Here is a 56571-nt window from a genome sequence, read left to right as displayed (position 1 = left end):
GGCTGCGGCAAGTCGACGTCGCTGCGGATGCTGGCCGGGCTCGAGGACGTCCACAGCGGGCGGATCCTCATCGGTGACCGCGACGTCACCACCCAGGAACCCAAGGAACGCGACATCGCGATGGTGTTCCAGAACTATGCGCTGTACCCACACATGTCGGTGGCCGAGAACATGGGTTTCGCGCTCAAGCTCGCCGGCGCCGCGAAGGACGACATCCGCACGCGCGTCGAGGAGACGGCGAAACTCCTCGACCTCGAGCCGTACCTGGACCGCAAGCCGAAGGCGCTGTCCGGCGGCCAGCGGCAGCGTGTCGCGATGGGACGCGCCATCGTCCGGCAGCCGCAGGTGTTCCTGATGGACGAGCCGCTGTCCAACCTCGACGCCAAGCTTCGGGTGCAGACGCGCACCCAGATCGCGCAGCTGCAGCGCCGCCTCGAGACCACCATGGTGTACGTGACGCACGACCAGGTCGAGGCCATGACGATGGGCGACCGGGTGGCGGTGCTGAAGGACGGGGTGCTGCAGCAGTGCGCGTCGCCCCGCGACCTCTACAACAAGCCCGTCAACGTGTTCGTCGCCGGTTTCATGGGGTCGCCGTCGATGAACCTCTTCACGCTGCCGATCACGTCCGACGGCGTCGTGCTCGGCGACGCGACCATCCCGCTGCCCCGGCAGCTGCGTGCCGACAGCGACGAGCGTCAGGTGGTCGTCGGGATCCGCCCCGAACACCTGGAACTGTCGACCACCGGCATCCCGATGGAGGTCGCGGTGGTGGAGGAACTCGGATCCGACGCCTACATCTACGGCCGCAGCACCGTCAACGGGGAGACGCAGCAGTTGGTGGCCCGCGCCGACTGGCGGAACCCACCCCGCAAGGGTGACCTGGTGAAACTGCACGTCGACCCGTCCCAGGTGCACCTGTTCTCGGCGTCCGAGGGCTACCGGCTGAGCTGACCCCGCGGTGGCCGGAGCGGTTCCTGACCGATTCAGGTCGGGGGTAATGCGGGCCTTCGACGGTGTTCCATGCCACAGTATGTTCCGACACCGCGCCGGTGCCCCGAGTTCCGTCGTGCCGGTAACGGGTTCATCCACATCTACCTACGGGGAGACTCCATGGTTCAGATTTCGAGAGCGGTCCGGCGCGCCGCGGTGTTTGCCACCGCTGCCTCGCTGGTCACGCTCACCGCTTGCTCGAGCGACAGCGGCAGCGACTCCACGTCGGAGAACCTCGACGGTCGCGGACCCATCACGTACGTCGAGGGCAAGGACACAACCGAGACCGGTGTCGTCCGCCAGATCATCGACGCATGGAACGCCGAGCACCCGGACGAGCAGGTGACGTTCAAGGAGCAGTCGAACGACGCCGATCAGGCGCACGACGACCTGGTCCAGCACCTGCAGGCCAAGCAGTCCGACTACGACGTCGTGGCACTCGACGTCCCCTGGACCGCGGAGTTCGCGGCCAAGGGCTGGCTGCAGCCGTTGACCGGCGAGTTCGCGGTGGACAACACCGGAATCCTCCCCGCCACGGTCGACAGCGCCACCTACAACGGCACCCAGTACGCGGCGCCGAAGAACACCAACGGCGGCCTGCTGTACTACCGCAGCGACCTGCTGCCCGCCGCACCGAAGACGTGGGACGAGCTGGCCGCCGCGTGTGAGGTCGCGAAGACCAACAACATCGACTGCTACGCCGGTCAGTTCGCACCGTACGAGGGCCTGACGGTGAACACCGCCGAGGTCATCAACGCGTACGGCGGCTCGTTCGTCGGCGAGGACGGCAAGACGCCGACCATCGACAGCCCCGAGGCCCGCGCCGGCCTGCAGGTGCTGGTCGACAACTTCAAGGACGGCGACATCCCGGCCCAGGACACCACGTTCAAGGAGCCGGAGAGCCAAAAGGCGTTCGAGGACGGCAAGGCGCTGTTCCTGCGCAACTGGCCCTACGTGTACGGCACGGCCGACAAGGATTCGTCCGCGGTCAAGGGCAAGTTCGCGGTCGCCCCGCTGCCCGGCAAGGACGGCATCGGCGCCTCGACCCTCGGTGGCTACAACGCCGCCATCAGCGCGTACTCCGAGAACAAGGCGACGGCCCGCGACTTCCTCACCTTCCTGCAGGGTGAGCAGGCTCAGCGGATCATCGCCATGGGCTCGCTGCCGCCGGTCCGCGCCGCACTGTACGACGACCCGGAGATCATCGCGGCCTACCCGTTCATGCCGACGCTGAAGGTGTCGATCGAGAACGCCGTTCCCCGTCCGGTCACGCCGTTCTACCCCGCTGTGTCGAAGGCCGTGCAGGACAACGCCTACGCTGCCATCAAGGGTGAGAAGTCGGTGGATCAGGCGATCACGGACATGCAGTCCGGCATCCAGTCCGCAGGCTCGTAGAGCACAGGAGTGAACATGGCCGTTCCGACTGGGACCACCAGTGGAGCGCCGGCCCGTCCCGCGGCCGGGGATTCCGACCCCGGCCGCGGTTCGCGTGAGAAGAGCGAGAGCAGGCGGCGCTTTGGGCTGAGCAGTCGCCGCGCGTGGCTGTTCGTCGTCCCGACGCTGGCTGTGCTGGCCGTCGTCATCGGCTACCCGGTGATCCGGGCAGTGGTGATGTCGTTCCAGAAGGACGCGGGACTCGATCCGACGACCGGCATGTTCGTCGAGGGCGGCTGGGCCGGGTTCACCAACTACACGCACTGGATTCTGCAGCAGTGCACCTCCCCGAGCGGCGTGGCGGTGGCGTGCCCGCCCGGCACGCTCGGCTCGCAGTTCTGGTCGGCCGTCGGGAACACAGCGTTCTTCACCGTCGTCACGGTGGGCCTCGAGGTCGCGATCGGCCTGTGGATGGCGATCATCATGGGCAAGACGTTCAAGGGCCGCGCCCTGCTGCGTGCGGCGGTCTTGATCCCGTGGGCCATCCCGACCGCGGTCACCGCCAAGCTCTGGTACTTCATCTTCGCCTACGACGGCATCGCCAACCGCCTCCTCGGCACCGAGATCCTGTGGACGTCGGACGCCTGGCCCGCCCGATTCGCGGTGATCATCTCGGACGTCTGGAAGACCACCCCCTTCATGGCCCTGCTGATCCTCGCCGGACTGCAGATGATCCCGCAGGACGTGTACGAGGCGGCGCGGGTCGACGGCGCCTCCGCGTGGCAGCGGTTCCGGCAGATCACGCTCCCGCTGGTGAAGCCGGCGCTGATGGTCGCGATCCTGTTCCGCACGATGGACGCCCTGCGCATGTACGACCTGCCCGCCATCCTGACCGGCGGCAACCCCGCCACCACGACGGTGTCGATCCTCGTGGTCGACCAGGTGCGGCAAGGGTTCAACAGCGCGTCCGCACTTTCCACCATCACGTTCCTCCTGATCTTCGCGGTGGCGTTCGTCCTCGTGAAGTTCCTCGGCGCCAACGCCGTCGAGACTCAGGAAGCCCAGCGAAAGGGGCCGAAGCCGTGACCCATCGCGCCCCGGAGCTCGAACTCCCGAGCAGGCCCGTCCCCCGCAACCGTCCGAAGCGGTTCGCTTTCAAGAACTCCCGCATCTACATCGGTGTCGCGATCATCCTCGTCTGGGGGCTCGCACCGTTCTACTGGATGATCGTGACGGCGTTCCGCGACCCCGACTACACGTTCGACACCACACCCTGGCCCACCCACCTCACGCTCGAGAACTTCCAGAACGCACTGTCGACGAGCAGCGGCAACAACTTCACCCGGGCCGTCGTCAACAGCATGATCATCGGCGGAATCACCACCGTCGTCGCCCTCGCCGTCGGCATCTTCACCGCCTACGCGCTGGCCCGCATCGAGTTCCGGTTCAAGTACGTGGTGGTCGGCATCGTGCTCGGCGCGTCGATGTTCCCCGTCGTCGCCCTCGTCACTCCGCTGTTCCAGCTGTTCACGAACATCGGCTGGATCGGCACCTACCAGGCGATGATCATCCCGAACATCTCGTTCGTCCTGCCGCTCACCATCTACACGCTGACGTCGTTCTTCAAGGAACTCCCCTGGGAGCTCGAGGAGGCAGCCCGCATCGACGGCGCCAGCCGCGGTCAGGCGTTCCGTCTGGTGATGTTGCCGCTCGCGGCGCCCGCCCTGTTCACCACCGCCATCCTCGCGTTCATCGCGACCGTCAACGAGTACCTGCTCGCCAGCCAACTCTCCAGCGACGCCACCGAACCGGTCACGGTCGCGATCGCCCGGTTCTCCGGCAACGACCCGCACGTCGTGCCGTACGCGGCGATCATGGCGGCGGGCACGATCGTCACCATTCCGCTGGTGATCATGGTGCTGCTGTTCCAGCGTCGCATCGTGTCGGGCCTGACGGCCGGCGGCGTGAAGAGTTAGGGGCCGGTCGTGCATCCGGTGGCGAAGCGGCAGCGGCTCGAGGTTTTGATCGGCATCCTCGGGTTCTTCACGGTGATGGCGTTCATCGCCGCGGTCGTCGAGGTCGTCCGCGGCGACCCCGGCGTCACCCCCGCGGTGGTGTTGCTCGGTTGCCTGGTGCTGTCGGCGCTGGCGATCGTCGCCCGAAATCGGGTGCGCTGAAACAGTACGGTCGGTATGGATATTTGCTGAGCGTTAGCGCGGCGCGCGTCACACTGGAGGCCGTTCACATAACATACGTACGGGTGGGTGCGATGATCCTCCGTGACCGGATAACTGACCGGGAGTGTGTAAGTGAGCTCTGGCAACGACGAGACGGGCAATCATGCCCCCGATCCGGGGGCCACACCGCCCGTAGACGACGGTTCGGCTGACACGAGCACTCCATCACCGGACGGGACGAAGAAGCGCAACCGGTGGCGCACGGTCCGCCGCGTGAGCCTGGTCGTGATCGCATTGCTGCTGGTCGTCCCCTTTGTCGCGTTCCTGGTCAGTTACGTCCGCGCCGAGATCCCGCGCCCGTCGGACATGAAGACCAACCAGGTGGCCACCGTCTTCGCTGCCGACGGCACCACCGAGCTGACCAAGGTGATCCCGCCGGAGGGCAACCGCACCGAGATCGCGCTCGACGCCATTCCCCAGCACATCCGCGACGCCGTCCTGTCGGCGGAGGACCGCAACTTCTACTCCAACCCCGGCTTCTCCGTCACCGGGTTCATGCGTGCCGCCCGCGACAACGTCCTCGGCAAGGAAAGCGCGGGCGGCGGGTCGACGATCACGCAGCAGTACGTCAAGAACGTGCTGGTCGGCGCGGACCGCAACGTGTACCGCAAGATGCGCGAACTCGTGATCTCCACCAAGATGGCTCGCGAGTGGTCCAAGGACGAGATTCTCGCCGCCTACCTGAACACCATCTACTTCGGGCGCGGCGCGTACGGCATCGAGGCGGCGTCGCGCGCCTACTTCGACAAACCGGTCGGCGACCTGTCGGTGGCCGAGGGTGCGGTGCTCGCATCCGTGATCCAGAGCCCGTCCTACCTCGACCCCGAGGCCAACCTCGACCAGCTGCAGGCGCGCTGGAACTACGTCCTCGACGGCATGGTCGCGATGGGTGTGCTCAGTCAGCAGGACCGCAGTGCGGCGGAATTCCCGGTCACCGCGCCGTCCAACCGGCCCACCGACGCCAACTCCGCGCCGGGTCCCGACGGCCTGATCCGCAACCAGGTGCTGCGCGAGTTGTCGGATGCGGGGATCTCCGAGCAGACCCTCAACACCGAGGGGCTGCAGATCACCACCACGATCGACCCGCGGGCGCAGCAATCCGCGATCGACGCCGTCCACGACAACCTCGAAGGTGAGGATCCGGGGCTGCGGACCGCGGTCGTGTCCATCGACCCCCGCACCGGCGGTGTGCGCACGTACTACGGCGGCGAGGACGGCGCCGGCTTCGACTACGCCCAGGCGCCGTTACAGACCGGGTCATCGTTCAAGGTGTTCGGCCTGGCCGCGGCGCTGGAGCAGGGCATCCCCCTCTCCGCCCGCTTCAGCAGTGCACCGCTGACCGTCGGCACCGTGCAGATCGGGAATGTCGAGGGCGAGTCCTGCGGCACCTGCACCATCGCGGAGGCGACGAAGCGGTCGCTGAACACGAGCTTCTACCGGTTGATGATGTTGCTGGACAACGGTCCGCAGGCCATCGCCGACGCCGCCCACAAGGCGGGGATCCCGGAGTTCGTTCCCGGGGTGCAGGGCAAGACGCTCAGCGAGAACGGCGGCGAACCCGAGGGCGGCATCGTCCTCGGCCAGTACCTGTCGCGGCCGATCGACATGGCGTCCGCGTACGCGACACTCGCGGCGTCGGGCATCTATCACCAGCCGTATTTCGTGCAGCGGGTCGTGACCGCCGACGGCGTCGTGCTCCTGGACCGCGCACCCAGCCCGGGTGAGCGCCGGCTCGATGCCGCGGTGGCCGACAACATCAGTCAGGCACTGATGCCGATCGCCTCCTACTCGCGGGGCCACGCGCTGGCCGGGGGACGCCCGTCCGCGGCGAAGACCGGGACGGCGCAGCTCGGGGACACCGGTGAGAACAAGGACGCCTGGATGGTCGGTTACACGCCGTCGCTGTCGACAGCGGTGTGGATCGGCAAGGCCGATGCGACCGCCATCAACAACAGCTGGGGTGGGCTGGTCTACGGTTCGGGTCTGCCGTCCGACATCTGGAAAGACACGATGGACGGCGCCCTCGATGACACCGATTGGGAAGACTTCCCGTGGCCCGACCCGATCGGCGGCCAAGCCGGTGTGCCCACGTGGACCGGTCAAACCAGCGGCGACGGAACGGGAACCGGCACCAGCGGGGTTGTCCCGCCGCCCGGCGCGCCCACTCCCGCGCCCGTCGAGGTTCCGCCCCCGGCCGTCCCGGTCCCGCCCGTTCCGCCGGTGCCCGCACCAGTCCCGGCGCCGACCCAGATCGAAATCCTGCCGGGCGTCATCATCCCGCTGCCGGGTTAGCCGACGGGAAGCGCCGTGTCCCCATCTTGCTCAGGAGGGGGCACGGTCACGGGTCGAGCCGACTACTGCGTCAGCGAGATGGTTGCACCGCCGGAGAACATCGAGTCGTGCACTTCGATTGCCTTCGGGGTGGCGTCGACCGGAATGTCGAAGACGATGGTCACCGACTTGGTGATTCCCGGATTGATATCGCCGCCGATCGCGTTCTCGGCGTCGACATTGATGGCTGCCATGGTGTTGTTCGTGAACTCCCGGCCCAAAACGTCGACCAACGTCTGATTCGACCCGAAGTAGCTCTGCGGCTTGCCAGAGATGTTGGTGACGTTGACGTGAACCAGTATGAACTGGCCGTCCGCGTCCTCCGCGAGATACGGGTTGTCACCGATCGAGGACAGGCCGGTCTCGATGCCGGTGACGACGAACGCGAACTTTCCGTCATGAACCTCGGCACCGATTCCAGCTGTGGGCTCTTGCACCGCCGGGATGACAGTGGGCGCAGCAGCAGACCCTGCATCTGCTTCGGCGATCGGTGTGATCGCCTGCGTTGTCGAACTCGCGGAAGAGCTTTCCTCCTTCTCGCCGCCGTTTGCGAGGCTCGAGATCACGATGATCGCGACAATAATGCCAACGATCCACGGCCACATCTTCGTTTTCTTCGGTCCTTGTGGAGGCGTAGCCAGGGGCTGGTAGCCGGGAGGCGGGCCGTAGGGCGGTGGCGGAGTCTGGCCATAGGCTTGTTGGGGATTCTGACCGTGGGCGGGCTGTTGTGCTTGAGGGAACTGCTGCTGCGGCTGCGCTTGGCGCGGGTCGTAGGGCGGCTGAGGCGGGTAGGTCATGTGTTTCCTTAGATTAGGCGTGGTTCGCCCGCCTATTGCTCGAACCTACCGAAGGGGTTGTCTAAGGCGTGGCACAGTACTTGTACCAGACAAACCGGATGTAACAGATATCCTGTCGGTTGACTGAATGACATTCGTGGAGAGGGTATTTGGTCCCGAATCGGGCGTGGTCCCTCGGGGAGCCGGGGGTTGTTGTGACGATCCTTCAAATCAACTGGGCGGAAACACGTGGCGAATGGAAATCCGCCGCCCCGTCGAGCTGGAGCTCAGTCGGTGAATCCGTCGAAAAGCTTCGGCTCCGAAGGGAGTTCGAACAACCCGCCCTGAGGCCCTCGCTGGTTCCGGCTACGGTTCGGCAGCACCACGGCCCGCAGCGCGGCGCGGAGGCTTTCCTTGGTCTTGGCCCAGGCCCTCGCCTCGTCCTCGCACATGTCGGCCTCTTCGGGCTCCTCCTCGCGGGCGAGTTCCGCGTTGTGGCGCCACTCGATCTCCTGCTCGGAACAGAGCCGGAGGAACTCGAGGATGGTGTCGCGGTCGCGTCCGCAGATCTCCGCCACGTCGTCGGGATCGAGCCCGCTCTCGGAATCGAGGTGGATCAGCGTCACGAGGGCTGCGGGAAACTCGTCCTCGCATTCGTGCTCGGCGTACGAGGAGGTGGCTTCGGGAGTGGAATTGAGTTTGCCACCGAGCCTTTCGGCGAACGCGTCGTCGACGGTGTCCACGAAATGCTCGAACATCCGGAACACCGACACCAGGTGATCCGCCACGAACGGTGACCCGTCGACGCGCATGACGGCGACCACGTTGTCGACGATGAGCAGGAACTTGATGTCGGACCATTGGCGATTGAGGTCGGCGAGCGCCTCCGCGGTGCGCGTGCGATCGCTGATCGTGTGGACCACGCGGGCGAACACCTCGACGCGAGCGTCCTCCTCGATCACCCGCACATACGTGGGAAGGTCGCCGACCCAGACGAGGATGTCGCCGTCCGCGTCCTTGCCCGGCTCCTGCTCGAGCATGGATTCGACCGCGGCATCGACACGGTCGCGCAATCCGGCACCGTCGCGCAGCTGGGCCGGGACATCAGCGGTACCGAACTCCGGGGTCTCGCCCCGCCCACCGGTGATCGCCTTCAGGAACGAGGGATGCAGAAGGTCCCAGATCTCCCGGAACACGGTGACCGTCATCGACGCCAGCAGGTGGGCGTCCTCGCGGTCGGCGTCGAGGTAGTACGACGCGGAACCGTTGCCCTCGTCGACGTGCTCGCACAGGTCGGGGCGGTTCCAGCCGAGCTCGATCAGCCGATCGTGCTCCTCCTCGGTGAGCGCGCGCGCCGGGTGCAGGAAGCGGTTGGACGGCACCTCGCACCGCACCTTGTCGCCGGCCCAGGCGAAGAACCGCACGCACGCGGCGGTCTCGACGAGGCCGTCGTCGACGCTGTCGTACTGCGACTGCAGCACCAGTTCGTCGTCGTCCTCCATCGCGTGCACGTACCCGGTCAGACGGTCCTGGAGCTCGGTCCAGGCGTCGTCGATCTCTCGATCGAAAGTGTTGTCGGACATCACGCCTCCCTCGATGAATCCTGGGTGTCACCGTAGAGGGAGGGTCTGACAAGAAATCGAACACAAAGGCGAATGCACCTTTCATCGCCGTGAAGACGACGAAAGGTGCATTCGCCCGATAGTGCTGCGCGGTGGGTTACGCGTCGATGATGAACGCCTCGAGCTCGGTGCGAGCCTTGTCGTCCGCCATCTGGACCGGCGGGGACTTCATCAGGTACGCGGACGCCGGGTAGACGGGTCCGCCGATGCCGCGGTCCTTGGCGATCTTGGCTGCGCGGACGGCGTCGATGATGATGCCGGCCGAGTTCGGGGAGTCCCAGACCTCGAGCTTGTACTCCAGGTTCAGTGGAACGTCACCGAAGGCGCGACCCTCGAGGCGGACGTACGCCCACTTGCGGTCGTCGAGCCAGCCGACGTGATCCGACGGGCCGATGTGCACGTTGCCCGGACCGAGGTCGCGGGTCAGGTTCGACGTCACGGCCTGCGTCTTGGAGATCTTCTTCGACTCCAGGCGATCACGCTCGAGCATGTTCTTGAAGTCCATGTTGCCGCCGACATTCAGCTGCATGGTGCGGTCGAGCTGCACGCCGCGGTCTTCGAAGAGCTTCGCCATCACGCGGTGGGTGATGGTGGCACCGACCTGCGACTTGATGTCGTCACCGACGATCGGGACGCCGGCGTCCTTGAACTTCGCAGCCCACTCGGGGTCGGAGGCGATGAACACGGGCAGGGCGTTGACGAACGCGACATCCGCGTCGATGGCGCACTGGGCGTAGAACTTGTCGGCGTTCTCGGAACCCACGGGCAGGTACGAGACCAGGACGTCGACCTTGGCGTCCTTCAGAGCCTTGACGACGTCGACGGGCTCGGCCTCGGAGATCTCGATGGTCTCGGCGTAGTACTTGCCGATGCCGTCGAGGGTGGGCCCGCGCAACACCGGAACGTCGGCCGGCGGGACGTCGGCGATCTTGATGGTGTTGTTCTCGCTGGCGAAGATGGCCTCGGAGAGGTCGAATCCGACCTTCTTGGCGTCGACGTCGAACGCGGCGACGAACTGGACGTCGCGCACGTGGTACTTGCCGAACTTGACGTGCATGAGGCCGGGAACGGTCGCCGTCTCGTCGGCATCCTTGTAGTACTGCACGCCCTGAACCAAGGACGAGGCACAGTTCCCCACGCCCACAATGGCCACGCGCACCGCGGTGCTGTTCTCACCCATGGTCGGGTTCTCCTTTTTTCTTAGGTGTTGCTGTCGATTGCTCGGCGGCGATCAGCTCGTTGAGCCAGCGCACTTCACGCTCGCTGGATTCGAGACCGAGCTGGTGGAGCTGCTTGGTGTAGCGATCCAGCGTGCCGCTCGCTTTTCCGATCGCGTCGCGAAGTGCCTCCCGGCGCTCCTCGACCTGGCGTCGTCTGCCTTCGAGAATCCGCATCCGCGCCTCTGCGGGAGTGCGGCTGAAGAAGGCGAGATGAACGCCGAATCCGTCATCGGTGTAGTTCTGCGGACCCGTGTCGGCGACCAGTTCCTTGAACCGCTCCTTGCCGATCGGCGTGAGCTGATAGACGCGGCGGGCGCGACGCTTGACGGTCCCCGGAGGGCCTGCGTCCTCGGCGATCAAACCGTCTGCCTGCATGCGTCGAAGCGTCGGGTAGAGGGAACCGTAGGAAAAGGCGCGAAATGCACCCAGCAGCCCCGTCAACCGTTTGCGCAGCTCGTATCCGTGCATGGGTGACTCGTGGAGCAGCCCGAGAATTGCCAATTCGAGCACGTCCACCCCCTGAGTCGCCCGACCTAACCGTGTGATGCGATTCAAAACTATATCGCACCGATATATAGGACGATACGCCCGCTCGATACATGAGACAAGCCGTCACAGGTTGTTAACGGAGGTCCGGGCGGCCGGCTGTGTCGCCGAATGTCGCAGCGGTGCCGTCTGACCGAACGGATGTCACATCGGGCGACGGGCGCGACGGACGCTCAGCCCTCGTACGGGTAGATGTCGAACGGTTCGCCGTCGAATCCGACGACCATGTGTCCGGTGTGGCCGGCGGCGTTCTCGACGTGGATGGAGATGGCCGGCGGTCCGTCGTCGGACCCGGGTTCGTACCGGAAGGAGACGATCTCCACCGCGCCGTCGGGGACGCGCAGGGTTTCGGGTGCTCCGGCGAGCAGTCCTGCGATCGCGACCTGGTCGACGGTGCCGAGGTCGAAGGACTTCTCGTCGTCGGATCGGGTGGAGGAGCCGCCCCAGTCGTCGAATTCGCCGTCGTAGAGGTAGGAGTCGGATTGCCGGGCGTTGCCGGTGGACGGCCGGTCGAAGACGGCGTGGGCGGGGTAGAGGCCGAGTTCGTCGGCGACGGTGTCGCCGTATTCGGCGCGGTATTCGTCGAGGAAGAAGTGCAGGCCGGCGCCGGTGGTCAGGTTCGGCACCGACTTCGACGGGCCGATGTCGCTGTTCACGACGGCTCCGGCGATGCCGCCCACGGCGGCCGCGGCGACCACGAGGACCGCGGCGTACACCCATCGTCGCGACGATCGGCGGCGTCGCGGGGACACGACGGGGCTGGCCGCGAGCCGACTGGGGATCTGGAGGTCCCCGACGAGGCGGTCGAGTTCGTCGAACGTCTTCGCCCGCATCGCCGTGGAGGTGCGGGAGGCGTGTTCCTCCGCGGACAGTTGCCCGTCGGCGAGTGCGGCGTCGAGCATTCCGCAGGCGTCGGCGCGGTCGGAGTCGCGGGCGCGGATACCGGCGAGTGTGGTCCTGGGCATCTGCGTCCTATCGGCCGAAGGGATAGACGCTCAGTGGCTCACCGGACGGGGCGAGTTCCATGTGTCCGCTCTCGCTGAACTCGTTGGTCACGTAGATCGACACGGTGGGGCCGTCGTCGTCGGCCTCGAACGAGATGTGGCTGACTTCTCCGTCGGGGACGTTGAGGCTCACCGGGGCGCCCACGACCGTTCCGCCGATCTTGTCGAGGTTCAGCGTCGACAGGTCGAACACTGGTGTGTCGACCTTCCGGGTGGTCGGGGTTCCCGACGGCGTGAACCCCCCGCGGTAGTCGTAGCTCACCATCCGGTTCGGTTCGAGGGGTAGCGCGCGTTCCATACTCGCGTGGCCGCCCTCGTAGAGCGTGAGGTCGTCGACGATCAGGTCGCCGAACTTGGCGCGGTACCGGTCGAGGAACAGCTTCATGCCCTCGGGGGTGACGGGATTAGGTGTCGCGACGACCAGCGGTTCGACGGAATCGAAATCGACCTGCTGCGCGACGGGCGTCACGGTGGCCTGCGCGTCGTCGCTGTCGACGAGCGTGAAGGCGCCGACGGCCGCCACGATTGCGGCGACGGCGACGGCGGCCGGGAACCAGTGCTTGGCGGTGTCGCGTGGGGGACGTGCGTCCGGTGGTGCGTCGGCGGGTCGTTGCAGGTCGCTGACCAGGACCTCGAGGTCGGCGAGGGTGCGCGCCTCCGCGGCGAGGTCGGACATCGCGCGGTGTTCCGCGTCGTCGATCTGGCCGTCGCCGAACGCGGCGTCGACCAGTGCGGACGTGTTGGCTCGATCGATGTCGCGTGCCCGCGTGTTCGGTGGGTATCGGCTGGCCACGGGAGGATCTTAGGGGAGACAAGCCCTAACTCGCTGGGTTCACCTGCCATACGTCTCCGCCGACCGTCGCCCGCAGGTAGCCCCCACCGGTCTGTTGCTTGTCGTAGACGTACACGTTGATCGTCGGTCCCTTGCCGCCGTCGGCGAGGAGAACGTGCCCGATGGTGCCGTCCGGGACTCCGACCAGCCGCGGTGCGTCGGCGATGAGCGCGACGAGTGCGGGGACGTCGACCTGAGCGAGGTCGACCTCACCGGTTCCGGGAAGGCGTTGCGTGCGGATGCCCGACGTCTTGAACCCGCCGCGGAAGTCGTACCGGTCGACCTTGTCGGGCGCGTCCGGGGCGGTCCGCGACAGGATCGCGTACTTGTCGTACAACCCCAGTTCGTGGACGGTGAGGTCGCCGAACTTCTGCCGGTACTGCTCGAAGAGGGCGTAGATCCCGTCCTGGGTGAGGGGCTGCGCCTGGCCCACGATGATCGGCTCCACCGCGGGCACCTCGACCTCCGGCTGGACAAGGGGCTTCTCGACCTGCACCGGGACCGGTGGGGTGACGGGGTCCGGACCGTCCTGCTCGGTGAGCGCGAGACCGATCGCGCCGACCGCGATCACGGCCCCGCACGCGATCGCGATCCGCAGTGCCCGGCGGGGTGATCCCGATGCCCGGACAGGTGCCTGAGCGGTGATCGACGACGGCAGCTGCAGGTCGCTGATCAGCAGGTTCAGCTCGGCGAGGGTCTTCGCCGACATGGCCTGAGCGGTGCGGTCGTGGTACTCGTCGGCGCCCAGTTGCCCGTCGGCGTAGGCGGCGTCGAGCTGGCTGCATGCGTTGACCCGATCGAGGTCACGTGCGCGAGTCTGCGAGGACGGTCCTGAGGCCACACCGGCATCGTAGTGCGGCAACCGTGTTTGACCAGCGTCACTCGACCGACCCCTTCTCTCCAGACGCGACGCACGTACTCTGGTCTCCGTGCGGATACAGCGGCAGGTGGTGGACTATGCGCTTCAGCGCCGGTCTCTCCTGGCCGAGGTCTACTCGGGCAGGACGGGTGTCACGGAGGTGTGTGACGCCAGCCCCTACCTGCTTCGTGCCGCAAAGTTCCACGGCAAGGGCAGTGACGTGGTGTGCCCGATCTGCCGTAAGGAGCAGTTGACTCTGGTCTCCTGGGTCTTCGGTGACAAGTTGGGCCCGGTGTCGGGTTCGGCTCGTACGGCCGAGGAGCTGGTGCGTCTCGCGTCCACTCAGGAGGAGTTCTCGGTTCACGTGGTCGAGGTGTGCCGGACATGCAGCTGGAACCATTTGGTCCAGTCCTATGTTCTCGGTACCGTGCCCGAACCGAAACGGCCCAGGCGGTCGTCGCCACGGCCGCGGCCTCCGAGCCGTCGTACCGCGAGCGAGTAGACACGCCCGAACACGGACGCGGGCAGAAGAGTGCCCACAGACGTAACGCAGGACTGAAGCCGGTCCACAACCACTGGAGATTTGTACGTGAGTTCCCCCCGCAGCAACGCCCCGGGTGATCGACCGAACGGACCGAGACGACCGAGTGGCCCCCCGCCACAGGGGCGCCCCGGAGGTCCACCACCCCGCGGCGGACAGCCTGCGGGTGGGCCCCCGCCGCAATCGGGCGGCATGCCGCCGCGACGGATGCCGCCCCCGCCCCCGCAGGGTGGTGGCCGTCCCCCCGGCCCGCCGCCTCGTCGTCCCGGTCCGCCGCCGCAGGGCGGTGGCCGTCCGCCGGGTCCCCCGCCGCGTCGTCCGGGCCCGCCGCCCGGACGTCCTGTCGGCGCGCCCGCGGTGGCACGCAACCAGTCGGGACCCGGTGGGCGCCCGCCGGGGCCTCCGCCGTCGAACGGTCGCAAGACCGGCGGCGGCCGCGGTGGCGAACCGCCGAAGGGTGGCAAGAAGACACCTGCGAAGAAGTCGCGGTGGAAGATCGTTCGCCGGACGGCGTACGCGTGCGTCGCGATGGGCCTGATCATCCCGATCCTGCTGTTCATGGCGGCGTACGTCGTCCAGGACGTTCCGCGCCCCGGCGACCTCAAGACCAACCAGGTGGCCACGATCTACGCGTCCGACGGAACGTCGGTGCTCAGCAAGGTCGTGCCGCCGGAGGGCAACCGCACCGAGGTGACGCTCGACCAGATCCCGAAGCACACCCGTGACGCGGTGCTCGCTGCCGAGGACCGGGACTTCTACTCGAACCCCGGCTTCTCGATCGGTGGTTTCGCGCGTGCCGCCCGCGACAACGTCCTGGGCAAGGACAGTGCCGGCGGTGGCTCGACCATCACGCAGCAGTACGTGAAGAAGACGATGGTCGGTTCCGAGCGTTCGCTGACGCGAAAGATGAAGGAACTCGTCATCTCGTCGAAGATGGCCCGCGAGTGGTCCAAGGACGACATCCTCGCCGCGTACCTGAACACCATCTACTTCGGGCGTGGTGCGTACGGCATCGCGGCCGCGTCGAAGGCGTATTTCAACAAGCCCGTCGACCAGTTGACGGTCGAGGAGAGCGCGGTGCTGGCGTCGTCGATCCAGCTGCCGTCGCTGCTCGATCCGGAGACCAACCCGGAGGGTGCGCAGGCGCGCTGGAACTATGTGCTCGACGGCATGGTGTCGGCGGGAACGCTCGAGCAGTCGGCCCGGTCGGTGATGCAGTACCCGCCGTACGTGCCGATCGCGCAGGTCGACAACGGCAACCAGGACTCCGGACCGGAGGGCCTGATCAAGAACCAGGTTCTGCGGGAGCTGGGTGAGGCGGGGATCAGCGAGCAGCTGCTCAACACCGAGGGCCTCGAGATCACCACGACGATCGACCCGGTCGCCCAGGCGGCGGCGGTGGATTCGGCCCGCTCCAACATGGAGGGTGAGCCGGAGAACCTGCGTACCGGTGTCGTGTCGGTCGATCCGAAGACCGGCGCGGTGCGTGCGTACTACGGCGGCGAGGACGGCGGTGGTTACGACTTCGCGAACGCCGGACTGCAGACCGGTTCGTCGTTCAAGGTGTTCGGTCTCGCCGCGGCACTCGACCAGGGCATCCCGCTGTCGCAGATGTACGACAGCTCGGAGCTGACGGTCAACGGCATCACCATCAGCAACGTCGAGGGTGAGGGCTGCGGCACCTGCACCATCGCCGAGGCGCTGAAGCGTTCGCTGAACACCAGCTTCTATCGTCAGGAACTCGAACTCGACGGTGGACCGCAGGCGATCGCCGACATGGCCCACAAGGCGGGCATCCCGAAGGAGATCCCCGGCGTCGGTGCTTCGCTGACCGAGCCGGACGGCAATGGTCCGAACAACGGCATCGTGCTCGGCCAGTACCAGTCGCGGGTCCTCGACATGGCGTCGTCGTACGCCACGCTGGCCGCCTCGGGTACGTACCACGCCCCGCACTTCGTGCAGAAGGTCGTGAGCGCGGACGGAACGGTGCTGCTCGACCGCGGCGGCGACACCGGCGAGGACCGCATCGACAAGGACGTCGCCGACAACGTGACGTCGGCGATGGAGCCCATCGCCGGGTACTCGCGCGGCCACAACCTGGCGGGCGGACGCCCGTCGGCAGCCAAGACGGGTACCGCGCAGCTCGGCGACACCGGGAAGAACAAGGACGCCTGGATGGTCGGGTACACGCCTTCGCTGTCCACGGCGGTCTGGGTGGGCACCACCGACGGTCAGGCGCTGGAGAACAGCGGCGGCGCGATGATCTACGGTTCCGGTCTGCCTTCCGACATCTGGAAGGACACGATGGACGGCGCCCTCGAGGGCACCGACGTCGAGAAGTTCCCGAAGCCGGGTGCGATCGGTGGCCAGTCGGGTATCCCGGCCTATTCGGCGCCGGCACCGACCAAGACGTCGGCGCCGCCGACGAGCACGTTCCAGTTGCCGACGGAGCTTGTGCCGCCGGTGATCGTGACGCCGTCGCCGGTGGAGATCCTGCCCGGGATCACCATTCCGATTCCGGGTCTGGCACCGAGGCCGACCACGGCGGCCCCGGCAGTGCCGGCGGAACCGGAGACGACGACGCCGCCGAACGCCGGTAACGGCAACGGCCAGCAGCAGGTTCCGGCCCGTTAACGGCGACCGGTAGCCTCGCGGAGTGGCCGACAACCCTGACGCGCACGCCGTCCGAGACGCGGGCGAGACGCGATTCGTCTCGCCCGCGCCGCTGGCGAAGGATCGGCGCTCCGCGGATTGGCGGGACCTTCCCGGGCGCACCGACCCGCTGACCGCCGACCTCTCCGGAGTGATCGGCGGTCCGGTCGGACGGCATGCGGTCGTGGGGCGTAGCCGGTTCTTCACGCCGATGCGCGTCATTCTGTTGCTGGCGATCGTGTTTCTCGCGCTCGGCTGGTTCGCGAAGGCGCCGTGCATCCAGCAGGCGCCGGTCGGCGAGAACGGCGCGCTCGGGCTCGACTGGAGTGGCAGCCGGCAGTACGTCGCCATGTGCTACTCGGACACGGTGCCCCTGTACGGGGCGGAACGGTTGAACGAGGGCGCCTTCCCCTACAAGAAGTGGTGGGAGGAGGACGCCGGCAACGGCCAGCTCCAGCGCCGCTACATGGAGTACCCGGTGATCTCCGGGCTTTATCAGTACGGCGCGATGACGATCGCGAAGTCGTGGGATGCGGTGCACTGGCTGCCCGGTGCGCTGCAGGTCGCGATCTATTTCAACGTCGTCGCGCTGGGTCTGGCACTGGCCTGGCTGGTCACCGTCTGGGCGAGTGCGCTTCTGGCCGGACGCCGTGTCTGGGACGCCGCGCTGATCGCCGCGTCCCCGCTGGTGATCGTGCATGTGTTCACGAATTTCGATCCCCTCGCAACGGCTTTCGCTGCGGGTGGGCTTCTGGCGTGGTCGCGGAAACGGCCGGTGCTCGCCGGGATCCTGCTCGGCCTCGGTGGTGCCGCCAAGCTGTATCCGCTGCTGCTCCTCGGACCTCTGCTGGTGCTGTGCCTGCGCACGGGCAAGGTCCGCGAGTGGTCGGTGACGGCGATGACCGGTGTCGGCGCGTGGCTGGCGGTCAATCTGCCGATCGCCCTGCTGTTCCCACGGGGGTGGGCCGAATTCTTCCGGCTCAACTCCGAACGCGGCGCCGACCCGGATTCCGTCTACAACGTCATCTCGTCGTTCACCGGCTGGACCGGATTCGACGGCATCCTGTCGGCCGGGCAGGCGCCCACCGTGCTCAACGCGGTGTCGTTCCTGCTGTTCGCCCTCGTGTGCGCCGGGATCGGGTACATCGCGCTGACGGCGCCGAAACGGCCGCGGCTGACCCAACTGTGTTTCCTGCTGGTCGCGGGTTTCCTCCTCACCAACAAGGTGTGGAGCCCGCAGTATTCGCTGTGGCTGGTGCCGCTGGCCGTGCTCGCGTTCCCGCACCGGCGGATCCTGCTGGCCTGGATGACGATCGACGCACTGGTGTGGGTGCCGCGGATGTTCTACTACCTCGGAGTGGCCGACAAGGGACTCCCCGAGCAGTGGTTCACCGCAGCGGTGGTGGTCCGCGACGTCGCGGTCGTGGTCATCTGCGCGCTCATCATCCGCCAGATCTACCGGCCCGACGAGGACCTCGTGCGGTACGGCTTCATCGACGATCCGGCGGGCGGCGTGCTCGACCAGGCGCTCGATGCGCAACCGCGGTGGCTGCCTGCCTGGTTACGCCCGCGACCGCCGGTAGAAGCTGCTGCCGCTCACAGCGTTTCGCCGGCAAGCGGTTAGGGCTTCGACAGCACCAGCGCCGCCCCGACCGCGAACACCGCGATCGACAGGCCGAGGGCGATCGCGCGGATCGACCACTGTCGGGCGTCGGCGGCGGCGCGCACCGACAGGTCGTACTCGCCCCGCTCCCATAGTCGGTGGACGGTGAGCGAGCGCAGAAGTGCGACGATGCCGAACGGCACGAACGCGACGATCGCAAGAATGGCGAGCGGCAGACTGCTGGCGGGCGGCGGTGCCAGCGGCCCGCTGTGGTCCGCCGAGGTGTCCTGCTGCTGCGACGTCATGCGTTGCCTCCCCGTGGTGGAGCCCACGACCGTGGGCGACGAGGTGGAGTATAGACCGTCGAGATTCCCGACTGTGCAGTGCCTTTCGCGCAGCCGGCGGTTACGCACCGGTTATCGGCCGGTCTCCAGGACGGGTGGATGTGACCGGGCTGCGACCCACGCCGCCACCTGCGTGCGGGAGCTGACGGCCAGCTTGTCGAAGATGTGCTCGACGTGTCCGTCGACGGTGCGCCGCGAGATCACCAACGCCTCGGCTATCTGCCGATTGCTGAGGCCCTCGGCGAGCAGCCCGGCGATCTCCTGTTCCCGTTTGGTGAGCGGCGACGCCTCGGCGCGGGGTGGCGCCCTGTGCTCGGTGGGAGTTCCCAGTGCGAGGTCGACGGCCTGGTCGATGGTGAGCCGGACCGCAGGCGTTGCCAGCTGGGCGAACTCGGCGGGCCCGACCATGCGGGCGGCGTCGTGCTCCGACGTCAGGGAGTCGTCGGTGATCTGCGGGCCGAAGGCCGCGACAGACGTGCCGAGCCGATGCCACACACCCTTCGCGGCGCCGCACAGTCTCGCCGCCGCGTTCGCGTCGCCGCTCGACGTGGCCACCCACGACAGCACCTCGATCGACAGGGCCGTGCAGATCTTGTCCTTGAAGTCGCGTTGGATCCGCAGCGCCTGCTGTGCGGCATCGACGGCGTCGTCGCCCCGGCCCAGGTGGAAGTACGCGACGCTCGAAACCCACAGGGCGTAGGCCTTGTTCCATTTCTCGCCGTGCACGTCCGCCACCGCGATCACGTCGCGGCACGTCGCGAGGGCGTCGTCGAGCCGGCCGTCGTAGGTCTGCGCCATGCCCAACTCGAACGACGCGGTCAGCACCGATGCCGTGTCGCCGACGGCGCGGTGGACGGCGATGGCGTCACGGAACAACACGATGGCGTCGCCGGGGCGACCGGAGAACATGGCGTGGATCGCCGCCCAGTGATCGGCGTGCGCCCGCAGGCGTTCGTCACCGAGCGCCGTCGCGATCGCCGTGCATTCGTCGAGGTGTTCGCGCGCGGCGTCACGGTCGCCCTGGATCAGCGCGGTCCACGCGGTCACCCACAGCACGTCGCCCCGCTCCCGGGTGGGTTCGGTGAGCCGCAGCAGTATCCGCTCGAGCCGGATCCGCCCGTCGGACAGGTTGCCGCCTGCGATCCAGTGGTATCGCAGGGCGACGGCCAGTTCCGCGGCCCCGGCCCGTTGTGTGTCGTCGTGCAGGGCCCAGTCCAGGGCGGCCACGAGATTGGCGTGGTCGATCCGCAGCCCCGCGAGGGTCTCGGATTGTCCTGGCCCGCACCAGTCGAGCGACGACCGGCGGGCGCGCTCCGAATAGTGCTCGAGATGTCGCCGGTACAGCTCGTCGCGCTCCCCGCTCAGTTCGAGGAGTTCGTGCCCGTACTCACGCACCGTCATCAGTTGCGAGTACCGAAGTCGCTCGGTCGAACGGTCGACGGTGACAAGACATTTTCCGACCAGCCGATCGAGGACGTCGATGACCGGTGAGTCCGACAGCGCACCGAACCCGCTGATCGCCTCCGCGGCTTCGAGATCGAAGCTTCCGGGGAACACGGCGAGCCGGGACCACAGCAACCGCTCGGTGTCCGAGCACAGTTCGTAACTCCAGTCGATGAGGGCGCGCAGCGTCTGCTGACGGGGCATCGCCGCCCGGTCACCGCCGGTGAGGAGTGCGAAACGCTGGTCGAGGCGTTCGACGAGCTGTGACGCGGACAGCGACCGCAACCGGGCCGCGGCGAGTTCGATGGCGAGCGGGATCCCGTCGAGCTGGTTGCACAATTGCGCGATGGCGGGGGCGTTCGCGTCGGTGAGGCGGAAGTCGGCGACGACGCCCTGCGCGCGCTCGACGAGCAACGACACCGATTCGAACGGGGCGATGTCCGCGGCGCGGCAGTCCTCGATGTCACCCGGAGTGCTCAGCGGCGGGAGGAGGTACGTGAATTCGCCGGCGATCCCGAGTGGTTCGCGACTCGTGGTGAGGATCCGGACCTCCGGCGCCGAGGTGAGGACGGTGCCGACGAATTCGCTTGCGGCGGAGAGTAGGTGCTCGCAGTTGTCGAGGACGATCAGCAGGTGCCGGGACTGCAGCTGGTCGATCACCTTGTCCATCACCGCACGGCTCGACTGGTCGGTGACGCCGAGGGCGGCCGCGGCCGCGGAGGGCAGCGCGTCGGGATCGCGGACCGGCGCAAGGTCGATCCACCGGACGGAGTCGCGGAAGGCGCGTGCGGAGCGGACCGCGAGTTCCTCGGCCAGCCGCGTCTTGCCCACGCCGCCGGGACCGAGCAGCGACACGAGCCGGGACTGTTGCAGTCGTGCGCGGGCTTCCTCGATCTCGCGGCGTCGGCCGACGAAGCTGGTCATCGACCTCGTGAGTTCTCTCGAGCGAGTCAGTGGATCTCTCCCGTGTCCGGTTTGGCCAGGTGGGCACGAACCTACCCCCACTGGATGTGACGGACAACACAGGTAACCGAGGGGGTGTTTTACCCGGTGTGGGGGTGATGTGACGTGGGCCATTGTCGTTGGCATACCCCGGTTGCCCGCTCGACTCCAGCCGGAACCCATCGTCCCGAGGAGCTCAACGCCATGTCAAAGACCATTTCTTCTGCCGACGTCGATGTCGTCGTCGTGGGTGCCGGGTTCGCCGGCCTCTACGCGCTGCGCAAGCTGCGCGACACGATGAAGCTGTCGACGCGGGTGTTCGAAGCCGGCTCGGACGTGGGCGGCACCTGGTTCTGGAATCGCTATCCGGGGGCCCGCTGCGACATCGAGAGCGTCCACTACTCGTACTCGTTCGACGAGGATCTGCAGCAGGAATGGCAGTGGAGTGAGCGGTTCGCCGGACAGCCGGAGATCCTCCGCTACCTCGAACACGTCGCCGACCGCTTCGACCTGCGCAAGGACATCACGTTCGACACCCGCGTGGTCGGTGTGCACTGGGACGACGAGAACTCGGTGTGGACGGTCCGCACCGACGACGGCGCCGTCGTGCGCAGCCGGTACTTCATCTCGGGGGCGGGCAACCTGTCGGTGCCGAAGACGCCGGAGTTCGGCGGTATCGACAACTTCCGCGGGGAGGTGCTGCTCACCGGCAACTGGCCGCGTGAGGGCGCCGACTTCACCGGCAAGCGCGTGGCGGTGATCGGGACCGGGGCCAGCGGCATCCAGGCCATCCCGTTCATCGCCGAGGACGCCGCCGAACTGGTGGTCTTCCAGCGCACCCCCAACTTCGCGACCCCTCTCGGCAACGGTCCGATCGACCCGAACGAAGTGGCGGACATCAAGAGCAACTACGCGGACGTGCGGACCGCGGCCCGCAACCACTTCCTCGGCGTGCCGTTCACTCAGGTGCAGCCGTCCGCGCTCGCCGTCGACGCCGAGGAGCGCCGCCGCACGTTCGACGAGCGTTGGAACGCCGGCGGGTTCCGGTTGTTCATCGACTCTTACCAGGACATCCTGTTCGACAAGAAGGCCAACGACACGATCGCCGACTACATCCGCGATCGGATCCACGAGCGGGTGCAGGACCCGGCGAAGGCCGCGACGCTGGCGCCGACGGGCTACGCGTACGGCACCAAGCGTCCCCCGCTCGAGACCAACTACTACGAGGCGTTCAACCGCGACTCGGTGAGTGTCGTCGACGTGAAGTCCACGCCGATCGACGAGATCACCGAGACCGGGGTCCGGGTCGGTGACCGCGTCTATGAGGTCGACACCATCGTCCTCGCAACCGGATTCGACGCGATGACCGGTCCGCTGATGGCCATGGACATCCGCGGTCGCGGCGGTCTGCCGCTGGCCGAGAAGTGGGAGCACGGACCCAGGACCTACCTCGGCATCATGGTCAACGAGTTCCCGAACCTGTTCCTCATCACCGGACCGCAGTCGCCGTCGGTGCTCTACAACATGCCCCTCGCCATCGAGGACCACGTCGACTTCGCGACCGACGCGATCGACTACCTGGACCGCCGCGACCTCGACGTCATCGAGCCCACCGCGCAGGCCGAAAGCGATTGGGGTGCTTTGACCAACGACATCGCCAACCAGACCCTGCTGCCGGAGACGAACTCGTGGTACATGGGCGCGAACATTCCCGGCAAGCCTCGTGCCTGCATGGTCTACCTCGGCGGCGCCCCCACCTACCGGGCGACGTGCGACGAGGTGGTGGCAGGCGGCTACTCCGGTTTCGCGCTCACCAGGGCGGAGGCCCGCGTGGCCTCCACCGTGTCCTGACCCCGAACCCCCCGACCAAGGAGACCGACATGGCACTCGACGTACACGCAGCAGAACTGATTGCCGGACTACAGACGCAGGGGCTGAAGGCTTTCGAGCACAGCACGGTGGAGGAGGTGCGGGCGGTCGTGGCGACGTTCACCGGGCTGCAGGCGCCGCCCGAACCCGTCGCCCGGGTGGAAGACGCGCACTACGAGAGCGGCGGAGCGCAGATCGCGCTGCGGGTCTACGTGCCCGAGGGGCCCGCCCCGCACCCGGTGGTCCTGTACTTCCACGGCGGTGGGTTCGTCGCAGGAGACCTCGACGTCGTCGACGAACCGGCGCGGGCGGTCGCGAACGGCGCCGGCGCGATCGTCGTCGCCGCGACGTACCGCCGCGCACCGGAACACCGGTTCCCGGCCGCCGCCGACGACGCGTCCGCAGCGCTGCAGTGGGTGGCCGACAACGTCGAAAGTTACGGCGGTGATCCCGGCAATGTCGTCGTCACGGGTGACAGCGCCGGCGGCAACCTGGCCGCCGTCACCGCACTGCGGGCCCGGGACGAGGGCGGACCGCGGCTGCGGGGGCAGGTGCTGATCTACCCGGTGATCGATCCGAACGCCGACTTCCCGTCCAAGGCGGAGTTCGCCGAGGGATACGTGATCGGCGCCGGGGACCTCGACTGGTTCTGGGACAACTACCTGTCGTCGCCCGAGGACTCGGAACACCCGTACGCCGTTCCGAGTCGCGCCGCGAGCCTCGCGGGTCTGCCGCCGACCCTCGTGCTCACCACCGAGAACGAGGTGGCCCGCGACGAGGCGGAGGCGTACGCCGAGTCGCTGCGGCAGGCCGGGGTCGACACCGAGGCGATCCGCTTCGACGGTCTGATCCACGGCGCGTTCTGGATGTCCGGGGCGGTTCCGCGCAGTGCCGAAATGCGCTCGGCGGTCATCGAGTTCGTGAAGCGGGTGACGGCCACCGCTCCCGTCGCGTGACGTGACGTGACGTGACCGTGTCAGCCCTCGACTCGTGCCTCGAGTCGGGGGCAGATGCGCGGCCACTCCTCGTCGATCATCGAGAACAGTGCGGTGTTACGCCAGGTCCCGTCGCGGCGACGTCGATGCTTGCGCAGGATTCCCTCGAACTCGGCCCCCAGCTTCGCGATGGCGCCGCGGGAATGGGCGTTGCGCTCGTCGGTGTGCCATTCGACACGGACCGCGCCGAGGTCTTCGAACGCCCGCCGCAGCAACAGCAGTTTCGACTCCGCATTGACGAGCGTTCCCTGCGCGGAACGGGACAACCAGGTGTGCCCGATCGCGAGGCTGCGGTTCTTCGGGTCGATCAGATACAGCGACGTCGAGCCGACGATCCTCTCGGTGGTGACGTCGATCTGCGCGTACGCGAGGCGAGTCGGCTCCTCGTCGGCGGTGCGGACGAAGGCAACCGCATCGTCGCGGTCGGCGATTGCGGCGGACGTCCAGTGGAAGATGCGGGGGTCGTCGACCGCGTCCAGCAGGCCGTCGACGTGGTCCTCGCCCAGTGGTTCGAGTCGTACGTGCCGTCCGGTCAGCGTGGGGTGTGCGAACCAGGATTCGCTCATCGCACCGGCTCGGGAGATTTCAGCACCGGCCTCCGGCCGGACTCGGGACCGGTGCGCCCGCGGACGGGCGGATGCCGGAGGGTTGCGCGCAGGAACACGAAGAACAGCACCACCAGCAGTCCCGCGCGGCCCCAGACACCGAACTTCACCAAAACCTCGAACGTCGACGCGTCGGTCTGGGCGGCGAGGGCGCCGAAGTACTTGAAGACGCCGATCCCCATCGACAGGTCGGCCACCAGATACGCCGCAACGAGTCCCCACGGGACGCGCAGCAGGACGAAGAACGGGATGAGCCACAACGTGTACTGCGGCGAATGCACCTTGTGCAGCAGCAGGAATCCGCAGAGCATCGCGGCGCTGACGGCGATCCACGGGTAGGCGCCGTCGCGTTGGAACCGCAGCCAGCCGAGCCGCAGGGCGATCGCGAACGCGGCGCACACGAGGAGCGGCGACAGCAGGCTCACCGTCTGGTCGTACGCGGGGAGCGGGACGTCGTCGGCGACCGGCCCGAACAGCGGTCGCAGGCCCCAGTACCAAATGGAGTTGGTGGTGAGGTCGGCCTGACGCTTCTCCTGGAACGTGAACGACGCCCGCCATCCGCTGTAGGAGATGAGGGCGAACGGCAGGTTCACCGCCACGACGGTGGTGATCGCGGCCACCGCGACCATCACCGCGCCGCGCACGTCGTAGCGCCGCCCCGCGGTGCCGTTCCGGGTGAGGACGTAGGCGATCAGCGGCAGCACGAACGCACCCGGATACACCTTCAGGCAGAAGCCGACGGCGAGGAGCACCGCCGCGAGGACGGCCCGGGCGCGGAGGGGAATGCGTTCGAACGTCATCACGAAGATCGCGGCCACCGACGTCGCGACCACCGGCAGTTCCCAATTGTGGAACGCGTACAGCACCAGCGGCGGAGTGACCGACCACAACAGCGCCCACCAGCCGGCCAGGCGTCCCAGCATCCACGCCGTGAGCAGGCCGAACGGGGCGAGGATCAGCGCCGAGTGCAGCAGGAAGTCGGCGTCGGTGTGTGAACCGATGCCGCCGAGCCACATCAGCACACCGCTCAGCACCGGGTACTCCACGGTGCCGCCGGTCAGGATGCCGTCGGCGTTGATCCCTCCGGTGACGTACGGGAAGACGTGCAGGTTGACGTCGCGTCCGAGCCACAGGAACTGGATGTCGGAGTAGCAGACCTGCGTGTCCTTGATGCGGTCGAAGATCAGGCTTCGCCCGACGCCGTCGAACGGCGCCCCGGCGCACCGCGCCTTCTGTAGGTAGCCGGCGAGCATGGAGAGGCCCGCCAACCCGACGACGAGCGCCGTGATCGGCGACCGCTGCCGAGCTCCGATATGCATGAATCCACATTAGGGTGCGCGGGGCTTCGCGTGCGACGCGGAAACGCCGAGGGTGCGGCGGTCAGTCGCTCGCCCGGCGCAGGGCGTCGGGTTTGTGGACGGCGTCCCGCCCGCTCTTGCCGCTGACGACGCGGTACTGCGGGTCGTCCTCGGACGCCCGTACCGTGCGGCCCGCCGCCTCGGTGTCCTCGGTGATCTTCTCCTCGACCGTCCCTGACGTGGTGGTGCCGTGGGTCTTCCACTCCACCTCGTCGCCCTGTCGGAATTTCTTCTCTTCTGCCATCGTGTCGGCGTACCCCGCAATTCCCGCGATCACACCGGTCGGCCTGATTTCGCTGGTCAGGGGCTCGTCGTGTAACCTGCAAAGGTTGCTGACGCAACGACCCTCCTGCCACGGACAGTCCGTGGCCGTTTTCACTAGTCCATAGGAGGTGATGAGGTCTTATGCGTCATTACGAATTGATGGTCATCCTTGACCCCAGCCTGGACGAGCGCACTGTTGCTCCTTCGCTGGATACGTTCCTCAATGTTGTTCGCCAGGACGGCGGCAAGATCGACAAGGTCGATGTCTGGGGTAAGCGTCGTCTCGCCTACGAGATCCTGAAGCACAGCGAAGGCATCTACGCGGTGATCGACATCAGCGCTACTCCCGCCACCGTCGCAGAGCTCGACCGTCAGCTCGGTCTGAACGAGTCGGTGCTGCGTACGAAGGTTCTGCGCCACAACAAGTGATTTCTGTCGGTCACCAGCCCTAGGCTCGTGCCCAACCGAACTCCACATTCTGCAGGAGGAACCATATGGCAGGCGACACCGTCATCACCGTCATCGGAAACTTGACGGCTGATCCGGAGCTTCGATTCACCCCCGCGGGTGCCGCGGTCGCGAACTTCACTGTCGCGTCCACGCCCCGCAGCTTCGACCGTCAGACCAATGAATGGAAAGACGGCGAAGCGCTGTTTCTGCGTTGCAACATCTGGCGCGAGGCAGCCGAGAACGTCGCGGAGAGCTTGACCCGTGGCTCGCGAGTGATCGTGAGCGGCCGGCTCAAGCAGCGCTCCTACGAAACTCGTGAAGGTGAAAAGCGCACTGTCGTCGAGCTCGAGGTCGACGAGATCGGCCCCTCGCTGAGGTACGCCACGGCCAAGGTCAACAAGGCCAACCGTGGTGGCGGCAGCGGCGGTGGCTTCGGTTCCTCCGGCGGATCGGGCGGCGGACGTCCGCAATCCACCAACACCGGCGGAGATGATCCGTGGGGCAGCGCGCCGCAGGCGTCCGGCTCCTTCGGAGGCTCTGGTGGTGGGAGCGACGAACCCCCGTTCTGATCCGTACCTGATCGGAACATCCAGAAAAGAGCAAACTAATGCCGAAGCCGCCCTTGCGCGACAAGGTAATGAAGAAGAAGATCTGCATCTTCTGCAAAGAGAAGAACACGCAGATCAACTACAAGGACACGACGCTTCTGCGTAAGTACGTCAGCGACCGCGGCAAGATCCGCGCGCGCCGTGTCACCGGCAACTGCGTCCAGCACCAGCGTGACGTTGCCATTGCCGTCAAGAACTCACGTGAGGTGGCGTTGCTGCCTTACGCCACCGTGGCTCGCTAAGGAAAGGGAGGAAAGACATGAAGCTCATCCTCACCGCTGACGTGGACAACCTCGGTGCGCCTGGCGACACCGTCGAGGTCAAGGACGGCTTTGGCCGCAACTACCTGCTGCCCCGCGGCCTGGCCATCGTCGCCACCCGTGGCGCCGAGAAGCAGGTCGAGGGCATCCGTCGTGCGCAGGAAGCCCGCGCCGTGCGCGGTCTCGACCACGCCAAGGAGCTCAAGGACGCCATCGAGGGCCTCGAGAGCATCTCGCTGTCGGTCAAGACCGCTGGTGACTCGGGCAAGCTCTTCGGTTCGGTTACCGCCGCCGATGTCGCCGGTGCCATCAAGGCCGCCGGTGGACCCGTCGTCGACAAGCGCAGCCTGGAGCTGCCGAAGGCTCACATCAAGGCGACCGGCAAGCACGCCATCGTCGTGAACCTGCACCCCGACGTGGTTGCGAAGTTCCACCTGAACGTCGTCGGCGCCTAGTCGACTCGTTTACTCACAGGCCCCCCGGACGCTTCGGCGTGTGGGGGGTCTGTGCTTGTCGATTCCGGCTTCCAGCCGCCCTCTCGAGCCTGCTTTTCACGGGTGTGAAGCACGTAGAGGAGCGGCTTCCAGCTGTGTCTGGAAGTTAGCCGCCCCGCCGACGATCTGTGAGGTGAATCATATTGCCACGCAGGGGCGACCAACTCAACACGCCCGAGTCGTCAACGCGAAAGACACGCCGAACGGGTTTTCATCCACAGTGGTGAGAAACCAAAAAACGGCTCTGATCTGGGTCTTTGGGATTGTGATATGTACTTATCCTCAGGTTATCCCCATGGGGTTAACAAACGTACCCAGCGGTTTACACAATTTGTCCCCAACTGTGTACACAGGCTGGTTTGAACACCGGGTAGCTAATCCCTAACGTCGTCCCGGCGTGTCTCGCGATCACGACGCCGGCTGCCGCGAAGAGCCTGCGAAGGTTGTCGGTGGGGGCGAGTACAAAGAGTTCGGGGCACCGACACCGGGAAGCATTTTCCGGGGTGGCGCCACAGTGATGGGGAAGGTCGGTCGAGTGGCTGTAGTAGACGATCGGGGCCGTTCCGAATACCCGGGTCCCCCTGACGCGGAGCCCGGCGAAGAGTTCGGCCGGCAGCCACCTCAGGACATGGCGGCGGAGCAGTCGGTGCTCGGCGGCATGCTCCTCAGCAAGGATGCCATCGCGGACGTGCTCGAGGTGCTCCGTCCCGGCGACTTCTACCGTCCCGCGCATCAGTCGGTGTACGACGTGATCCTGGACCTCTACAGCCGCGGTGAGCCCGCCGACCCGGTGACGGTGTCCGCGGAGCTGGATCGTCGTGGCGAGCTCCGTCGCATCGGTGGAGCGCCCTATCTGGTGACGCTCACCCAGACGGTGCCCACCGCCGCCAACGCCGGCTACTACGCGGAGATCGTGGCGGAGAAGGCCATCCTGCGTCGCCTCGTCGACGCCGGCACCCGCATCGTCCAATACGGCTACACCGGCGCCGACGGTCAGGACGTCGCCGAGGTCGTCGACCGTGCGCAGGCCGAGATCTTCGAGGTCACCGAACGCCGCACCACCGAAGACTTCGTCCCCCTCGAGGAGCTCCTGCAGCCCACGATGGACGAGATCGACTCCATCGCCAGCCGCGGCGGCATCTCCCTCGGTGTGCCCACCGGCTTCGTCGAACTCGACGAGATCACCAACGGCCTCCACCCCGGCCAGATGATCATCGTCGCGGCCCGACCCGGTGTGGGCAAGGCGCTCGCCCTCGACACTCCCCTCGCCACGCCCACCGGCTGGACCACCATGGGTGACGTCCAGGTCGGCGATCACCTCATCGACGCCGACGGCAAGCCCACCCGCGTCGTCGCTGCCACCGACGTCATGGTGGGTAGGCCCTGCTACGAGGTGGAATTCTCCGACGGCACCGTCCTCGTCGCCGACGAGCAGCATCAGTGGTTGACGGACGTCGACGGCCAGGCCGCCGTCCGCACCACGGCTCAGATCGTCGGTTCGGTAGATCACGGACACCAGGTCGCGCACACCCGTGCGCTGCAGTTGCCGACGTCGACTGTGCGCGTCGACCCCTACGCTCTGGGAGCCTCGCTCACCGTCCAGAGCATCTCTGATCCTGAAATGCCCGTGGGTACCGAGGAACTCACCCTTTACGCCGGTGCCAAGCGGATCCCGGCTGAACTGCTGCGCGGTTCGGAGTCGGAGCGTCGTGAGTTGCTGGCCGGCCTGCTCGATGTGGCGGGGTCGGTCGCTGACGACGGTTCGGTGCGGTTCGAGGCCGTTAACCACCCGTTGTCGGATGATGTGGCAGAGCTCGTTGTCGGGTTGGGATACGACTGCCATCGTGTCGACGGTGGTGTCACGTTCTGCGCCGACGACGAGGTGTTCCAGCTACATCGGAAGGCGATCCGGCACAAGGAGCTTCGCGGCGAGATCAGCGGTTCGCGCCGTATCGTCGCGGTGCGCCAGATCGAGAGTGTCCCCGTGCGGTGCGTCGAGGTCGACAACGCCGACCACCTGTACCTCGCGGGTCGTTCGATGGTGCCCACCCACAACTCCACGCTCGGCATGGACTTCCTGCGCTCCTGCTCCGTGAAGCACGGTATGGCCAGCGTCATGTTCTCGCTCGAGATGAGCAAGACCGAGATCGTCATGCGTCTGTTGTCGGCGGAGGCGAAGATCAAGCTCGGTGACATGCGCTCCGGCAAGATGACCGACGACGACTGGACGAAGCTCGCTCGTCGTATGAGCGAGATCAGTGAGGCGCCGCTGTTCATCGACGACTCGCCGAACCTCACGATGATGGAGATCCGCGCAAAAGCCCGGCGGCTCAAGCAGAAACACGACATCAAGCTGATCGTGATCGACTACCTGCAGCTGATGAGCTCCGGTAAGAAAGTCGAGTCACGTCAGCAGGAAGTCTCCGAGTTCTCCCGTAGCCTAAAGCTTTTGGCGAAGGAACTCGAAGTTCCCGTGGTCGCGATCTGCCAGCTGAACCGTGGTCCCGAGCAGCGACAGGACAAGCGCCCCCAGGTCGCCGACCTTCGTGAATCTGGATCGCTCGAGCAGGATGCCGACATGGTGATCCTGCTCTACCGCCCCGACGCCACCGAACGCGACGATCCCCGCGGCGGTGAGGCCGACCTCATCCTCGGCAAGCACCGTAACGGCCCGACCGCGACAATCACTGTGGCGCACCAGCTTCACCTGTCCAAGTTCGTCGACATGGCGCGGGGTTAGTACGGGCCGCATCATTGTTGAGACGAGTGTCACGTGACGGTTGGGGGATCGTAGCGCGGGGGGAATCAACCCCTCCGGCTCGTTCGGGTCCGGAATTTTCGAGCTGACGTTCGTCGATCTGCCGGGCGAGAGTTGCGCAAGATCGACCGGCTCCGCCCTTCATCTTGCTGTGTGCCGCTTTAGGTCACGGCGCGATAGAAGCTGCGCGAGACGTAGCTGGGTGCGTCTTTGGCCAGAAGCGCACTCAGTTCGGATTTCAGTTTGCGGGCGTGGTGGGCCTCTGGGAAGTCTGCGGTCGCGAGTGCCAGCAGATCGACGACGTGCAGCGCTTCCTGAACCTGTCCGGCGTCACGCAGTCGGTGTGCCTGGTCGAGCACGGCCTGCTTGTCGGTGATCGCTGCCGCGCGCGCGTTGGCGGCGACGTCGGGCCGGGAGGGGTGTAGGTGGGTCGGGTTGCCGTCCCACCACCCGGTTTCCGAGCGGACGATGTCCCGCACGATGAAGTCCCGATGCCCGTAGGCTTGTTTCATCCACGGGACCTCGAACAGTTCGGTCGGGTAGTCGATATCGTGCACGATGTCGTCGACGCCCATTCCCTTGTTGAGGCGTTCCACGACGGCTCTGCGCAGCCAGCGAAGTGCCGCCGAGGTGGCGGCCAGTTGCTCGGCGCCGACGTCGTGGATGACTGATCCGAACTCGGGGATCAGGACGGCAGGATTGAGGGCGGCAAGACTGTCGAGGGTGTTCGCCCACCGCACGGCGTCCCGCATGGTGCGCATGGGCGTGCCGATGTTCGGGATGCTGTCGATGACTGCGGCGCTCCCGTAGAGGATCCGTTCTTGGGGCAACCACACGGCGGTGACATCGTCCGTCTCCGACGGTGCCCACAACAGCCGAACCTGACGGGTCGGGCCGCCGAGTGTCATTGCATCCCAGTAGGTTTGGTTGGGGAACGTCAGGGTCGGCACTGGCGTGAACTCTTTGATCGGCCGACGGAACTGGCGGGAGTTGATGTGGTTCTGGAGCCCGGCGGTCTCGATGTAGCGACGGTAGCGGCGAACGACATTCTCGTGGGCGATGATCGTCGGGCCGGGTTCTCCGCGCCTTTCGGCTTCGGCCAGGAACCCTGGCACACCGTAGTTGTAACCGAGATGACCGTGGCTGTAGACGATCCAGCGGACTGTCTGGTCGGTGTGTTCGCGGAGTTGTGCGAGTGCCTGAGGAACCACGGATGGGCTCGGTCCGGAGTCGACGACGAGCAATCCCTCATCAGTTTCTACGGCCAAGCTATTTCCCTGTAGGCCCATCGTGAAGATTCCTGGGGCCACAACGGTGATTTCGGTGCCTCCGAACAGCGGGTTGTTGTCGACTTCCGCAACGGGCATCGGTGTCTCCTTCCAGCGTGTGCTTCGAATTGTGGTTCGAGAGTCCGGCTATCGGGCATAGGCTGCGGTCGCGGCAGCCGCGATCGCTGTGGCTGTTACGAGTAGAGCTACCAGCAAGGCATGGTGTCCGGTCATTCCCTGAGTCCCCCACCGCAGCGAACGGCCTCGCCGATGGCTGACGTACGTGATCGCGAGCAGCAGCACCGCCATCGGTACCAAGGTGAGCGAAGCCGCGCGGTCACTATGGGTGGTGGGAATGTGGAGGAGCGCCACCGTCGTCGCGGCGGCGGAGAGTGTGGTTCTCCGCCAGGCCAATGCCGTGCGGTCTGGTTGTAATCCCGGATCCCGGTCGGCGGACCCGATCACGACCACAATGCCGCTCCGGCGGCGAGGAGCGTGAGGATCCCCAGACCGAGAGCGAGAGCGGGCACGAGGACGGAGCCCGGAAGTGGCAGGTTCCGCCTAATGGCCGACTGCGCGGCCCTCCAGCGCAGATACGCGCCGGAGGCGACGACGGTGGATAGCCCGAAACACACCATCGTGATCGTCATCTGCAGTGCCCCGGAGGGCAACGCAAGTAACTGATGGGCAGTCACACCTGCCGCCAGGAGCGCCATAGCGGTGCGGATCCATGCCAGGTAGGTGCGTTCGTTCGCCAGCGTGTACCGGTAGTCCGGTTCCTCATCCACCGAACCTGAGTCCGCTGGTGGACGGGGATTTTCTGAGGTCAGAATGCCCATCGCGCGCGGCCGGCCGTTTTGGCCTCGAGTTCGGTCGCGTGGTCGCTGCCGTCGAGGAAGGCTCGCGATTCCGCCACTGCCCACCCGTAGACGCCTTTCGCCATAGTGGAAGTGGCGCCTTGTTCCAGCTGGCCGAAGATGTCGGCGCGGGCCTGATGCGAGTCGCGGCTCTGCGGATCGGCGTCGGTGGCCATCTGGGCGAAGTGTCCCGCCAGCCGGTGTTCGCCTCGTGCCAGTAGGGCGCGGGCCCGCTCGGCCAGTTGGGCGGCGCCGCCGCCGAGGTCCGCGACCTCGCGGGCGAGGTCGGCGCGGGCGGCGGACTTGAGGTTGGCGGGGTTGCCGTCGTACCAGCCGCCGTAGAGGCGCCAGACGTTGCGAATGACGAATTCCGGCTCGTCGTAGGAGGGGGCGAGGTAGGGCTTGCGGAGCAGTTCCGCTGGGGCGGTGACAGTGTGCACGACCTCGTCGAGGGTCGCTCCGGCGTTCATCATCTCGAGGGTGCGGCCGTGCAGGATTTCCAGGAGTTCGGCGGCGTCGGCGAGGGTGGTGCGGATTCGGTCGGCGCCGAGGATCGGGAGCCCGTGTCCGGGGAGAAGGATTTCGGCGCCCAGGTCGGCCATCCACCGCAGGGTTTGGGCCCACTCGTGTGCGAAGCGTTGCACCTTCTGCGGGTTTCCGGCGTTGGGGCTGGCCCAGATGAAGAAGTCACCACAGCACAGGATCTTGCGGTCGGGGATCCAGGCGATCGCGGCGTCATCGGTCTCACCGCGGGCGTGATGCAGTTGCACCTGCAGGTCGTCGATGGCGAGGGTGGTCTGGTCGGTGAAGGTGACGTCGGGGTATCGGTATTCGTCCGGCCACATCAGGTTCGGCGCCTGGAATTGGCGTTGGTTGATGATGCCGTTGTAGCCGCGGGTTTCCCTGTAGCGGTCGAACCGGCTGGTGACGTTTTCGTGTGCGAGGACCGTGGGGCGGGTCCAGCCGCGCTCGCGCGCTTCGGTGTCGAAGGGTTCCATGCCGAAGACGTGGTCGACGTGTCCGTGCGAGTAGACGGCCGTGTGCACCGGTTGCTCGGAGATTCGCCGGGTGGCTGCGAACAGGTCTACGGCAGTGCGGCGGTCGCCGGTGTCGTAGACGAAAAGGCCAGCCTTGGTGGGAAATACGTAGACGTTGCCGAACGCCGGCCACATGTATGCGCCCTCCGCGATGTAGTGCATTCCCTCCTTCCGGAGGTCTCCGTGGTGGTAGGCGTTCTGGTTGGCTTCGCCCTTCCAGACTTTGTCGGCGTAGTCGATGATGTCCGTCATGTGGCGTTCTCCTCGGCGTGGGTGTCGGACCGCGACGCTGCGATCCGTGCGCCTCATTCTGTGCACCGGACATCAGCCGAACAATCGTCTGCGCGCACACCCCTGCCGGCCCCAATCTGTGACCGATCACAGATTCACTGCGGGTGGTCGGCCCCCGCGTCGGGGTGAACGGTGGCGGCGCTGACCGCGACCGCGAGAGTGAGCAGCTCCGTGGTGACGTGTACGTCGAGGCCGGTCAGTTCGCGGACGCGGATGAGCCGGTTGTCGACGGTGTTGGGATGGACCACCAGGGTGTCCGCAGTGGCCCGTCGATCCAGGTTGCTGGCCAGATAGACCCGGAGGGTGTGCACCAGGTCCGGTCGCGATTGCAACGGGGCGCAGCGCTCCAGCAGCACCGGCAGCGACGCACTGGTGTGGGCGAAATGGTGCGCAAGTGCGACATCGCTCATTCGGCTGACCGTGCCGGTGCGGCCGGACCGGATCGCGATGTCGAGTACCTCGGCGGCCGTGATGCCGGCACGCGGAAGATCCTCGATCGAAGTGGCGTCCTCGATAGCGATCGTCACCGGTGCGCCGCTGACCCGCGCAAGGTCCACGGCCAGCGGGTCGAGTGCCCCGATCGGTGGATACATCAGAATCCGAGCGTGCCGAGGCCGGACATCGATGAGCCACAGGCCGGGGACGGCCCTGGCGAGGTGGGCGCGAATGGCGCGGACCTTCCGTGTGGCCGCCAGTGATCGGGCGTTCCGGTCGCCTGATCCCTCGGCGGGGGTGTCACCGATGTGCAGCAACATGATGCTCGGTTCGGCAGGGACGGAGTCGGGGTCGTCGAACACCCATCCGTCGCCGCGCAGGAGGGCATCGATGGTGGGGGCATGGTTTCGGTCTTGCGCCGAAATGAGGTCGTGCGCGTGGATCTCGTACGCGGAGATGACCTCTCGTAGCATGCAGTCAAACGTGGTATGGGCGCGGCGGTATGCGAACCAGAACAGTCCGTGGTCGGTGCCGAGTTCGCGTTCCAGTTCTTCGGAGAGTACGTCGAATCCGATCTGCCAGCAGCGCATGTACTCCCGTAGCGGCAACCCTTCCGCGACTCGTTCGGTGCCGCGTTCGATGTTCTCGCGCATCGTGTCGGCGACGTCGATGGACTCGTCGGTGATCGACTGCAGGCACACCTCGAGCAGCGATCGAACGGTGTGGGCGCCGTCCCGGTGCAAATGTTCGGGCACCGCGGTCTGCGTGTAGAGCGGCGAGGTGGCGATGTAGCGGTCGATGATTGCCCGTGCCATCCGCGGCACCGACCGGCGAATACGGGCGATCGTGCCCTGCAGATCGTCTTTGGTTGCCTCGGGCGCAGTGCGCATCGAACGCCTCCTAGGTGTGACGGGTCACACACTACTGACGTGAAGAGTGTGACAGCCGCCGATGGTACGACAGCAACCCATTCGGCCACGCTGAGGACCCAGAACGGCTCCACCAGCCCCGAGGTCCACACCGGCACAGAATGAGGAACCATGCCAGACTCTGCGTACGCTCCCGATGACCTGCCTCTGACCGGGATCATGGTCGTCGATTTCGGTCAGTACATCGCGGCGCCAGGCGCCGCGCAGACCCTGGCCGACCTCGGCGCCGACGTCCTCAAGATCGAAGGCCCCGGCGGCGACCAGGCACGCGGGATCGGCGTCTACGGCGAGGCCATCATGCGCGCCTACAACCGGCGCAAGAAGTCGATCGTCCTCGACCTCAAAGCCGAGGACGATCTCCGCCACGCCCGGGCCCTCATCGCCCGAGCCGACGTCGTGATCCACAACCTGCGACCAGGGGTGATGGAAAAGCTGGGCCTGTCGGCCGACGAAATACGCGAACTGAATCCCACCGTCGTCCTCGCCGCGGTGTCCGGCTTCGGCACCGAGGGACCCTCCCGCCGCCGACCGGGCCTCGACATTGCCGCCCAGGCGGAAACCGGCATGATGTCAGTGACCGGAGAGGCGGACGGAGACCCGCAACGGGTCGGTTTCCCGCTCGTCGACCACGCCACCTCCTACGTGGTCACGCAGGCGGTGCTGGCGGCCCTGTTCCGACGAGAACGTACCGGCCTCGGGGATGACATCGACGTCTCACTGCTCGACGTGGCGATCGACCTGCAATGCGTGAACTGGGGCGAATACTCCATCACCGGCGTCGCGCCCCACCGGCGCGGCAACGGGCAACCGGCCGCGGCACCGGCCGCCGACATCTTCCCCACCGCCGACGGCTCGATCGTCGTCTCCGCCTACACCGAGCAGCGATTCACCCAGCTCTGCGACCTCGCGGGCCGACCCGACCTGCCGAAGGATCCCCGCTTCGCCGACAACCCGGCGAGGGTCGCCCACCGCGGCGAACTCCTCGCCGCGCTCGCACCATTCTTCGCCGGCCTCGACACCGAAGCCGCCCTCACGGCCCTGACATCCGTCGGCATCGTCGCCGGCGCCGTACGCACCTACGACCAGGTTCCCAGTGCCCCCGATGTGATTGCCGGCGGCATCTTCACCACCGGCAGCACCGCCGACGGACACACCTACTCCATCCCAGGACTCCCCTACCGCTCCCGCAGCACCCCCCGCACCGCAGACGCCGGGCGAGTCCCCGAACTCGGCGAACACAGCCACGAGATCGTCGCGCACTACCGGCTGGGCGAGTACTCCCTGACGTGACCTGACACGCCAACACGCCACCCACCCCTCACCGTCACGGCCCCAGGAGCACTCGTGTCCCTACAGAATCGACAAACTCGCACCGAGGGCGGCCTCGCCGCCGACCGTGAACTCGACAGCCCCCGCGTTCGCCGGCGTGGCTGGATCATCACCCTGATGCTGATGGCGTTCATGCTGATCAACTTCGCCGATAAGGTCGTCGTCAGCCTCGCCGGCGTCGAGATCAAGGCAGACCTCGGACTCACCAGCGAACAGTTCGGCACCGCCCAAAGCGCATTCTTCTGGCTCTTCGCCCTGGGCGCGATCGTCCTCGGATCCCTCGGCGGCCGTATCTCCGCGCGATGGCTCCTCGCCGGCCTGGTCGGACTGTGGGTGCTCAGCCTGGCCCCGATGACTACGACGGTCGGATTCGGGGTCTTCCTCGCCTGCCGGATGCTGCTCGGATTCGCCGAAGGCCCCGCCGGGGCGTTGTCCCAGCAGATCGCCCACACCTGGTTCTCCCCGACCCGCCGTTCACTACCGGCGTCAGTAGTCATCATGGGAGCCTCCCTCGGTCCCCTGATCGCCGCACCGGTCCTGACCTGGATCATCCAGAGCTACAGCTGGCACGCAGCGTTTCTCGTGCTCATGGCCGCCGGAGTGATTTGGCTGGTGGCCTGGCTGTTCATCGGCGGTGAAGGACCCGCCGGCAATGCCGGGGCGGGCACCGGGAAACAGGCGGTGACGCTTCCCGACACCGTGCCCGTCCGGCTCCTGTGGACTCGCCCCACAGTGATCGGTGTCGCGATCTTCTCGTTCTGCTCCTATTGGGCGACCGCGTTGAAGGTGAGTTGGTTACCGCTGTACCTCCGTGAAGGCCTGCACTACAGCGCCAAGGCCACCGGACTGCTGATCACATTGCCCTTCGCCGCGGCCGTCATCCTGACCTTCGTCGCCGGCCTGATCTCTACCCGCCTCTCGCTGGCCGGACGATCGTCCCGCACCGCCCGCGCCCTGTTCGCTGCCGGCCTCCTCGCCGCCGGCGGTGTGTGCATGATCGGATTCACAACATTGCCCGTCGGACCCACTCAAATGGTGCTGATCGCGCTCGCGTTCTCCCTCAACACCGCAGCCTGGGGACTGGCGTTCTCCCTGCTCTCCGACGTGGTGCCCGCCAAACAACGCGGGTCCGTCATGTCCATCACCGTCGCGATCTACAGCCTCGGCGGTGTCGCGGCACCACTTCTCATCGGCTCCCTCGTCTCCGGCGCCGCCGACACCGCCGCTGGATACGGCCGAGGCTTCGTCATCGTGGGAGTCATCATGCTGGTCGGCGCACTCGCCGCCACCATCCTGGTCAACCCCGAACGCGACGCAACCACGATCGCCGCGCACCACCCGAACAAGTAGGCAGAACCAGAACGTTCGACGGCACCGCTGTCCACGAACCTGGCCTGAAGGCACCAGCCTGTCGTTAGCGATTCCGGAAGGAAGCGATGAGCACACCAATGTGGTTGAGAGGCAACGTGTCCCTGATAGGCGGCGAACGCGCCACGCGGCGGCAGGCTGCTCCCGCCGGGCAGTTCGACGGCCGCGCGAGGAGCATGTTGTGAGTTCTACGGAGAGCGATGTCGTGGTCGTTCGGCACCATCAGAGTGGGCGGCTGGACATAGAACTCAATCGTCCGGAGCGCAAAAACGCCTTGACGGTCCCGATGGTCGTCCAGCTCGCCAGAACGTTCGCTGACGCTCAGGACGACGACACAGTCACAGCGGTGTTGCTGTACGGCGCAGGCGGGTGCTTCAGTTCCGGTTTGGATCTGGCCGAGGTACGCCCGGGTGAGCCGGCAATTACCGCGGCGATCGCCGACCTGCACACCACCCTGTCTGGGTTCGAGAAGCCGCTGATCGGGGCGCTGGAGCGGGCCGCTGTCAACGGTGCTGCGGCGATCGCGCTGGCCTGCGACCTCCTCGTGGTGGGAGAGACGTCGTTCCTCATGGTCGGCGAGGCGGAGATGGGGGTAGCTGCGCCGAACAATCTGCGGTGGTTGCTCGCGAAATTCGACGTGAACCAGGCACTGCAGCTCACGCTGGCCTGTGAACGTCAGTACGGTCCTGACCTGTTGCGCCGCAGCATCGCATACGAGATGGTGCCGGACGAACAGGTTTTGGGCCGGGCAACCGAGCTCACCGACAAGATTGCGGCCTACCCCAACGGCGGGGGAATCGCCATGAAGCAAGCGATTCTGACGCGCAGAACACTGCTCGTGTGAGTCCGTGCGCACGGCGGCACCTGCGGTCGAAAAGCCATAAGACAACACAATGCACAACCGGGCGGACAGGTCGCGGGCCGCCCGGTCATCCCAGGTCTGGGGATCCCGACCGAGGTGGTGCTACACGGGACAATCGAAGGAGACAATCGAATGGGTATGACAACAACAACAACCGCTGAACACCGCGTGCTTCGCGACGCGGTTCGCGAGTTTCTCACCGCAACCAGTGAACCGGCCGAAGTATTGGCCGTCCAGGACACGGAACTCGGATACCGACCCGAGATGTGGGCGACGATGGCCGAACAACTCGAACTGCAAGGAATGCTCGTCGACGAGAAATACGGCGGATCAGGCGCCGGTATCGGTGACCTCGTGGTGGTCGCCGAGGAATTCGGGCGCTCCGCAGCGTGTAGCCCCTACTTCGCGAGTTCCGTGTTGACCACGCTCGCCATCGCGGATTGCGCTCGGGAGCGTTGGCTCAGTGAGCTGCTGCCAGGTCTCGCCGCTGGCACTCGTCTCGGGTGTCTGGCATTTGCCGATGCCGACGGGTGGTGGCAGGCCGGCTCGGAGACGGTGCGTGCACACCCGGACGGCGACGGCTGGCGGGTCGACGGACGGGCCGATCACGTGATCTTCGGACACTGCGCCGACACGATCGTCGTCGCCGCCCGAACGGAAGACGGGACCGGTCTCTTTCTGGTGGAACCATCGGACGCGAGCATTCTGCGGGTCCGGCAACCCGCGCTGGACCTGACCCGTCCGCTGACGACCATCACCTTCGACAGCGCGGCAGCGCAACGGATCAGTGGCACCGCAGACATTTCGGAGGCGCTGTCCCGGGCGCTCGACAAGGCGCTCGTCGTGCAGGCGGCGGAGAGGGTCGGCGGCGCCCGCCGGTGCCTGCACCTGACAACTGACTATGCCAAGACCCGCAACCAGTTCGGTCGTCCGATCGGTACCAACCAGGCAGTCAAACACGGACTGGCCGATCTGATCCGGGCGCTCGAACCGGTCGCCGCTGCCGTCGTCGCCGCCGCTCACGCCGCGGATACCGGAGCGCCGGAACTGCCGGCACTGGTGAGCCTGCTCAGCGTCGCGGGGACCGAGAGGTACCTGCAGATCGCCGGCGAGACGATTCAACTGCACGGCGCGATCGGTTTCACCTGGGAGCACGAGGCTCATGTTCATCTCAAGCGGGCGAAGACGGATCAGCTGATGCTCGGGTCGTCGGCGTGGCACCGCGAGCGTCTGCTCGCCGGAGTCCTCGCCACCGGCACCGCGTTCGAGGCGCCGGCGCGGGTCGACGAACCCGCTCCGCTGGCGGACCTGCGGGCCGAGGTCCGCGCCTGGCTGGCCGACCACCGCGTCGAGGGGATGCCACTCGAATACGCGCAGGAACCGTTCGGGCACGAAGCCACCGATGCCGAGAAGCACTGGACCGATCTGTTGCGGAAGGGGCGTTGGCTGTGCCTGTCGTGGCCGGAGGAACACGGCGGCCGGGGCCTGGGACCAGTCGAAACTCTGGTGGTGGAGGAGGAGTTCGCGCGCGCGGGACTTCGACGCCCGCATCTCGGAATGGGCGAGACCCTGCTTGCGCCCGCCCTGTTGGCGCACGGGAGCGAGGACCAGAAGCGCCGGTTCCTGTCCCGCATTCTGTCGGGCGAAGACACGTGGTGCCAGGGCTTCTCCGAACCCGAGACCGGATCCGATCTCGCCTCGCTGCGGACCAGCGGAACCGTGAACGGTGACGAGTTGCGGATAACCGGTGACAAGATCTGGACCAGCAACGGAGCCCAGGCCAACATGATGTTCCTGTTGTGCCGCACCGACCGCGAAGCACCGAGACACCGCGGAATCTCGTTCGTCCTTGTTCCCATGACGGACAACGGCATCGACGTCGACCCCATCCGGATGGCGTCGGGCGACAAAAGGTTTGCGCAGGAACGGATAACCGATGCCCGCGCCCCCTTGACCAATGTGGTGGGTGGGCTCGGCAACGGTTGGGCGGTCGCGATGACCACACTCGGCGCCGAGCGAGCGGGCAAGGCGGCTACGCAGTACGTCGGCTATCGCCACGAATTGGACGTGTTGGTGGAGCGGCTGGACAAGAACGGTCGGCTCGGCGACGTGATCGTCCGCCAGCGGTTGGCGGAACTGGTGATCGAGGTCGAGTTGATGCGTGCCGTTGGTTCCGTGATCGGTGCCCGAGTCGCAGAGGGGCAGGCCGTCGACGAGTTGCTGGCGATCGACAAGGTCAACTGGTCGGAGTATCACTGCATTTTCGGTTCGACGGCGCTGGAGCTTCTCGGGGCGTCGGCGCTGACCCGGCCCGGGGGTGGCGGATATCGACTCGACTCTCTGCAGCGAGTGTTCCTCGAGAGCCAAGGACGCCGGATCGCACGCGGGTCGAATCAGATTCAGCGCAACATCATCGGCGAACGGATCCTGGGTTTGCCGAGGTAGACGACCGAGCAGTCACTCCAGCCGGGCGATTCGCCGGCTGTCACACGACGATCTCCACTCCCCTACTTCGATAGGTTCCATTCCCGAAGCTGATCGACGCTCACAGCGCCGTCCGCTCGCGGGGGAGGGTCAAGACCCTGCTGCACTCGGTCTACTACCAACCGGATGCCGAATCTGTTCATGCCCAATATGATCGAGTAAGCGGTGCTTTGTCGGGGAAGTTACTGAAGGTGGCCGATCACCTCGACGCCGCGCGTGCCGATCACCTCGCGTGCACTGGGATCCCGAAGCGGATCTGGCGGCAGATCTGGTCGAACAATCCGCTGTGGCTGAACAAGGAGATCCGCCGGTGGATCGATGTTGTCGGGATCTTCCCCGACCGCGCCGTGCCGATCCGGCTCGTCGGCGCGGTTCTTGCCGAGCAGCATGACGAGTGGATCGAAGCCGGCCGCTATCTCGGGCTCGATGCCGCGGCTCGCTCTCGATGCCCCGGCTGACACGTTCCTCCACCATCTTCGGCGCATGCCCGATGAGACCGGTAACCACGCTCCACGCGAATCGCGCGTGGGCACCGCGCGCGATCATGCGCTGCCACGACTGAAGATAGTCGTCGAGCGCAACGTCGTCCGCGTGAACACGATCTCACCCACCGTCGCCGAAGCTTCGGGCCGGGCGCGAGGTCCGACGTGACACAGAATTGACACATTGTCGCCGTCGACGGTGTCCGCGCTTATCCATTCGATACCGCAGGTGTCGAACGTGGCGAGCTTCAACAGGCCATCAACGGGTTGATGTGATCGATGAACGTTGCGGCGGACCCACTGGCACTGCGGGACAGTTCGATATGTGTTCACACGCTCGCCACCAACTCGATGACGGGCCCACGTCTTTGGTTGGTCGTCATCATCTGGAGCTTCAGGTCCGGCGCCGCCTCGGTTGCGTTACTGATCCAGGGACGCGTGGCGTTGGTGACAATGCGGTAGTTCGCCGCATCAGTCGCGCTGTCGATGGCGGCAGTACCGGCGAATAGTTCCACGGAACCGTTGGCGGACAACGTCGTCGCTGCGTAAGAACTGCGGGAACAGTCCTCCGACCCGGCTCTGGAGGTGCTGACAGAGCACTTCGTTCACCGCCGGGTGTTGCTCGTCCAGGACAACTGCGAACACCTGGACGGCCAGAGCCCCTCGAACATGATCGCCATGACTTCTACTCTCTACCCCGAATTCAACACAGTGCGACGGTCAGCCGGATCCCGGTCGTGCGCTCAGTCGATAATGACGACGACGCCCGTTGGCTCGCCCAGCGCCTCCACCGTTCGTTCGGCAGCTCGGTCGATGTGAACCCGAGGTCCCTCGGGTTGCTGCTGCTCGTTGTAGGTGCCGGGCCCGTAGAACTGTCCATAGCGCAATACAACGCCGCCCTCAGCGAGAACGGAACGCTCCAATTCTGCGACCGCCTGAGCGTCGGGCCCATCAGGCAATTGCCAGGCGACGCTTTGAGCCAGGAGCTTTGGCGACCCGCTCCGCCGCGCGGCCTCGATCAGATTCTGGGATCCCTCGGTTCGGATGCGAGCGTTCAGATCTGCGTGTTCACTGATCTGCGCCGCATCATCCGGCAGATCGGTCAGCTCGTTCAGCATGACGTCCGGTTTGAAGTCACGAACCGCCTGGATGACAGCCTCTCGGTCGAAGACATCACAAAGAATCGGTTCGGCACCGAGGTGACCCAGTAGCTCCGTTTTGCTGGGCGAGCGCGTCATGCCGCCGACTACGTGGCCCGCCTGAATCAACCGGGGAATCAGCCGCTGCCCAATCACGCCGGATGCGCCGGCAAGAAATATCTTCATGATTACTCCTGACTATACGAAATGGTAGTGAGAACTGAACCGCCGCCACCAACCGCGGCACGGTGATGTCATACGGGTACCTGCTCTTCGGAAGCGCTGGCCTCTGTGCAGGCCGGAAACACAATTGGCGGCGGGCGTCAGATTCTTCTCGCCCCAGTAGCCCGACCACAGCGGCCTTTAAGGGAGGCAATGGCTCTGGGGAGAAATGCCGGGACAGATACCCCACTGGAACGGGTTGAACCTGTGACGTTCTGTTGGACCTCCCCGCTCGTGACCGAATGGGTTGGGGCCGACGCGGTGAGGGCCGATGGGGTTGTGAGGACGGTGAGGGAACGAGTTGTCGATCGACGACTGGTGGACCGATACCAGACTGTCCAGAGCGCCTGCCGGATGTCCAGACGCGGCGCCGGTGCCGAATCCTCCGATAACAGTGACGGCCGCAACCGCGATCAGTGCACCACGAGCAAAATTCTTCATGTCAAACCCTTTTCTGTGTTGTTCCCGGCATCTGATGCCGAGAATGGAACGGGGCGAACGCGGATCGGTACGTCCCAGCTTGTGAGGTCAGTGGATGCGATGGATGAAGGAATTCCCGCATGAGGTCGGCGATCTCGTGACCATGCGTCTCCAACGCAATGTCGGGTACGAGTCGATGTTGAACCGCTAGTCCCAGAACAGGTGCAGCTGAATCTTCTTGTTGCCCGTGCGATCGAGACCCGTCAGGCGTCCGGTGCAATCTTGTCCGGGCGGTCGATGGGGACGCCGTGGGTGTACTTGGCGAATGCTCCCGGCCGACCACTCGGCGATCGCGGCACGTCCGGGACGAAAGCAGTGAGGATCGTCACGAGTGCCCGGCGCGTGCGGAACCGCCGGTTGAGTGCGTGGTCGACCGAGGCCCCGAGTACCGCTCCCAGGATCGGCGCGACCAGATAGATCCATAGATCGGTTGTACGCCCAGAGAGTGCAGCAGGACCGAACTGGCGGGCGGGGTTGATCGATCCCCCGCTGCGGGGACCGAGGAGAGCGATGACCAGCCCGACTGACAGCCCGATGACGTACGGCAGCAGGCGTGTATAGCCGGGACGGGCCAGGAAGAACCCGACGACGACGATCAGGACCATCATCGAGCCCATCTCGGCGAGAAAGACGGACGCGGGCTGCCAGGCGGACGCGGCCCTGATCGCGGCGTAGTCGACAGGAGGGAAAGAGACCGCACGCCCCCACACCAGGCGCCCGAGCCCCGTCCCCACCGCTGAACCCGCAAGTTGGGCGAGTATGTAGGGCGGAACGCTGCGACCAGGGAAGCCGTTCATTAGCCACAGGGCGATGGTCACGGCGGGATTCATGTGCCCGCCAGCGCGTCTGCCGGGTGGGCTGAACATCAGACCGGTGAGGATGATCCCACTGAGAATCCCGATAACGGCAAGTGCGACGTCCAGGTCGGCGATGTAAAGGGTGGAGTCCGGATCACGCAACCACCGGACGACAGTCACCGCGAGGAACAGCAGGACGGTGGTGAGCGCGAACTCGTCGGCGGCACGAGCCAGTGGCTGCCGGCGTGGAAGAGTCGAAGCGGTACTCACCATGATCTCCTAGTGTTGGTGTGCCGGAAGTGGTATGGATTTCGGACGCATCCGGACAGCAGGTCCCGGTGGTTCTCGGCCACCGTCCGCCCGGATACCGGATTTCGGACGCGAAACCCCTCCGCGAGTTCGCCGGTCGCCCTGGCGCGTTCGCTCGCTCGGTAAGTTAGGAGTCCGGCGTGTAGTGACCGGGGACCAATCGGGTGGATACGCCGAAGCGGTTCCACGTGTTGATCGTCGCGATCGCAACGATGAGTCGAGCCAGCTCGGTCTCGTCGAACTCGTTCGCGGCCTTCGCGTACACCTCGTCCGGGACGAATCCGTCTGTGAGCACGGTGATCGACTCGGTCAGCTCGATCGCTGCGATCTCCTTCGCCGTGTAGAAGTGCCTCGACTCCGTCCATGCGTTGAGCTGGATGATCCGCGTCGCCGATTCGCCGGCGGCCAGTGCGTCCTTGCTGTGCATGTCCAGGCAGAAGGCGCAGTGGTTGATCTGGGACGCGCGGATCTTGACCAGGTTGAGCAACGTCGGCTCGACGCCCTGCCCCGCGGCCGTGTCAAGCCGGATCATGGCCTTGTAGGCCTCGGGTGCGAACTTTGCCCAGTCCAGGCGGGGTGCGTGCTCGGGGAAAAGTTCCTTGCTTTCGTGTACTTCGTTCATCGTCATGCCAGGAACGCTACGTTCTGATTGGCTCTAGAGTATGGTCCATTCCTATGCCAGATCGTCATACCAATTCTGCGGGGACACCTTCTGGGTTCGGTGCCGACCTGCACGTGGAACTGAACGGGCCCAAGCTGCGCGCTGGCCTCACGGACGCACTGCGAGAGGCCGTGCGCACGGGGCGTCTGGCGCCTGGCACGCGGCTGCCGGCGTCCCGCTCGCTCGCCGCCGATCTTGGTATCTCACGAAATACCGTGACTGAGTCCTACGCCGAACTGGTCGCCGAGGGCTGGCTCAGCGCGCAGCAGGGTTCCGGGACATGGGTCGCGAGGCGGGCCGAGCCGCGCACAGCCGCGCCCGCAGCTGCCCGTGCGACGCCGACTCAGCGCCGTCCCACGTACGGACTGATGCCGGGTTCACCCGACCTCACGGACTTTCCGCGCATGCAGTGGCTGACCGCGGCCCGCCGCGCTCTGACCGCGGCGCCGCAGTACGCCTTCGGTTACGGCGATGCCCTCGGCCGGGTCGAGCTGCGCACCGCCCTAGCGGACTATCTGGCGCGGGCCCGTGGGGTGTTCGTCGAGCCGGAGCGGGTCGTCATCTGTTCCGGTTTCCATCATGGTCTGACGCTGATCGCGCAGGCACTGAGGGCGCGGCGGGTGCAGGCGGTGGCCGTCGAGTCGTACGGCCTCGATCTCTATCGTGACCTGCTGACCGGTGCCGGCCTGCGTACCCCGCCCCTCTATGTCGACGAATATGGGGCCCGCACAGACGAGTTGGCACGACTGCGCGGAGTAGGTGCGGTTTTGATGACTCCGGCGCATCAGTATCCGACGGGGGTCGCGCTGAGCCCGGACCGGCGCACGGCGGCTGTCAACTGGGCGCGTGCCACCGGCGGGCTGATCTTGGAGGACGACTACGACGGGGAGTTCCGATACGACCGTCAGCCGGTGGGTGCTCTGCAGGGCCTCGACCGCGAGCGGGTGGTGTATTTCGGTTCGGTGAGCAAGTCGCTGGCGCCGGGGCTGCGGCTCGGCTGGATGGTGCTACCAGAGGAACTCATCCCGGATATCGTGACGGCCAAGGCGCACGGCGACTATATGACGAGTGCGCTGGAGCAGCTGACGCTCGCGGAGTTCATCGCGTCGGGCGCGTACGACCGTCATGTGCGTTCGATGCGGGTGCGCTACCGGCGCCGCCGTGACCAACTGGTCTCGGCCCTGGCACAGAGGGCCCCCGGCGTCCTTGTGACCGGCATGGCTGCCGGGCTGCAAGCGGTCCTCGAACTCCCGCGCGGGACCGAGCGCCCGGTCGTGGAGGCGGCGGCCCGCCAGGGACTGGCGGTCAGCGGGATCGCGCAGTTCCGTTACGAAGTGGCGGGCGCCGGGTGGCAGTTGCCCGAGCGGGACGCGTTGGTGGTCAACTATGCAGCTCCCTCGGACAGTGCGTGGGCGGGCGCGCTGGACGCACTGTGCAGGGTGATGCCCTAGACAGGGCGCTGTCGTAGCCCGGATGCTGCGTAAAGTCGCTCTGCGCACGTCGGGCGACGTCCCGATACGGAGTTGAGCATGGGGGCGCCCCTGGGCGCTGTGTCCTCCGTGGAGCGGTCCACCCTCGACCCGAGGGTCCGAAGCGTCTTGCGATCGTGTTCAGGCCCCATGATCCCCTCAGCGACTTCCGACGGTGCCCTCCAGGTAGGCGAGTGCGTCGGCGCCGTCGTCGGCGAGGAAGACCAGTTCCACTAGGGGCACCGGCAAGAACCCCTCTTCCTCCATCCGCTCGAGCTGGAGTATCAACCCGTCGTAGAAGCCCGCCGTGTCTAATAGCGCCACCGGTTTGTCGAGCAGTCCGTGCTTCCTCAACTCCAGGATCTCAGTCGCCTCGTCCAGCGTGCCCAGGCCGCCGACCATCACCACGACGGCATCCGCTCTGGCGAGCAGCAGCGCCTTGCGTTCGGCGAGATCTTTGGCGATCACCATCTCGTCGGCGTCCTTCCGTGCAAAGTGTCGGAGAAAGTCGACCGAGATCCCGACGAGCCGCCCTCCCGTCTCCCGTACTCCGTCGGCGACAACCTTCATCAGCCCGGTATCGGATCCGCCCCATACCAGGGTATGGCCGCCCTCTCCGATGAGTTCTGCGAACTCGCGAGCCGGTCGGGTATAGCGCTCGTCGAGGTCGGCGGAGGAGAGGAAGACGCAAATGTTCATTGTTGAACTATAGGGTTCTGATAAGAGGCCAGCGATTCGCGATGCTGAAGGTGTAAGGGGGACAATAGCGAACGCGCCCTGATCGTCGCGGCCGGGCGCGCCGTCACGGTCGAGCAAGTGCGTGTGGTCCGCCATTGGTCATTCCGATCAGGCCGGTGAGTCCGGCCATCGGCAGCCGTCTCCGGAGGTTGATGTGGTCCGGCAGGAGACCCTTGCTGATCGCAATATTGGCCGAGGGTGAGCCTCGAGTTGGGTGATGGCATGTCCCGGCGGTGCGGAGTCGGCGCTTTTCATGGCGTTTATCGGTACCTAAATGGGAAACATGATCAGTCTTGAATTATGTTGCACAGCGAAGGTGTTCGATACGCACGTGTTTGGTTGGCCAGCTCGAACTCGCCTCGGCGAATCCAGGACCTGGATAGCCGGAACGCCACTTTCACACAAGAAGGTCTGTCGTGCTGCTCTGCTGCTTGTGAAACGGCCGACGGCACACGAATGCGATCCTCGGGTGTCGATGAGGTGATCCGGAACCACGACAGCGGGGCTACCGAGCCCAGTTGGCTGTTGCGCTCAGCTGACGGTGCGGGCTCCACCATCCTACGTTGGGGTCCGTTATCTAACTCAGTACCGGCCTGATCCGATGAGTCCACGTTCGCGGAACGCTCCCCCGCGACCTGGAACGCCCGAATTCGCGGCGGACCGACGTGTGGTGATCGCCCGCACCCGGGTGAGGCTCCGACGCAAGCACACTCAGCCGTCGGCCGCGATGCCGAGGTCGGCGCCTTCTTCCTGCTCGGCGACCCGATGCTGGCAGTTCGAATCTATTGACTCGAAAATGTGTTCGAACTATGATTGAAACATGGGGCTCGGGGGAGATATCCAGGGGGCGTTGTCGGACGAGATTCTGGCGACCGCGGTCGGTGATGCGTGGCGTCTGGCCGAGGCGGAGCTGCTCGAATCGGTCGTTCGCATCTCGGAAGAGATTCAGAGACTCGAAGCCTTGCGTGTCAGGCTCGTCGGTGCCGTCGACTACCGCTGCAAGATCGATGTGCTGGGATTTCCGAACGCCAAGATGTGGCTGGCCTCCAAAACACTGCTCGAGGTGGGTGCGGCGGGGCGAATCGTGCTGTTGGGCCGAGGTTTGCGTTTCCAACCGGAAATAGCGGACAAGTACTACGACACCAACATTTCGGCGGAGCACGCAGCGCTGATCATGAAGTTCTGCGAACGACCACCCAAGGGCATGCCGCTCGAAGCGATGGACGACTGCCGAAATGCGTTGCTGTTCGCCGCAACCGGTCCCACCGCCAACACGGACGCAGTGCGCGCCGTCATCGCCCGACTGGAACGCGCCTTCGAATCCGACGACCCGCCGCCCAGCGAAGACACCGAACTCAACGAGTTCCACGCCTCCAAGACACTCAACGGACGCGTCGCCGTCAAAGGCGACCTGGATGCCGTTACCGGCGAAATGCTGCTCTCGGCCCTTTCCGGACTCTCCAAGCCGCGGCCCGCGCAGGACGGAACCAAAGACAATCGCACGCCCGGACAGCGACGGGCCGACGGATTCGCCGAACTCCTGCGCCGCTATCTCGACTCCGGGATCGCCGGCGAAGAAGGCGGCGAACGGCCACACGTCTCACTCCATGTCAACGTGAAAGATCTCGCCGAGCACGCCGACTGCAGCGCGCGAGAACAGCGCGATGCCTCCGCAACTGACGAGTCGCTCTTCGCCGTCGATGGGGTGGCGTGGACCGAGTGGATGGGGCCGCTGAGTATCAAAGCAGCCCGGCTCCTCAGCTGCGATTCGATCTACACGCCGATCGTGCTCGACGAGAACGGGGCGCCACTCGACCTCGGCATTTCGACTCGAACCGTCACCAAGAGGCAGCGAAAAGCGTTGGTGGCGAGAGATCGGGGATGCGCATTCCCCGGGTGTGGTGCGCCGCCATCGTGGTGCGAAGGTCACCACATCATCCACTGGTCCGCCGGGGGGCCATCCGACATGGGCAACCTCGTACTGCTCTGCGGATTCCACCACCGACTGCTCCACCACAGTGACTGGGAAATGGAAATGGGAGCCGACCGGCACCCCACGTTCATCCCGCCGCGGCAGGTTGACTGGGAACGGAAGCCGATACCGGCGCACAACCGGGCACGGCCCCGAGCGTCCTGACCCGGGGCACAGCACACCACGCCGACTCTGCAACAGGACGATTCCTGTTGCCGAGCCGGCATGTCGTCGTGGCAGGTCTGCCCGTCTCATCTGTGGGAATTGTTGCCGTGGTGGACTTCTCTCGACAGGCGCGTTGAGCGATACCGAGGGCGTCTAAGTTAGTCCTCGGCGGGTCGGCCGGTGTGGGCGACGCAAAGGCGCTGCACCGGATGAGGTCTGTGCGGAAATGTCCGATGTGATGGGCGCGCGAAATCGGAGTCCGCCGACGTCTTCGACGTGCTCGCGGCCGGCAACCCGAGCGGGGTGTCGACCGGTCGGCGGCTGCCCTGGGATTCGACCACCGAACTGGCGGTGCCGGTTTGGGTCGGCAGCATCCGTGACTTCATCACCTTCGAACAGCACACAGCAGGCGCGCTGCGCGCGGTCACCGGGGCCGGCGAGGTGCCGAAGGACTGGTACGACGCGCCCGCCTTCTACTTCACCAAACCCGACGCGTGATCGGATCGGGCGCAACGGTTCCGATGCCGCCGGGCTGCGAGGTGCTCGACTTCGAGCTGGAAGTCGCGGTCGTGATCGGCGAAGCCGGCTACAAACTGTCCGTGGACGAGGCCTTCGATCATGTCGCCGGGTTCAACCATCCTCAACGATTGGTCGGCCCGCGACCTGCAGGTCGTGAGATGCGGGGGCCTCGGACCCGCTAAAGGCAAAGTCACCGCCACCACCCTCGGGCCCGTGCTGGTCACCGTGGATGAGTTCGTCGACTGCGAGGTAGATGGTCGCTTCGACCTCGCCATGGAAGTCTTCGTCAACGACACCCGCATCGGTGGCGACATCCTGGCGAACATGGCGTGGACCTTCGCCGAGTTGATCTCCTACGCCAGGCGAGGGACCTGGGTACGCCCCGGTGACGTGCTCGGCTCCGGAACCTGCGGTGGTGGCTGCCTCGCCGAACTGTGGGGGTGGCACGGGATCGACAACCACCACCGCTGCGCATCGGTGACACCGTCACCATGACCGTGGAAGGAATCGGGACCATCCACAACACTGTGGTCGCCGGACCACCCCTGCATCCTGTTCCTGCGGCCAACCGCAAATCGATTGATCGACAATTGTTTTGGAAGCTGTGTTCAATCGGTGCTACTACTGGAGGCGCCGCATCCGAGGTCGTCCGAGAAGCCATGACGCGTCGCATCAACCTGGGTGGAGGCATCGCCGCAGGCTTCGTCGTGATCGGCCCGAGAAATGAAACAAACCAATTGGCCCGTTTTCTGGTAACGTCTGGGCCGTCATGGTGGTCACATGACGACGCGGACGTCTCAGGCACACGAGTCGGTTCACGCGAGGGGTGGAGTGCAGGTGTCGCCTGAGCTGCTGGTTGGGCGGCATCTGCATCCAACGTCCCCGGGGCTCGGCGCGCGTCCGGCCGCGGATTGAAGCCTCGTTTCGGTAGTGACGCACGTCACAGCATTCCGGGGTCCGGCCGGCGTAACGTTCCCGGCCCTCATGGACACCATTCGAGTAGCCGCAGACGCTGGGCCAGCGGCACTCGGATCAGGAAGACCCACGACCATGAGCACCACACAGCTCCACCCGATCACACACTCCGCCGCCAGCACCTCCTCCTGGAAGCGACTGGCCGCCGTCGCCGCCGCGACCGCCGCACTCGGCCTTATCCCGGTCGGCGCCGCCAACGCCACCACCGCACAACCGAACGCCGTGCAGCCCGTCGCCTCCGCAGTCACCCACGACAGTCCGCTCGACCGCGACAACGACATGCAGCAGGAACGCCAGCACGACCGCCAGCGTGACCAGCGGCAGGACCGCCGCGCCGAAACCACCGTGCTCGACCAGATCCTGGTCGGCTTGAACAGCAGCACCCAGATGTAGAGCCGGGCGAGCCGAACCCTCGCACCAGCCGCCGAACACGGACAACGCCAATGACACAGGACCGGATCACCAGTCCCTTCGACGCGACCTCGACCGCCATCGAGGTCCTCGAAGGAATCGACTTGCGCGGCAAGCGCATCATAGTCACGGGTGCCTCGTCCGGCATCGGCATCGAGACCGCTCGCCAGTGCCGGCGCAGACGTCACCATCGCCGTCCGAAACCCGGACGCCGGCCGTATCGTCGCCGACGACATCAACACCGCCCTCGGTCAGCAGCGTGTCGCAGTTCGCACGCTCGATCTCGCCGATCTCAGTTCAGTTCACCGCTTCGCCGACCAGTGGGGCAGCACGCCCCTCGACGTGCTCGTCAACAACGCCGGAATCATGGCTACTCCGCTCGGCCGAACGATGTCCGGCGCGAATCGTGTCGCTGAGCTCCCGCGGACACCTGAGCTCCGACATCGTCTTCGACGACATCAACTTCGACAACCGCGAGTACGACCCGTGGCTTGCATACGGGCAATCCAAAACCGCGAACGTGCTGTTCGCAGTCGAGGCAACCCGCCGCTGGGCACACGACGGAATCACGGCAAACGCGCTGCACCCCGGCGGCATCTGGACCAACCTGACCCGACACCTGCCCGAGAGCGTGTACAACACCCTGCGCGCCGACCCCACCGCCGAGTACAAGTCACCCCAGCAGGGAGCGGCGACATCCGTGTTCGTCGCAACCTCACCCCTCCTCCGCGACGTCGGCGGACGCTATTTCGAAGACAGCAACCAAGCCGTCCGTTACGCGGGCGGACCCGAGCGAGTCGGAGTCGCCGACTACGCCCTCGACCCTGAATCGGCGCAACGACTCTGGACGCTGTCCCTCGCAGCGGTCAACAGGTAGCCCGCACCCAAGGAGGTCCGCACACCCAACACGGACCCCGCACACCCAACACGGACCCCGCACACCCAACACGGACCCCGCACCCCAACACAGACCCCACGTGTCAACAGATTTCAAGTATCAGAGGAGAACGCCATGTCCACGATCCACCTCCATCAGACCACCACCGCAACACCCGAACAGGTCCTCGACGCGCTCACCGACTTCGGGCCCGGCCGCGAGGCGCTGTTCGGCAACAGCGCCGACGACTACCTCCAAGTGCACGAACTCGGCACCGACCACGCCGACGTCACCGAGGGCTCGGGCAGTGTCTGGGAACGCCTGCAGTACGACTGGACCGATCCCCGCCGCATTGTCATGACGACCACCGACTCCAACCTGTGGGGCGGGAAGTCCGGCCACACCTACACCCTCACCTCGATGCCCGACGGGACCACCGACATCGACGCCGTCGTGGTCCGCGACGGCAAGAATCTCAAAGGACGAGCGCTCGGGGCCGTGCTCGGCGCCTTCGGCGCACGCGTGCTGGGAAGGGAGTTCGACAAGACGGTCGACGCCATCGAAGCCCGCAACGCCACCCCGACGACGGCGGACAACACCTAGACGCCGCACTCGGCACCGGCGAGAACCACGGCCGAGGTGCTCGTCGGTGTATATCCTTTTCCGAAGAAAGCGGGTGCATACCGAATGCGCCCGCCGACCGTCACGGCGTAGGCGCAGCCGGCGTCTTCGTCGGTGCTCGGCGCCGCGGTGCCGCCCCTGCTCCGGTCGCCTTCTCGCCGGTCGCCTTCTCGCCGGTCCCGGATTCGTCCGGCTTCGGGGTACCCGGCTTGAACTGGTCGAGCACCAGCGCCGTCCCACCGACCGCGGCCACGATCGGCCACTGCACCACACCGGTCAACGCGACCGCGCCCATGGTCAACACGGCTGCGGGCGTCGAATGACTTCCGCGCCGGGCACCCTCCTGAACCCCGACGGCCGCCCCCTTCACGCTGCCGACCAGACCGCCGACCGCGGCTCCGCCGATCGCGCCGAGGGTGGCTGTCGCGGCCTCACCCGCTCCGGCCGCCATCCGTGCCGTACCGCTCACCAGATTCATCGCCTTGCACCCCACTTCGCCATTGCTCGAGATCGACGACGACGCCGATCCTGTCCGACCGGGAGTACCCCACCGACTGCCCGAATGAACAGGCGGCCGACCACGGGTTTCCATACGGCGACGGCGTGTGCCCATCCCGCGACGATCCGGCACGATCCGGGTCAGGTCGCCAGCTCGGTTGCCTGGGTGCGGGCGTGTTGCGCGGCTTGTTGTTCGAGGCCGTAGAGCAGGCCGAAGGTGAAACCGTTCTCGCCCGGGGTGGTGCCGGCGCGGGCGCCGAGGGTGCGCAGGATCCCGGCGGCGACGACGCTGTCCTGGTGTTCGCCGAGCACTTCCTGCAGTTTCTTGAATTTGGCGACCTTCTTCTTGGCAGGCTTCTTGCCGAGGACAGGGGCCGCGAGCTCGGCGGCGTAACGGGCGCGTTTGGCAGTCTTACGGGCACGGTGCAGCGCGTCGTCATCGGTACCGGCCGCGGCAGCGGTCACCCTCGTGACGGCCTTCCGTTCCGCCTGCCGCGATCCTCGCTCGATCGACCGAGGTTCGGTGACCGCCTCGGTCAACGGTGGACTGATGCGCCAGGAGGTCAGAGCGGTGAGCAACTTCCGGTAGCGGTCCCCGCTCAGGGCCTCCATCACTGCGGCGCGGTGATGAAGTTGCTCGCCGAGTAGATCGTTCTCGATCCGGGCGGCCACCGGTCCCAGCACCAATTCCGTCGGGAGGGCGGCGACCGCGGCAGCGAACCTCTCGCGTTGCACCTGCCGGTCCCGAACCTCACCGAGCAGTCCCGCGTACCAGGACAACTCTGCATCGAGCCAGTCCCGGGACTTCGGGTCGAACAAGGTGCCGTAGACGCGCAGGGTGCTGCGCAGTCGCCGGATGCCGACACGAGTGGGATGGACCGGGTCGTGTCCACGGCGCAGTGCCACGTCGCCGGCGACGATCGCCTGGATCTGTGCATCCACATATGCGAGCAGCACAGCCCGCGCGTCGCCGCCCTCGTCGGGAGTGCGGGACGGGTCGGAATCGGTTGACAGCGCCCGCGCGAGTTTCGATCCCCGCCCGGCGGGGTGCGCGGCGCCGCGGGTGAGGCGTTTGCCGATCCGCTTCAGCAATTTCTCGTCGCCGCCCTCGCCGACCTCGACCTCGACCTCGCGCCACTGGCTGGCCCGGGCGCTCTCCCCGACCGCGGTCGCCTCAACCCGATCGTCGGCCACCTCGGCGAGCAGGATGCCCTGCTTGTCGTAGAGGCGGTGAGAGCTCCGCACGGTCGAGATCATCGCCACCGGATGTAGAGGTTTGCCGAGGGCGACACCCGCGATGAGATCCGCCAACTCCGCGGGGACGCTGTCACCGGCATCGGGCGGAAGCCGGAGCTCGGTGCGGGCCTTGTCTGCGGGCACCTTCAGATGCCAGCCGGCGTCGGCACCCCCGGACCGTCGGCGCAGCGTCACGTGGTGACGGAACAGGTCCTGGTCGGCGGTGTCGTAGTAGACGCTGTCCAGCTCGACCGTGGCGTGCTCGATGCGGCCGTCGGCGGGTAGCGCCTTCGCGAGATCCGGGACCGCGAAGTCGAGATCCACGTCGTACTTGTCTTCTCGCTCACGCTGCGCCTCGAGCAGGGTTCCCATGACACCTCACCACATTTCGACGTTGTACGTCGGCGGTCGAATCGACCCGAATCCAGTCCGAGTACCCTTCCCCAGCCTAGGTGAACAACCGGTGAATACCGCTCGCAGATGCACCCGAGTAAACAGTGCATTCACGCCACCGTGGGGACGACAATTCGAAGATGAACTCCACCACCGAAGAGCAGCACATCGGCGTGGTACGACAACGCCTGGCGCGGCGGTTTCCGACCATCGATTCCGGCGTGATCGATCAGGCGATCGACACCGCACACCACCGGTTCGACGGACGACCGGTACGCGACTTCGTTCCGTTGCTCGTCGAACGCGCTGCCATCAGATCGCTCACTGACGACACCTAGCGGGCGCCCTCACCACGACGTTTGCGTTCTGCACATCCCAGCTACTCCGTCACCCGCCAGAGTCGCGCACCTGTTCACACGGGTTCGGTGTCGGGCTCTTCGTCGTCGAGGTCTTCGCTGTCGCGGAAGATCAGATTGCCGTCGTCGAGGGCGATCGCCCACCGCCGGGAGAAGGCCCAATCGCGTCCGTAGGCCTTCGGGCTGAGGCCACCCGAGTCGGCGAAATCCTCGATGATCACTCCCGACGCGAGGGGCCACTGGTCGGCCGGAAGTTCCGCGTCGAGGGAGTGCGGGGTGCGCACTCGTGTTCCGACCGAAAACCGTCGCCGTCGCCCGCTCTTGGGATCAGGGTTCATCGACATGCGTCTTCTCGTTCCGCTCAGTGATGTCGCAGGGTGTCATCACATTCCGCAGCTATCCAGGCCATCG

At 66.2% G+C, this 56571-nt stretch carries 55 protein-coding genes and 2 pseudogenes (1 of these 57 cut by a window edge); 32 read left to right on the top strand and 25 right to left on the bottom strand.

Annotation, left to right across the window (positions count from 1 at the left end):
* The 6 genes from ACFVJ3_RS06270 to ACFVJ3_RS06245 form a co-directional block, all read left to right on the top strand.
* Positions 1–954, top strand: the 3' portion of a protein-coding gene (locus ACFVJ3_RS06270) for an ABC transporter ATP-binding protein (protein WP_378451241.1). 120 nt of this gene lie to the left of the window's left edge; only the last 954 of its 1074 coding nucleotides appear in the window; its start codon lies beyond the left edge, outside the window; it ends in the stop codon at positions 952–954.
* Between the two features lie 159 nt (positions 955–1113).
* Positions 1114–2388: an ABC transporter substrate-binding protein gene (locus tag ACFVJ3_RS06265; protein WP_378451240.1), complete on the top strand. Its 1275-nt coding sequence runs from the start codon at positions 1114–1116 to the stop codon at positions 2386–2388.
* Between the two features lie 15 nt (positions 2389–2403).
* Positions 2404–3453 (top strand): carbohydrate ABC transporter permease, encoded by a 1050-nt coding sequence (locus ACFVJ3_RS06260; protein ID WP_378451239.1) that lies wholly within the window; start codon positions 2404–2406, stop codon positions 3451–3453.
* Complete coding sequence (locus ACFVJ3_RS06255; RefSeq protein ID WP_378451238.1) at positions 3450–4343, top strand: carbohydrate ABC transporter permease; 894 nt, start codon at positions 3450–3452, stop codon at positions 4341–4343. The genes ACFVJ3_RS06260 and ACFVJ3_RS06255 overlap by 4 nt, the downstream gene beginning before the upstream one ends.
* 9 nt (positions 4344–4352) lie before the next feature.
* Positions 4353–4544, top strand: a complete 192-nt coding sequence (locus tag ACFVJ3_RS06250; RefSeq protein WP_378451237.1) for a hypothetical protein — start codon at positions 4353–4355, stop codon at positions 4542–4544.
* 132 nt (positions 4545–4676) lie between these two features.
* A complete protein-coding gene (locus ACFVJ3_RS06245; RefSeq protein WP_378451236.1) occupies positions 4677–6896 on the top strand; it encodes a transglycosylase domain-containing protein in 2220 nt (739 codons plus the stop codon).
* A 62-nt stretch (positions 6897–6958) separates the two neighbouring features.
* Here ACFVJ3_RS06245 and ACFVJ3_RS06240 read toward each other — a convergent pair whose 3' ends face one another.
* The 7 genes from ACFVJ3_RS06240 to ACFVJ3_RS06210 all read right to left on the bottom strand — a co-directional run bounded on the left by ACFVJ3_RS06240 (position 6959) and on the right by ACFVJ3_RS06210 (position 13776).
* On the bottom strand, positions 6959–7732 hold the full coding sequence (locus ACFVJ3_RS06240; RefSeq protein WP_378451235.1) for a DUF4352 domain-containing protein: 774 nt from the start codon (positions 7730–7732) through the stop codon (positions 6959–6961).
* Between the two features lie 266 nt (positions 7733–7998).
* Positions 7999–9294 (bottom strand): hypothetical protein, encoded by a 1296-nt coding sequence (locus tag ACFVJ3_RS06235; protein WP_378451234.1) that lies wholly within the window; start codon positions 9292–9294, stop codon positions 7999–8001.
* A 136-nt stretch (positions 9295–9430) separates the two neighbouring features.
* Complete coding sequence (locus tag ACFVJ3_RS06230; protein ID WP_378451233.1) at positions 9431–10513, bottom strand: inositol-3-phosphate synthase; 1083 nt, start codon at positions 10511–10513, stop codon at positions 9431–9433.
* Complete coding sequence (locus ACFVJ3_RS06225) at positions 10506–11063, bottom strand: PadR family transcriptional regulator (RefSeq protein WP_005264441.1); 558 nt, start codon at positions 11061–11063, stop codon at positions 10506–10508. The genes ACFVJ3_RS06230 and ACFVJ3_RS06225 overlap by 8 nt, the downstream gene beginning before the upstream one ends.
* A gap of 209 nt (positions 11064–11272) precedes the next feature.
* Entirely contained in the window at positions 11273–12064 is a 792-nt protein-coding gene (locus ACFVJ3_RS06220) for a DUF1707 domain-containing protein (protein WP_378451232.1), read from the bottom strand.
* 7 nt (positions 12065–12071) lie between these two features.
* Positions 12072–12896 carry a DUF1707 domain-containing protein gene (locus ACFVJ3_RS06215; protein WP_378451231.1) on the bottom strand — a complete coding sequence of 275 codons (825 nt, stop codon included), beginning with the start codon at positions 12894–12896 and terminating at the stop codon, positions 12072–12074.
* Between the two features lie 25 nt (positions 12897–12921).
* Positions 12922–13776 (bottom strand): DUF1707 domain-containing protein, encoded by an 855-nt coding sequence (locus ACFVJ3_RS06210; RefSeq protein WP_378451230.1) that lies wholly within the window; start codon positions 13774–13776, stop codon positions 12922–12924.
* Between the two features lie 88 nt (positions 13777–13864).
* Between ACFVJ3_RS06210 and ACFVJ3_RS06205 the strand changes: the two genes are divergently transcribed.
* The 3 genes from ACFVJ3_RS06205 to ACFVJ3_RS06195 all read left to right on the top strand — a co-directional run bounded on the left by ACFVJ3_RS06205 (position 13865) and on the right by ACFVJ3_RS06195 (position 18611).
* Positions 13865–14296, top strand: a complete 432-nt coding sequence (locus ACFVJ3_RS06205; protein WP_029539769.1) for a DUF5318 domain-containing protein — start codon at positions 13865–13867, stop codon at positions 14294–14296.
* Between the two features lie 396 nt (positions 14297–14692).
* Positions 14693–16969 (top strand): transglycosylase domain-containing protein, encoded by a 2277-nt coding sequence (locus ACFVJ3_RS06200; protein ID WP_378451229.1) that lies wholly within the window; start codon positions 14693–14695, stop codon positions 16967–16969.
* Between the two features lie 22 nt (positions 16970–16991).
* The gene (locus tag ACFVJ3_RS06195) at positions 16992–18611 is read left to right on the top strand and encodes a glycosyltransferase family 87 protein (RefSeq protein ID WP_378451228.1); all 1620 of its coding nucleotides are present in this window, start codon (positions 16992–16994) and stop codon (positions 18609–18611) included.
* Here the strand turns inward: ACFVJ3_RS06195 and ACFVJ3_RS06190 are convergent.
* Positions 18608–18895 carry a CD225/dispanin family protein gene (locus tag ACFVJ3_RS06190; RefSeq protein WP_095868663.1) on the bottom strand — a complete coding sequence of 96 codons (288 nt, stop codon included), beginning with the start codon at positions 18893–18895 and terminating at the stop codon, positions 18608–18610. The two genes, ACFVJ3_RS06195 and ACFVJ3_RS06190, sit on opposite strands and share 4 nt — an antisense overlap.
* A 111-nt stretch (positions 18896–19006) precedes the next feature.
* Positions 19007–21301: an ATP-binding protein gene (locus ACFVJ3_RS06185; RefSeq protein ID WP_378451227.1), complete on the bottom strand. Its 2295-nt coding sequence runs from the start codon at positions 21299–21301 to the stop codon at positions 19007–19009.
* Positions 21302–21523: 222 nt separating this feature from the next.
* Between ACFVJ3_RS06185 and ACFVJ3_RS06180 the strand changes: the two genes are divergently transcribed.
* Both ACFVJ3_RS06180 and ACFVJ3_RS06175 read left to right on the top strand, forming a co-directional pair.
* Complete coding sequence (locus tag ACFVJ3_RS06180) at positions 21524–23170, top strand: flavin-containing monooxygenase (protein WP_378451226.1); 1647 nt, start codon at positions 21524–21526, stop codon at positions 23168–23170.
* 29 nt (positions 23171–23199) lie between these two features.
* Positions 23200–24144: an alpha/beta hydrolase gene (locus tag ACFVJ3_RS06175; protein WP_378451225.1), complete on the top strand. Its 945-nt coding sequence runs from the start codon at positions 23200–23202 to the stop codon at positions 24142–24144.
* A 20-nt stretch (positions 24145–24164) separates the two neighbouring features.
* Here ACFVJ3_RS06175 and ACFVJ3_RS06170 read toward each other — a convergent pair whose 3' ends face one another.
* The 3 genes from ACFVJ3_RS06170 to ACFVJ3_RS06160 form a co-directional block, all read right to left on the bottom strand.
* Positions 24165–24749: a GNAT family N-acetyltransferase gene (locus tag ACFVJ3_RS06170; protein WP_378451224.1), complete on the bottom strand. Its 585-nt coding sequence runs from the start codon at positions 24747–24749 to the stop codon at positions 24165–24167.
* Positions 24746–26107 carry a hypothetical protein gene (locus ACFVJ3_RS06165; RefSeq protein WP_378451223.1) on the bottom strand — a complete coding sequence of 454 codons (1362 nt, stop codon included), beginning with the start codon at positions 26105–26107 and terminating at the stop codon, positions 24746–24748. The genes ACFVJ3_RS06170 and ACFVJ3_RS06165 overlap by 4 nt, the downstream gene beginning before the upstream one ends.
* A 61-nt stretch (positions 26108–26168) precedes the next feature.
* On the bottom strand, positions 26169–26390 hold the full coding sequence (locus tag ACFVJ3_RS06160; protein ID WP_378451222.1) for a DUF2945 domain-containing protein: 222 nt from the start codon (positions 26388–26390) through the stop codon (positions 26169–26171).
* A 161-nt stretch (positions 26391–26551) separates the two neighbouring features.
* Between ACFVJ3_RS06160 and rpsF the strand changes: the two genes are divergently transcribed.
* The 5 genes from rpsF (at position 26552) to dnaB (ending at position 30962) form a co-directional block, all read left to right on the top strand.
* Positions 26552–26839 (top strand): 30S ribosomal protein S6, encoded by a 288-nt coding sequence (rpsF, locus tag ACFVJ3_RS06155; RefSeq protein ID WP_005249677.1) that lies wholly within the window; start codon positions 26552–26554, stop codon positions 26837–26839.
* A gap of 65 nt (positions 26840–26904) precedes the next feature.
* Positions 26905–27429, top strand: a complete 525-nt coding sequence (locus ACFVJ3_RS06150; protein WP_378451221.1) for a single-stranded DNA-binding protein — start codon at positions 26905–26907, stop codon at positions 27427–27429.
* Between the two features lie 38 nt (positions 27430–27467).
* The gene (rpsR, locus tag ACFVJ3_RS06145; protein WP_005249686.1) at positions 27468–27710 is read left to right on the top strand and encodes a 30S ribosomal protein S18; all 243 of its coding nucleotides are present in this window, start codon (positions 27468–27470) and stop codon (positions 27708–27710) included.
* Between the two features lie 17 nt (positions 27711–27727).
* Positions 27728–28183, top strand: a complete 456-nt coding sequence (rplI, locus tag ACFVJ3_RS06140; RefSeq protein ID WP_073369752.1) for a 50S ribosomal protein L9 — start codon at positions 27728–27730, stop codon at positions 28181–28183.
* 574 nt (positions 28184–28757) lie between these two features.
* Complete coding sequence (dnaB, locus tag ACFVJ3_RS06135; protein ID WP_378451220.1) at positions 28758–30962, top strand: replicative DNA helicase; 2205 nt, start codon at positions 28758–28760, stop codon at positions 30960–30962.
* 179 nt (positions 30963–31141) lie between these two features.
* On the opposite strand, the gene ACFVJ3_RS06130 is transcribed toward dnaB, so the two are convergent.
* The 5 genes from ACFVJ3_RS06130 to ACFVJ3_RS06110 form a co-directional block, all read right to left on the bottom strand.
* On the bottom strand, positions 31142–32347 hold the full coding sequence (locus tag ACFVJ3_RS06130; RefSeq protein WP_378451219.1) for an alkyl sulfatase dimerization domain-containing protein: 1206 nt from the start codon (positions 32345–32347) through the stop codon (positions 31142–31144).
* A gap of 48 nt (positions 32348–32395) precedes the next feature.
* Positions 32396–32713, bottom strand: a complete 318-nt coding sequence (locus ACFVJ3_RS06125) for a DUF202 domain-containing protein (RefSeq protein ID WP_378451321.1) — start codon at positions 32711–32713, stop codon at positions 32396–32398.
* A complete protein-coding gene (locus ACFVJ3_RS06120; protein ID WP_378451218.1) occupies positions 32710–33036 on the bottom strand; it encodes a YidH family protein in 327 nt (108 codons plus the stop codon). Before ACFVJ3_RS06120 ends, ACFVJ3_RS06125 begins: the two co-directional genes overlap by 4 nt.
* 38 nt (positions 33037–33074) lie before the next feature.
* Positions 33075–34394, bottom strand: a complete 1320-nt coding sequence (locus ACFVJ3_RS06115; RefSeq protein WP_378451217.1) for an alkyl sulfatase dimerization domain-containing protein — start codon at positions 34392–34394, stop codon at positions 33075–33077.
* A gap of 134 nt (positions 34395–34528) precedes the next feature.
* Positions 34529–35758 (bottom strand): PucR family transcriptional regulator, encoded by a 1230-nt coding sequence (locus ACFVJ3_RS06110; RefSeq protein WP_378451216.1) that lies wholly within the window; start codon positions 35756–35758, stop codon positions 34529–34531.
* A 150-nt stretch (positions 35759–35908) separates the two neighbouring features.
* On the opposite strand from ACFVJ3_RS06110, the gene ACFVJ3_RS06105 reads away from it, so the two are divergent.
* The 6 genes and pseudogenes from ACFVJ3_RS06105 to ACFVJ3_RS06080 all read left to right on the top strand — a co-directional run bounded on the left by ACFVJ3_RS06105 (position 35909) and on the right by ACFVJ3_RS06080 (position 42491).
* Positions 35909–37087 (top strand): CaiB/BaiF CoA transferase family protein, encoded by a 1179-nt coding sequence (locus ACFVJ3_RS06105; RefSeq protein ID WP_378451215.1) that lies wholly within the window; start codon positions 35909–35911, stop codon positions 37085–37087.
* 54 nt (positions 37088–37141) lie between these two features.
* Positions 37142–38476, top strand: coding sequence for an MFS transporter (locus ACFVJ3_RS06100; RefSeq protein WP_378451214.1), 1335 nt, complete (start codon positions 37142–37144; stop codon positions 38474–38476).
* 199 nt (positions 38477–38675) lie between these two features.
* The gene (locus ACFVJ3_RS06095) at positions 38676–39338 is read left to right on the top strand and encodes an enoyl-CoA hydratase/isomerase family protein (RefSeq protein WP_378451213.1); all 663 of its coding nucleotides are present in this window, start codon (positions 38676–38678) and stop codon (positions 39336–39338) included.
* A gap of 156 nt (positions 39339–39494) precedes the next feature.
* Positions 39495–41801 (top strand): acyl-CoA dehydrogenase, encoded by a 2307-nt coding sequence (locus ACFVJ3_RS06090; protein ID WP_378451212.1) that lies wholly within the window; start codon positions 39495–39497, stop codon positions 41799–41801.
* Between the two features lie 128 nt (positions 41802–41929).
* Positions 41930–42298: pseudogene (locus ACFVJ3_RS06085) on the top strand (transposase); the annotation flags it as partial.
* 25 nt (positions 42299–42323) lie between these two features.
* Positions 42324–42491 (top strand): hypothetical protein, encoded by a 168-nt coding sequence (locus ACFVJ3_RS06080; RefSeq protein WP_378451211.1) that lies wholly within the window; start codon positions 42324–42326, stop codon positions 42489–42491.
* A 160-nt stretch (positions 42492–42651) separates the two neighbouring features.
* On the opposite strand, the gene ACFVJ3_RS06075 is transcribed toward ACFVJ3_RS06080, so the two are convergent.
* From ACFVJ3_RS06075 to ACFVJ3_RS06060, 4 genes are all read right to left on the bottom strand, one after another.
* Positions 42652–42837 carry a hypothetical protein gene (locus tag ACFVJ3_RS06075; RefSeq protein WP_378451210.1) on the bottom strand — a complete coding sequence of 62 codons (186 nt, stop codon included), beginning with the start codon at positions 42835–42837 and terminating at the stop codon, positions 42652–42654.
* Between the two features lie 228 nt (positions 42838–43065).
* Positions 43066–43647 carry an NAD-dependent epimerase/dehydratase family protein gene (locus tag ACFVJ3_RS06070; RefSeq protein WP_378451209.1) on the bottom strand — a complete coding sequence of 194 codons (582 nt, stop codon included), beginning with the start codon at positions 43645–43647 and terminating at the stop codon, positions 43066–43068.
* 719 nt (positions 43648–44366) lie between these two features.
* Positions 44367–45230 (bottom strand): MIP/aquaporin family protein, encoded by an 864-nt coding sequence (locus tag ACFVJ3_RS06065; protein WP_378451208.1) that lies wholly within the window; start codon positions 45228–45230, stop codon positions 44367–44369.
* A gap of 166 nt (positions 45231–45396) precedes the next feature.
* Positions 45397–45897: a carboxymuconolactone decarboxylase family protein gene (locus tag ACFVJ3_RS06060; protein ID WP_378451207.1), complete on the bottom strand. Its 501-nt coding sequence runs from the start codon at positions 45895–45897 to the stop codon at positions 45397–45399.
* Between the two features lie 47 nt (positions 45898–45944).
* On the opposite strand from ACFVJ3_RS06060, the gene ACFVJ3_RS06055 reads away from it, so the two are divergent.
* Positions 45945–47381, top strand: coding sequence for a PLP-dependent aminotransferase family protein (locus ACFVJ3_RS06055; protein WP_378451206.1), 1437 nt, complete (start codon positions 45945–45947; stop codon positions 47379–47381).
* 177 nt (positions 47382–47558) lie between these two features.
* Here ACFVJ3_RS06055 and ACFVJ3_RS06050 read toward each other — a convergent pair whose 3' ends face one another.
* Positions 47559–48098 (bottom strand): TIGR00730 family Rossman fold protein, encoded by a 540-nt coding sequence (locus tag ACFVJ3_RS06050; protein WP_378451205.1) that lies wholly within the window; start codon positions 48096–48098, stop codon positions 47559–47561.
* 859 nt (positions 48099–48957) lie between these two features.
* Between ACFVJ3_RS06050 and ACFVJ3_RS06045 the strand changes: the two genes are divergently transcribed.
* The 8 genes and pseudogenes from ACFVJ3_RS06045 to ACFVJ3_RS06010 all read left to right on the top strand — a co-directional run bounded on the left by ACFVJ3_RS06045 (position 48958) and on the right by ACFVJ3_RS06010 (position 53659).
* A complete protein-coding gene (locus ACFVJ3_RS06045) occupies positions 48958–50274 on the top strand; it encodes a DUF222 domain-containing protein (protein WP_378451204.1) in 1317 nt (438 codons plus the stop codon).
* A gap of 276 nt (positions 50275–50550) precedes the next feature.
* Entirely contained in the window at positions 50551–50772 is a 222-nt protein-coding gene (locus ACFVJ3_RS06040; protein ID WP_378451203.1) for a hypothetical protein, read from the top strand.
* A 23-nt stretch (positions 50773–50795) separates the two neighbouring features.
* A complete protein-coding gene (locus ACFVJ3_RS06035) occupies positions 50796–50975 on the top strand; it encodes a fumarylacetoacetate hydrolase family protein (RefSeq protein WP_378451320.1) in 180 nt (59 codons plus the stop codon).
* A complete protein-coding gene (locus ACFVJ3_RS06030) occupies positions 50893–51288 on the top strand; it encodes a fumarylacetoacetate hydrolase family protein (RefSeq protein WP_378451202.1) in 396 nt (131 codons plus the stop codon). The genes ACFVJ3_RS06035 and ACFVJ3_RS06030 overlap by 83 nt, the downstream gene beginning before the upstream one ends.
* 555 nt (positions 51289–51843) lie before the next feature.
* Positions 51844–52161, top strand: a complete 318-nt coding sequence (locus ACFVJ3_RS06025) for a hypothetical protein (protein WP_378451201.1) — start codon at positions 51844–51846, stop codon at positions 52159–52161.
* A 150-nt stretch (positions 52162–52311) separates the two neighbouring features.
* A pseudogene (locus ACFVJ3_RS06020) lies at positions 52312–52491 on the top strand (short-chain dehydrogenase); the annotation flags it as partial.
* A gap of 94 nt (positions 52492–52585) precedes the next feature.
* Positions 52586–53056 carry a hypothetical protein gene (locus ACFVJ3_RS06015; RefSeq protein ID WP_378451322.1) on the top strand — a complete coding sequence of 157 codons (471 nt, stop codon included), beginning with the start codon at positions 52586–52588 and terminating at the stop codon, positions 53054–53056.
* A gap of 135 nt (positions 53057–53191) precedes the next feature.
* Positions 53192–53659: an SRPBCC family protein gene (locus ACFVJ3_RS06010; protein ID WP_378451200.1), complete on the top strand. Its 468-nt coding sequence runs from the start codon at positions 53192–53194 to the stop codon at positions 53657–53659.
* A 100-nt stretch (positions 53660–53759) separates the two neighbouring features.
* Here the strand turns inward: ACFVJ3_RS06010 and ACFVJ3_RS06005 are convergent, their stop codons facing one another.
* Positions 53760–54155 (bottom strand): hypothetical protein, encoded by a 396-nt coding sequence (locus ACFVJ3_RS06005; RefSeq protein WP_378451199.1) that lies wholly within the window; start codon positions 54153–54155, stop codon positions 53760–53762.
* Between the two features lie 161 nt (positions 54156–54316).
* Positions 54317–55774 (bottom strand): CHAD domain-containing protein, encoded by a 1458-nt coding sequence (locus tag ACFVJ3_RS06000; protein WP_378451319.1) that lies wholly within the window; start codon positions 55772–55774, stop codon positions 54317–54319.
* Positions 55775–55944: 170 nt separating this feature from the next.
* On the opposite strand from ACFVJ3_RS06000, the gene ACFVJ3_RS05995 reads away from it, so the two are divergent.
* The gene (locus tag ACFVJ3_RS05995; protein WP_378451198.1) at positions 55945–56142 is read left to right on the top strand and encodes a three-helix bundle dimerization domain-containing protein; all 198 of its coding nucleotides are present in this window, start codon (positions 55945–55947) and stop codon (positions 56140–56142) included.
* Between the two features lie 74 nt (positions 56143–56216).
* Here the strand turns inward: ACFVJ3_RS05995 and ACFVJ3_RS05990 are convergent, their stop codons facing one another.
* On the bottom strand, positions 56217–56444 hold the full coding sequence (locus tag ACFVJ3_RS05990; protein ID WP_378451197.1) for a hypothetical protein: 228 nt from the start codon (positions 56442–56444) through the stop codon (positions 56217–56219).
* Positions 56445–56571: the final 127 nt, after the last annotated feature.

Source organism: Rhodococcus sp. NPDC127593 (genome assembly GCF_042671975.1).
Lineage (GTDB): Bacteria > Actinomycetota > Actinomycetes > Mycobacteriales > Mycobacteriaceae > Rhodococcus_F.
The sequence above is the reverse complement of the archived record's forward strand: the minus strand, read 5'-3'. Positions and strand labels throughout refer to the sequence as shown.

Bases quoted from the DNA above. Each gene is read 5' to 3' on its own strand.
- ACFVJ3_RS06235 (WP_378451234.1), bottom strand. From the start codon at position 9,294: ATGTCCGACAACACTTTCGATCGAGAGATCGACGACGCCTGGACCGAG.
- ACFVJ3_RS06115 (WP_378451217.1), bottom strand. From the start codon at position 34,394: ATGACGGACATCATCGACTACGCCGACAAAGTCTGGAAGGGCGAAGCC.
- ACFVJ3_RS06070 (WP_378451209.1), bottom strand. From the start codon at position 43,647: ATGAAGATATTTCTTGCCGGCGCATCCGGCGTGATTGGGCAGCGGCTG.
- ACFVJ3_RS06105 (WP_378451215.1), top strand. From the start codon at position 35,909: ATGCCAGACTCTGCGTACGCTCCCGATGACCTGCCTCTGACCGGGATC.
- ACFVJ3_RS06180 (WP_378451226.1), top strand. From the start codon at position 21,524: ATGTCAAAGACCATTTCTTCTGCCGACGTCGATGTCGTCGTCGTGGGT.
- rpsF (WP_005249677.1), top strand. From the start codon at position 26,552: ATGCGTCATTACGAATTGATGGTCATCCTTGACCCCAGCCTGGACGAG.
- ACFVJ3_RS06130 (WP_378451219.1), bottom strand. From the start codon at position 32,347: ATGCCCGTTGCGGAAGTCGACAACAACCCGCTGTTCGGAGGCACCGAA.
- ACFVJ3_RS06265 (WP_378451240.1), top strand. From the start codon at position 1,114: ATGGTTCAGATTTCGAGAGCGGTCCGGCGCGCCGCGGTGTTTGCCACC.
- ACFVJ3_RS05995 (WP_378451198.1), top strand. From the start codon at position 55,945: ATGAACTCCACCACCGAAGAGCAGCACATCGGCGTGGTACGACAACGC.
- ACFVJ3_RS06010 (WP_378451200.1), top strand. From the start codon at position 53,192: ATGTCCACGATCCACCTCCATCAGACCACCACCGCAACACCCGAACAG.
- ACFVJ3_RS06060 (WP_378451207.1), bottom strand. From the start codon at position 45,897: ATGACGATGAACGAAGTACACGAAAGCAAGGAACTTTTCCCCGAGCAC.
- ACFVJ3_RS06110 (WP_378451216.1), bottom strand. From the start codon at position 35,758: ATGCGCACTGCGCCCGAGGCAACCAAAGACGATCTGCAGGGCACGATC.
- ACFVJ3_RS06160 (WP_378451222.1), bottom strand. From the start codon at position 26,390: ATGGCAGAAGAGAAGAAATTCCGACAGGGCGACGAGGTGGAGTGGAAG.
- rplI (WP_073369752.1), top strand. From the start codon at position 27,728: ATGAAGCTCATCCTCACCGCTGACGTGGACAACCTCGGTGCGCCTGGC.
- ACFVJ3_RS06055 (WP_378451206.1), top strand. From the start codon at position 45,945: ATGCCAGATCGTCATACCAATTCTGCGGGGACACCTTCTGGGTTCGGT.
- ACFVJ3_RS06165 (WP_378451223.1), bottom strand. From the start codon at position 26,107: ATGCATATCGGAGCTCGGCAGCGGTCGCCGATCACGGCGCTCGTCGTC.
- ACFVJ3_RS06045 (WP_378451204.1), top strand. From the start codon at position 48,958: ATGGGGCTCGGGGGAGATATCCAGGGGGCGTTGTCGGACGAGATTCTG.
- ACFVJ3_RS06005 (WP_378451199.1), bottom strand. From the start codon at position 54,155: ATGAATCTGGTGAGCGGTACGGCACGGATGGCGGCCGGAGCGGGTGAG.
- ACFVJ3_RS06150 (WP_378451221.1), top strand. From the start codon at position 26,905: ATGGCAGGCGACACCGTCATCACCGTCATCGGAAACTTGACGGCTGAT.
- ACFVJ3_RS06190 (WP_095868663.1), bottom strand. From the start codon at position 18,895: ATGACGTCGCAGCAGCAGGACACCTCGGCGGACCACAGCGGGCCGCTG.
- ACFVJ3_RS06030 (WP_378451202.1), top strand. From the start codon at position 50,893: ATGTCGCCGGGTTCAACCATCCTCAACGATTGGTCGGCCCGCGACCTG.
- ACFVJ3_RS06185 (WP_378451227.1), bottom strand. From the start codon at position 21,301: ATGACCAGCTTCGTCGGCCGACGCCGCGAGATCGAGGAAGCCCGCGCA.
- ACFVJ3_RS06230 (WP_378451233.1), bottom strand. From the start codon at position 10,513: ATGGGTGAGAACAGCACCGCGGTGCGCGTGGCCATTGTGGGCGTGGGG.
- ACFVJ3_RS06170 (WP_378451224.1), bottom strand. From the start codon at position 24,749: ATGAGCGAATCCTGGTTCGCACACCCCACGCTGACCGGACGGCACGTA.
- ACFVJ3_RS06260 (WP_378451239.1), top strand. From the start codon at position 2,404: ATGGCCGTTCCGACTGGGACCACCAGTGGAGCGCCGGCCCGTCCCGCG.
- ACFVJ3_RS06220 (WP_378451232.1), bottom strand. From the start codon at position 12,064: ATGCCCAGGACCACACTCGCCGGTATCCGCGCCCGCGACTCCGACCGC.
- ACFVJ3_RS06050 (WP_378451205.1), bottom strand. From the start codon at position 48,098: ATGAACATTTGCGTCTTCCTCTCCTCCGCCGACCTCGACGAGCGCTAT.
- ACFVJ3_RS06025 (WP_378451201.1), top strand. From the start codon at position 51,844: ATGAGCACCACACAGCTCCACCCGATCACACACTCCGCCGCCAGCACC.
- ACFVJ3_RS06240 (WP_378451235.1), bottom strand. From the start codon at position 7,732: ATGACCTACCCGCCTCAGCCGCCCTACGACCCGCGCCAAGCGCAGCCG.
- ACFVJ3_RS06175 (WP_378451225.1), top strand. From the start codon at position 23,200: ATGGCACTCGACGTACACGCAGCAGAACTGATTGCCGGACTACAGACG.
- ACFVJ3_RS06080 (WP_378451211.1), top strand. From the start codon at position 42,324: ATGCCCGATGAGACCGGTAACCACGCTCCACGCGAATCGCGCGTGGGC.
- rpsR (WP_005249686.1), top strand. From the start codon at position 27,468: ATGCCGAAGCCGCCCTTGCGCGACAAGGTAATGAAGAAGAAGATCTGC.
- ACFVJ3_RS06090 (WP_378451212.1), top strand. From the start codon at position 39,495: ATGACAACAACAACAACCGCTGAACACCGCGTGCTTCGCGACGCGGTT.
- ACFVJ3_RS06035 (WP_378451320.1), top strand. From the start codon at position 50,796: ATGCCGCCGGGCTGCGAGGTGCTCGACTTCGAGCTGGAAGTCGCGGTC.